Annotated in this window: 54 protein-coding genes, 1 tRNA gene and 1 pseudogene (2 of these 56 running past the window's edge); 24 read left to right on the top strand and 32 right to left on the bottom strand. The window is 71.1% G+C overall.

What is annotated here, in order from left to right:
* From RM812_RS17705 to RM812_RS17675, 7 genes are all read right to left on the bottom strand, one after another.
* Positions 1-395 carry the beginning of an aldose epimerase family protein gene (locus RM812_RS17705; protein WP_311573543.1) on the bottom strand. 754 nt of this gene lie to the left of the window's left edge, so 395 of the gene's 1,149 nt are visible here — the first part of the coding sequence; the start codon lies at positions 393-395; the stop codon falls past the left edge of the window.
* Positions 396-461: 66 nt separating this feature from the next.
* Positions 462-1,706, bottom strand: coding sequence for a multiple monosaccharide ABC transporter permease (gene mmsB, locus RM812_RS17700; protein WP_311573542.1), 1,245 nt, complete (start codon positions 1,704-1,706; stop codon positions 462-464).
* Positions 1,703-3,253 (bottom strand): multiple monosaccharide ABC transporter ATP-binding protein, encoded by a 1,551-nt coding sequence (gene mmsA / locus RM812_RS17695; protein ID WP_311573541.1) that lies wholly within the window; start codon positions 3,251-3,253, stop codon positions 1,703-1,705. Before mmsA ends, mmsB begins: the two co-directional genes overlap by 4 nt.
* 32 nt (positions 3,254-3,285) lie before the next feature.
* Positions 3,286-4,395 carry a multiple monosaccharide ABC transporter substrate-binding protein gene (gene chvE / locus RM812_RS17690; protein ID WP_311573540.1) on the bottom strand — a complete coding sequence of 370 codons (1,110 nt, stop codon included), beginning with the start codon at positions 4,393-4,395 and terminating at the stop codon, positions 3,286-3,288.
* Positions 4,396-4,525: 130 nt separating this feature from the next.
* Positions 4,526-5,497: a glycosyltransferase family protein gene (locus RM812_RS17685; RefSeq protein WP_311573539.1), complete on the bottom strand. Its 972-nt coding sequence runs from the start codon at positions 5,495-5,497 to the stop codon at positions 4,526-4,528.
* 217 nt (positions 5,498-5,714) lie between these two features.
* Positions 5,715-6,719: a zinc-dependent alcohol dehydrogenase gene (locus RM812_RS17680; RefSeq protein WP_311573538.1), complete on the bottom strand. Its 1,005-nt coding sequence runs from the start codon at positions 6,717-6,719 to the stop codon at positions 5,715-5,717.
* A complete protein-coding gene (locus tag RM812_RS17675; RefSeq protein WP_311573537.1) occupies positions 6,716-7,882 on the bottom strand; it encodes a mandelate racemase/muconate lactonizing enzyme family protein in 1,167 nt (388 codons plus the stop codon). The genes RM812_RS17680 and RM812_RS17675 overlap by 4 nt, the downstream gene beginning before the upstream one ends.
* A 216-nt stretch (positions 7,883-8,098) precedes the next feature.
* On the opposite strand from RM812_RS17675, the gene RM812_RS17670 reads away from it, so the two are divergent.
* Positions 8,099-8,950, top strand: coding sequence for an SCO2400 family protein (locus RM812_RS17670; RefSeq protein ID WP_311573536.1), 852 nt, complete (start codon positions 8,099-8,101; stop codon positions 8,948-8,950).
* 203 nt (positions 8,951-9,153) lie between these two features.
* On the opposite strand, the gene RM812_RS17665 is transcribed toward RM812_RS17670, so the two are convergent.
* Positions 9,154-9,621 (bottom strand): MarR family winged helix-turn-helix transcriptional regulator, encoded by a 468-nt coding sequence (locus RM812_RS17665; RefSeq protein WP_311573535.1) that lies wholly within the window; start codon positions 9,619-9,621, stop codon positions 9,154-9,156.
* A 161-nt stretch (positions 9,622-9,782) separates the two neighbouring features.
* Between RM812_RS17665 and RM812_RS17660 the strand changes: the two genes are divergently transcribed.
* The 3 genes from RM812_RS17660 (at position 9,783) to RM812_RS17650 (ending at position 12,251) form a co-directional block, all read left to right on the top strand.
* Complete coding sequence (locus tag RM812_RS17660) at positions 9,783-10,805, top strand: NADP-dependent oxidoreductase (RefSeq protein ID WP_311573534.1); 1,023 nt, start codon at positions 9,783-9,785, stop codon at positions 10,803-10,805.
* A gap of 116 nt (positions 10,806-10,921) precedes the next feature.
* A complete protein-coding gene (locus RM812_RS17655) occupies positions 10,922-11,341 on the top strand; it encodes an organic hydroperoxide resistance protein (RefSeq protein ID WP_311573533.1) in 420 nt (139 codons plus the stop codon).
* Positions 11,342-11,426: 85 nt separating this feature from the next.
* On the top strand, positions 11,427-12,251 hold the full coding sequence (locus RM812_RS17650; protein ID WP_311573532.1) for an EI24 domain-containing protein: 825 nt from the start codon (positions 11,427-11,429) through the stop codon (positions 12,249-12,251).
* A gap of 239 nt (positions 12,252-12,490) precedes the next feature.
* Here RM812_RS17650 and RM812_RS17645 read toward each other — a convergent pair whose 3' ends face one another.
* Both RM812_RS17645 and RM812_RS17640 read right to left on the bottom strand, forming a co-directional pair.
* The gene (locus tag RM812_RS17645; protein WP_311573531.1) at positions 12,491-13,471 is read right to left on the bottom strand and encodes an aldose epimerase family protein; all 981 of its coding nucleotides are present in this window, start codon (positions 13,469-13,471) and stop codon (positions 12,491-12,493) included.
* 26 nt (positions 13,472-13,497) lie between these two features.
* The gene (locus tag RM812_RS17640; RefSeq protein ID WP_311573530.1) at positions 13,498-14,409 is read right to left on the bottom strand and encodes an SGNH/GDSL hydrolase family protein; all 912 of its coding nucleotides are present in this window, start codon (positions 14,407-14,409) and stop codon (positions 13,498-13,500) included.
* Between the two features lie 265 nt (positions 14,410-14,674).
* Here RM812_RS17640 and RM812_RS17635 point away from each other — a divergent pair, with 265 nt between their 5' ends.
* Positions 14,675-15,169, top strand: coding sequence for a DUF3145 domain-containing protein (locus RM812_RS17635; protein WP_311573529.1), 495 nt, complete (start codon positions 14,675-14,677; stop codon positions 15,167-15,169).
* Between the two features lie 69 nt (positions 15,170-15,238).
* On the opposite strand, the gene RM812_RS17630 is transcribed toward RM812_RS17635, so the two are convergent.
* The 5 genes from RM812_RS17630 to fasR all read right to left on the bottom strand — a co-directional run bounded on the left by RM812_RS17630 (position 15,239) and on the right by fasR (position 20,223).
* Entirely contained in the window at positions 15,239-16,510 is a 1,272-nt protein-coding gene (locus tag RM812_RS17630) for a beta-ketoacyl-[acyl-carrier-protein] synthase family protein (protein WP_311573528.1), read from the bottom strand.
* 87 nt (positions 16,511-16,597) lie between these two features.
* Positions 16,598-16,846, bottom strand: coding sequence for an acyl carrier protein (locus RM812_RS17625; RefSeq protein ID WP_102908939.1), 249 nt, complete (start codon positions 16,844-16,846; stop codon positions 16,598-16,600).
* A 104-nt stretch (positions 16,847-16,950) separates the two neighbouring features.
* Positions 16,951-17,982, bottom strand: coding sequence for a ketoacyl-ACP synthase III (locus RM812_RS17620; RefSeq protein WP_311573527.1), 1,032 nt, complete (start codon positions 17,980-17,982; stop codon positions 16,951-16,953).
* Positions 17,983-17,998: 16 nt separating this feature from the next.
* A complete protein-coding gene (locus RM812_RS17615; protein ID WP_311573526.1) occupies positions 17,999-18,928 on the bottom strand; it encodes an ACP S-malonyltransferase in 930 nt (309 codons plus the stop codon).
* 89 nt (positions 18,929-19,017) lie between these two features.
* Positions 19,018-20,223 carry a fatty acid biosynthesis transcriptional regulator FasR gene (gene fasR, locus RM812_RS17610; RefSeq protein WP_311573525.1) on the bottom strand — a complete coding sequence of 402 codons (1,206 nt, stop codon included), beginning with the start codon at positions 20,221-20,223 and terminating at the stop codon, positions 19,018-19,020.
* A 62-nt stretch (positions 20,224-20,285) separates the two neighbouring features.
* Between fasR and RM812_RS17605 the strand changes: the two genes are divergently transcribed.
* Positions 20,286-20,951: a pirin family protein gene (locus RM812_RS17605; protein WP_311573584.1), complete on the top strand. Its 666-nt coding sequence runs from the start codon at positions 20,286-20,288 to the stop codon at positions 20,949-20,951.
* On the opposite strand, the gene RM812_RS17600 is transcribed toward RM812_RS17605, so the two are convergent.
* From RM812_RS17600 to RM812_RS17580, 5 genes are all read right to left on the bottom strand, one after another.
* The gene (locus RM812_RS17600; RefSeq protein ID WP_311573524.1) at positions 20,948-21,496 is read right to left on the bottom strand and encodes a DUF4913 domain-containing protein; all 549 of its coding nucleotides are present in this window, start codon (positions 21,494-21,496) and stop codon (positions 20,948-20,950) included. The two genes, RM812_RS17605 and RM812_RS17600, sit on opposite strands and share 4 nt — an antisense overlap.
* A gap of 27 nt (positions 21,497-21,523) precedes the next feature.
* Positions 21,524-24,820 (bottom strand): trypsin-like peptidase domain-containing protein, encoded by a 3,297-nt coding sequence (locus tag RM812_RS17595; protein ID WP_311573523.1) that lies wholly within the window; start codon positions 24,818-24,820, stop codon positions 21,524-21,526.
* A 35-nt stretch (positions 24,821-24,855) separates the two neighbouring features.
* Positions 24,856-25,170, bottom strand: a complete 315-nt coding sequence (locus tag RM812_RS17590) for a trypco2 family protein (protein WP_311573522.1) — start codon at positions 25,168-25,170, stop codon at positions 24,856-24,858.
* A 179-nt stretch (positions 25,171-25,349) separates the two neighbouring features.
* Positions 25,350-26,171 carry a serine hydrolase domain-containing protein gene (locus RM812_RS17585; RefSeq protein ID WP_311573521.1) on the bottom strand — a complete coding sequence of 274 codons (822 nt, stop codon included), beginning with the start codon at positions 26,169-26,171 and terminating at the stop codon, positions 25,350-25,352.
* An 18-nt stretch (positions 26,172-26,189) separates the two neighbouring features.
* Positions 26,190-26,660, bottom strand: a complete 471-nt coding sequence (locus RM812_RS17580) for a GNAT family N-acetyltransferase (RefSeq protein ID WP_311573520.1) — start codon at positions 26,658-26,660, stop codon at positions 26,190-26,192.
* A gap of 110 nt (positions 26,661-26,770) precedes the next feature.
* On the opposite strand from RM812_RS17580, the gene RM812_RS17575 reads away from it, so the two are divergent.
* Together RM812_RS17575 and RM812_RS17570 are read left to right on the top strand one after the other, a co-directional pair.
* A complete protein-coding gene (locus RM812_RS17575) occupies positions 26,771-27,256 on the top strand; it encodes a MerR family transcriptional regulator (RefSeq protein WP_311573519.1) in 486 nt (161 codons plus the stop codon).
* Positions 27,253-28,269 carry an aldo/keto reductase gene (locus RM812_RS17570; RefSeq protein ID WP_311573518.1) on the top strand — a complete coding sequence of 339 codons (1,017 nt, stop codon included), beginning with the start codon at positions 27,253-27,255 and terminating at the stop codon, positions 28,267-28,269. The genes RM812_RS17575 and RM812_RS17570 overlap by 4 nt, the downstream gene beginning before the upstream one ends.
* Positions 28,270-28,405: 136 nt before the next feature.
* Here the strand turns inward: RM812_RS17570 and RM812_RS17565 are convergent, their stop codons facing one another.
* The 3 genes from RM812_RS17565 to RM812_RS17555 all read right to left on the bottom strand — a co-directional run bounded on the left by RM812_RS17565 (position 28,406) and on the right by RM812_RS17555 (position 31,293).
* On the bottom strand, positions 28,406-29,254 hold the full coding sequence (locus RM812_RS17565; protein ID WP_311573517.1) for a DUF4429 domain-containing protein: 849 nt from the start codon (positions 29,252-29,254) through the stop codon (positions 28,406-28,408).
* Positions 29,255-29,320: 66 nt separating this feature from the next.
* On the bottom strand, positions 29,321-30,538 hold the full coding sequence (locus RM812_RS17560) for an alpha/beta hydrolase family protein (protein WP_311573516.1): 1,218 nt from the start codon (positions 30,536-30,538) through the stop codon (positions 29,321-29,323).
* A gap of 65 nt (positions 30,539-30,603) precedes the next feature.
* Entirely contained in the window at positions 30,604-31,293 is a 690-nt protein-coding gene (locus RM812_RS17555; protein ID WP_311573515.1) for a TetR family transcriptional regulator, read from the bottom strand.
* Between the two features lie 126 nt (positions 31,294-31,419).
* Here RM812_RS17555 and RM812_RS17550 point away from each other — a divergent pair, with 126 nt between their 5' ends.
* Together RM812_RS17550 and RM812_RS17545 are read left to right on the top strand one after the other, a co-directional pair.
* Positions 31,420-33,039 carry an MFS transporter gene (locus RM812_RS17550; RefSeq protein ID WP_311573514.1) on the top strand — a complete coding sequence of 540 codons (1,620 nt, stop codon included), beginning with the start codon at positions 31,420-31,422 and terminating at the stop codon, positions 33,037-33,039.
* 221 nt (positions 33,040-33,260) lie between these two features.
* The gene (locus RM812_RS17545; protein WP_311573513.1) at positions 33,261-33,566 is read left to right on the top strand and encodes a small hydrophobic protein; all 306 of its coding nucleotides are present in this window, start codon (positions 33,261-33,263) and stop codon (positions 33,564-33,566) included.
* A gap of 353 nt (positions 33,567-33,919) precedes the next feature.
* On the opposite strand, the gene aceE is transcribed toward RM812_RS17545, so the two are convergent.
* Positions 33,920-36,667 (bottom strand): pyruvate dehydrogenase (acetyl-transferring), homodimeric type, encoded by a 2,748-nt coding sequence (gene aceE, locus RM812_RS17540; protein WP_311573512.1) that lies wholly within the window; start codon positions 36,665-36,667, stop codon positions 33,920-33,922.
* 375 nt (positions 36,668-37,042) lie between these two features.
* Between aceE and RM812_RS17535 the strand changes: the two genes are divergently transcribed.
* The 6 genes from RM812_RS17535 to RM812_RS17510 all read left to right on the top strand — a co-directional run bounded on the left by RM812_RS17535 (position 37,043) and on the right by RM812_RS17510 (position 41,545).
* The gene (locus RM812_RS17535; RefSeq protein ID WP_311573511.1) at positions 37,043-37,480 is read left to right on the top strand and encodes a DUF3052 domain-containing protein; all 438 of its coding nucleotides are present in this window, start codon (positions 37,043-37,045) and stop codon (positions 37,478-37,480) included.
* Between the two features lie 123 nt (positions 37,481-37,603).
* Positions 37,604-38,062 (top strand): peroxiredoxin, encoded by a 459-nt coding sequence (locus tag RM812_RS17530; protein WP_311573510.1) that lies wholly within the window; start codon positions 37,604-37,606, stop codon positions 38,060-38,062.
* Between the two features lie 138 nt (positions 38,063-38,200).
* A complete protein-coding gene (locus RM812_RS17525) occupies positions 38,201-38,776 on the top strand; it encodes a calcium homeostasis/redox stress adaptation protein (RefSeq protein ID WP_219177445.1) in 576 nt (191 codons plus the stop codon).
* Between the two features lie 112 nt (positions 38,777-38,888).
* Entirely contained in the window at positions 38,889-39,464 is a 576-nt protein-coding gene (locus RM812_RS17520) for a TerD family protein (RefSeq protein ID WP_311573509.1), read from the top strand.
* Positions 39,465-39,513: 49 nt separating this feature from the next.
* Entirely contained in the window at positions 39,514-40,656 is a 1,143-nt protein-coding gene (locus RM812_RS17515; protein WP_311573508.1) for a DUF475 domain-containing protein, read from the top strand.
* 151 nt (positions 40,657-40,807) lie between these two features.
* Positions 40,808-41,545 carry a TerD family protein gene (locus RM812_RS17510; RefSeq protein ID WP_311573507.1) on the top strand — a complete coding sequence of 246 codons (738 nt, stop codon included), beginning with the start codon at positions 40,808-40,810 and terminating at the stop codon, positions 41,543-41,545.
* A gap of 85 nt (positions 41,546-41,630) precedes the next feature.
* Here the strand turns inward: RM812_RS17510 and RM812_RS17505 are convergent, their stop codons facing one another.
* Positions 41,631-42,593, bottom strand: coding sequence for a TerD family protein (locus RM812_RS17505; protein ID WP_311573506.1), 963 nt, complete (start codon positions 42,591-42,593; stop codon positions 41,631-41,633).
* Between the two features lie 206 nt (positions 42,594-42,799).
* On the opposite strand from RM812_RS17505, the gene RM812_RS17500 reads away from it, so the two are divergent.
* The 3 genes from RM812_RS17500 to RM812_RS17490 all read left to right on the top strand — a co-directional run bounded on the left by RM812_RS17500 (position 42,800) and on the right by RM812_RS17490 (position 47,599).
* Positions 42,800-43,966, top strand: coding sequence for an HpcH/HpaI aldolase/citrate lyase family protein (locus tag RM812_RS17500; protein ID WP_311573505.1), 1,167 nt, complete (start codon positions 42,800-42,802; stop codon positions 43,964-43,966).
* A gap of 64 nt (positions 43,967-44,030) precedes the next feature.
* On the top strand, positions 44,031-46,787 hold the full coding sequence (locus RM812_RS17495; RefSeq protein ID WP_311573583.1) for a phosphoribosyltransferase: 2,757 nt from the start codon (positions 44,031-44,033) through the stop codon (positions 46,785-46,787).
* On the top strand, positions 46,787-47,599 hold the full coding sequence (locus RM812_RS17490; protein WP_311573504.1) for an HAD family hydrolase: 813 nt from the start codon (positions 46,787-46,789) through the stop codon (positions 47,597-47,599). Before RM812_RS17495 ends, RM812_RS17490 begins: the two co-directional genes overlap by 1 nt.
* Here the strand turns inward: RM812_RS17490 and RM812_RS17485 are convergent.
* Positions 47,517-48,347, bottom strand: coding sequence for a DedA family protein (locus RM812_RS17485; RefSeq protein ID WP_311573503.1), 831 nt, complete (start codon positions 48,345-48,347; stop codon positions 47,517-47,519). The genes RM812_RS17490 and RM812_RS17485 overlap by 83 nt on opposite strands.
* Before the next feature lie 132 nt (positions 48,348-48,479).
* On the opposite strand from RM812_RS17485, the gene RM812_RS17480 reads away from it, so the two are divergent.
* Together RM812_RS17480 and RM812_RS17475 are read left to right on the top strand one after the other, a co-directional pair.
* Complete coding sequence (locus RM812_RS17480; protein WP_311573502.1) at positions 48,480-49,622, top strand: sensor histidine kinase; 1,143 nt, start codon at positions 48,480-48,482, stop codon at positions 49,620-49,622.
* Positions 49,613-50,257 carry a response regulator transcription factor gene (locus RM812_RS17475; protein WP_311573501.1) on the top strand — a complete coding sequence of 215 codons (645 nt, stop codon included), beginning with the start codon at positions 49,613-49,615 and terminating at the stop codon, positions 50,255-50,257. Before RM812_RS17480 ends, RM812_RS17475 begins: the two co-directional genes overlap by 10 nt.
* A gap of 141 nt (positions 50,258-50,398) precedes the next feature.
* On the opposite strand, the gene RM812_RS17470 is transcribed toward RM812_RS17475, so the two are convergent.
* The 3 genes from RM812_RS17470 to RM812_RS17460 form a co-directional block, all read right to left on the bottom strand.
* A complete protein-coding gene (locus RM812_RS17470; protein WP_164410144.1) occupies positions 50,399-50,617 on the bottom strand; it encodes an FmdB family zinc ribbon protein in 219 nt (72 codons plus the stop codon).
* A 92-nt stretch (positions 50,618-50,709) separates the two neighbouring features.
* Positions 50,710-52,116 (bottom strand): coiled-coil domain-containing protein, encoded by a 1,407-nt coding sequence (locus tag RM812_RS17465; RefSeq protein WP_311573500.1) that lies wholly within the window; start codon positions 52,114-52,116, stop codon positions 50,710-50,712.
* A 71-nt stretch (positions 52,117-52,187) separates the two neighbouring features.
* The gene (locus RM812_RS17460) at positions 52,188-52,958 is read right to left on the bottom strand and encodes a DUF4097 family beta strand repeat-containing protein (protein ID WP_311573499.1); all 771 of its coding nucleotides are present in this window, start codon (positions 52,956-52,958) and stop codon (positions 52,188-52,190) included.
* A gap of 224 nt (positions 52,959-53,182) precedes the next feature.
* Here RM812_RS17460 and RM812_RS17455 point away from each other — a divergent pair.
* A tRNA-Val gene (locus RM812_RS17455) sits at positions 53,183-53,257 on the top strand.
* A gap of 139 nt (positions 53,258-53,396) precedes the next feature.
* On the opposite strand, the gene RM812_RS17450 is transcribed toward RM812_RS17455, so the two are convergent.
* Positions 53,397-53,753 (bottom strand): hypothetical protein, encoded by a 357-nt coding sequence (locus RM812_RS17450; RefSeq protein WP_311573498.1) that lies wholly within the window; start codon positions 53,751-53,753, stop codon positions 53,397-53,399.
* A gap of 232 nt (positions 53,754-53,985) precedes the next feature.
* On the opposite strand from RM812_RS17450, the gene RM812_RS17445 reads away from it, so the two are divergent.
* Complete coding sequence (locus RM812_RS17445) at positions 53,986-54,219, top strand: DUF2277 domain-containing protein (protein WP_311573497.1); 234 nt, start codon at positions 53,986-53,988, stop codon at positions 54,217-54,219.
* A gap of 34 nt (positions 54,220-54,253) precedes the next feature.
* A pseudogene (locus RM812_RS17440) lies at positions 54,254-54,496 on the top strand (MarR family transcriptional regulator); the annotation flags it as partial.
* A gap of 81 nt (positions 54,497-54,577) precedes the next feature.
* Here the strand turns inward: RM812_RS17440 and RM812_RS17435 are convergent.
* Together RM812_RS17435 and RM812_RS17430 are read right to left on the bottom strand one after the other, a co-directional pair.
* The gene (locus RM812_RS17435; RefSeq protein ID WP_311573496.1) at positions 54,578-55,216 is read right to left on the bottom strand and encodes a DedA family protein; all 639 of its coding nucleotides are present in this window, start codon (positions 55,214-55,216) and stop codon (positions 54,578-54,580) included.
* Between the two features lie 216 nt (positions 55,217-55,432).
* Positions 55,433-55,748, bottom strand: the 3' portion of a protein-coding gene (locus RM812_RS17430; RefSeq protein WP_311573495.1) for a DoxX family protein. 140 nt of this gene lie beyond the right edge of the window; the window shows 316 of its 456 coding nt (coding positions 141-456); the start codon falls outside the window, past its right edge; its stop codon occupies positions 55,433-55,435.

Genomic DNA, 55,748 nt, shown 5'->3' with positions numbered 1-55,748 from the left:
TCGCCGTCGTTGACGGAGAGCTGGTACTGCTTGCCGTCCAGGGTGAAGCGGCCCTTGGCGATGCGGTTGCCGTACCGCCCGATCAGGGCACCGAAGTGCGGGCTGCGGGCCACGTAGTCGTCGAGGTTGTCGAAGCCCAGGGAGACGTTCTCGTAGCGGCCCCGGCGGTCGGGGATCTCCAGGGACTGGACGACCCCGCCGTAGGACAGCACCTTCATCCGCGTGCCGCCGTTCTCCAGCGACCAGCGGTACACCTTCGTTCCGTCGGCGAGCTTGCCGAAGAGCTCCTTCACCGGCTTCCTGCCTCCCGTGGCGTGTGCCGTGCCGCCGACCGTGGCGGCGGCGATGCCCGCGGCCGCGGTGCCCGCGATGACCGTTCGTCTGCTCAGTTCCATGTGCGCGGCTCCTGTACTTCCGTGAAAGAAGCGGGGCCCGCCTGGATCAGGCGGGCCCCGGGTGACCTACGAACCGACCTTGCGCTTGTTCCACACGTCGAACCCGACCGCCGCCAGCAGCACCGCGCCCTTGATGACCTGCTGCCAGTCGGTGCCGATGCCGACGAGGTTCATGCCGTTGTTCAGCACGCCCAGGACCAGACCACCGATGATCGCGCCGAGGACCGTGCCGACGCCGCCGCTCATCGAGGCGCCGCCGATGAACGAGGCGGCGATGGCCTCCAGCTCGAAGTTGAGGCCGGCCTTGGGCGAGGCCGCGTTGAAGCGGGCGGCGAAGACCAGACCCGCCAGGGCCGCGAGCATGCCCATGTTCAGGAAGACCAGGAAGGTGACCTTCTTGTCCTTCACGCCCGACAGCTTGGCCGCGGGCAGGTTGCCGCCGATGGCGTAGATGTGGCGGCCGATGATCGCGTTGCGCATCAGGTAGCCGAAGCCGACGACCAGCGCGCCCAGGATGAGCAGCACGATCGGGGCGCCCTTGTAGCTGGCGAGCAGCAGTGTGACGACGAGGACGGCGGAGACCAGGGCGACCAGCTTGAGCAGGAACAGCTTGGCCGGCAGCACCTCGAGCGCGAACTCCTGCTGCCGCTTGCGGTCGCGGACCTCCTGGTAGACCACGAAGGCGATCAGCGCGAAGCCGAGCAGCAGGGTGAGGTTGTGGTAGTTGGTGTTCGGGCCGACCTCGGGCAGGAAGCCGTTGGCGATCTTCTGGAGGTCCTTCGGGAACGGGCCGAGGGTCTGGCCCTCCAGGAAGATCTCCGTCAGACCGCGGAAGAGCAGCATGCCCGCGAGGGTCACGATGAACGACGGTATGCCGAGATAGGCGATGAAGAACCCTTGGACCGCACCCGCGACCGCGCCGATGGCCAGGCACACCACCACCGCGATCGGCCAGGAGAGATCCTGTTCGACCATCAGTACGGCGGCCATCGCGCCGATGAACGCGGTCAGTGAGCCGACCGACAGGTCGATGTGGCCCGCGATGATGACGAGCATCATGCCGATCGCGAGGATCAGGATGTAGCTGTTCTGCAGCACCAGGTTGGAGACGTTGCGCGGCAGCAGCAGGTCGCCGTCGGACCACACGGCGAACAGCGCCACGATCAGGCCGAGGGCGATCAGCATGCCGTACTGCCGCATGTTGCGCCGCAGGCCGTCGAGCATCAGCTGCAGCAGGCCGCCGCCGGCGGCGGATCCGCCCTTGCCGGGCGGCGCGGGGGCCGGGGTCTTGGCGGTCACGTCCGTGCTCATCGGGTTACCTCTTTGTCCTTCGTCATCTGACGCATCAGCGCTTCCTGCGACGCCTCGGCCCGCGAGAACTCACCCGTCAGCCGCCCCGCGGCCATCGTGTAGATGCGGTCGCACATGCCGAGCAGCTCCGGCAGTTCGGAGGAGATGAAGACGACCGCCTTGCCCTGGGCGGCCAGCTGGTCGATGACCGTGTAGATCTCGTACTTGGCGCCCACGTCGATGCCGCGGGTGGGCTCGTCCAGGATCAGCACCTCGGGACCCGCGAAGATCCACTTGCTGAGGACGACCTTCTGCTGGTTGCCGCCGGACAGCTTGCCCACCGGCTCGAAGACGGTCGGCGCCTTGATGTTCATGGACTTGCGGAAGTCCTCGGCGACCTGCCGCTCCCCGTGCTCGTCGACCAGACCCCGCTTGGCGACCTTGCCCAGCGCGGTCAGCGAGATGTTCCGGTTGATGGTGTCGATGAGGTTGAGGCCGTAGTGCTTGCGGTCCTCGGTGACGTACGCGATGCCGTGCTTGACCGCCTCCGGGACGGTCTTCGTACGGATCTCGGTGCCGTCCCTGAGGACCGTGCCGCCCGCGTACCGGCCGTAGGTGCGGCCGAAGACGCTCATCGCCAGCTCGGTGCGGCCGGCGCCCATGAGCCCGGCGATGCCGACGATCTCGCCGCGCCGCACCTGGACGGAGACGTCGTCGACGACCTTGCGCTGCTGGTCGATGGGGTGGTGCACGGTCCAGTTGCGGATCTCCAGGGCGGGCGCGGCCCCTTCCTCCGGCTGGTGCGGGGTCCGCTCCGGGAAGCGGTTCTCCAGGTCGCGGCCGACCATCCCGCTGATGATCCGGTCCTCGGTCGTCTCCGCCGCCTTCACGTCGAGCGTCTCGATGGAGCGCCCGTCGCGGATGATCGTGACCGAGTCGGCGACGCGACGGATCTCGTTCAGCTTGTGCGAGATGATGATCGAGGTCATGCCCTGTTCCTTCAACTGAAGGATCAGGTCGAGCAGTTTGCCGCTGTCCTCGTCGTTGAGCGCCGCCGTCGGCTCGTCGAGGATGAGCAGTTTCACCTTCTTCGACAGCGCCTTGGCGATCTCCACCAGCTGCTGCTTGCCCACGCCGATGTCGGCGACGCGGGTCTCCGGGTGCTCGTCGAGGCCGACCCGGCGCAGCAGTTCGCTGGCGTGCCTGAGGGTGTCGTTCCAGTTGATCAGTCCGCGCTTGGCGTGCTCGTTGCCGAGGAAGATGTTCTCCGCGATGGACAGATACGGCACCAGCGCCAGCTCCTGGTGGATGATCACGATGCCGTGCTGCTCGCTCGCCCGGATGTCCTTGAACCGGCAGGTCTCGCCCTCGAAGAGGATGTCCCCCTCGTAGCTGCCGTGCGGATGGACACCGGAGAGCACCTTCATCAAGGTCGACTTTCCGGCGCCGTTCTCCCCGCAGATGGCGTGGACCTCGCCCTGGCGGACGGTCAGCGTGACGTCCGACAGCGCTTTGACACCGGGAAAGGTCTTGACGATCGAGCGCATTTCCAGGACGGGTCCCGCCATGGTCGTGCCTTCCAATCCTTGTGGGGGCCCGGTTACTTGAGGTCGTCCGCGGAGTAGGTGCCGCCGCCGACGAGGACCTTCTCGTAGTTGCTCTTGTCGACGCTGACCGGCTGCAGCAGGTAGGCGGGGACGACCTTCGTACCGTTGTCGTACGACTTGGTGTCGTTGACCTCGGGCTTCTTGTCGTTGAGGGAGGCTTCGACCATGTTCGAGGCGACCTTGGCGAGCTCGCGGAGGTCCTTGAAGACGGTCTGCGTCTGCTCGCCCGCGATGATCGACTTCACCGAGGCGACCTCGGCGTCCTGGCCCGTGACGACCGGCATCGGCTTGGCCTTGGAGCCGTAGCCGTCCGACTTCAGGGCGGACAGGATGCCGATGGAGATGCCGTCGTAGGGCGAGAGCACCGCGTCCACCTTGGTGCTGCGGTAGCTGGAGGTCAGCAGGTCGTCCATGCGCTTCTGCGCGGTGCCGCCGTCCCAGCGCAGGGTGGTGACCTGGTTGAGGGCGGTCTGCTTGGACCTGACGACCAGTTCGCCCTTGTCCATGTAGGGCTTGAGGACGTTCATCGCGCCCTGGAAGAAGTACTTGGTGTTGTTGTCGTCGTTGGAGCCGGCGAACAGCTCGATGTTGAAGGGGCCCTTCTTGCCCGCCTTCAGACCGAGCTTGTCGACGATGTAGCCGCCCTGCAGCTCGCCGACCTTCTCGTTGTCGAACGAGGCGTAGTAGTCGACGTTCTCCGTGCCGAGGATCAGCCGGTCGTAGGAGATGACCGGGATGTCGGCGTCCTTGGCCTGCTGGAGCACGTTGTTGAGCGACTTGTTGTCGATCGCGGCGACGATGAGGGCGTCCACCCCCTGCGTGATCATGTTCTCGATCTGCGAGACCTGCTGGTCCGGGTCGTCTTCGCCGTAGACCAGCTTGGTCTTGTAGCCCTTGCCCTTCAGTTCCTTCTCGACGTTGGCGCCGTCGGCGATCCAGCGTTCGGAGGACTTGGTCGGCATCGCGATGCCGATGGTGGCGCCGTCGGAACCCCCCTTGTCCTCCTCGCTGCCCCCCTCGCTGCTCTGGCCGCAGGCGGTCAGCGTGAGGGCGAGGGAGGCGGCGGAGGCTATGGCGGCGAGTGCGGCTCTGCGGTTGCGCATGGTCATCATCCTCGATGTCGGTGCAGGGCTCGGTCTGGTGGTGGGGAACGCTGAGGGTGGATCGACCGAGAGCAGGTGTGTGGGATTGTGCGCGGCTGTGTCTTCTTTTGTGAAGGGGGTTTCCGGAACGTTATGACGAGATCTCGAACCGGTTGAGCGGACCCGGCAGCCGTGTGCCGAGTGGAGCCATGTCGCCGTCCGCCCCGTGCCGCGCGAGCAGATCCAGCGCGAGCCGGCCGCGCCGCACCCGCTCCTTGGCGGTGGCCAGCGTCAGTTCCCGCAGGTGGTGGCCGTACGGGTAGATGCCGGGGGTCTTGGAGAGGCCGAACTTCAGGTACAGCGGCGCGCCGCGCCGGATCAGCTCGGCGACCTCGTACATCCGTACATATCCGCCCAGGTCGTCGGGGGCCTCGATGTACATGTCCATGGGCGCGGCCGAGACCCGCCGTATTTCGGTCAGGTGATCGGGCGTCAGGTCGCTGGGCACGTTGATGGAGTCGGCGCCGAGCCGCTCGTACACCGCGTACGAGGCCGGGTTGACCGGTCCCACGAGCGCCGACAGCTTCAGCGTGGTGTCGGCGGGGATGATGCCGGCCGCCCGCGCCCGGTGCAGCGTCCACAGCACACCCTCGTCGGCGACGAGCAGGCACCGCACGCCCAGCTCCGTCGCGCGGACGGCGTCCTCGACGCACCCGGCGACCGCGTCGTGGCCGCGCGCTCTGAGGCCCGCGCCACCCGAGTCGGTACGGGTGGAGCCGCCGATGTCCCAGGTGCCGCGCGGGCCGGTGAACAGGCAGAGCTCGATGTCGCGTTCGGCGGTGGCCTCGACCATCTCGGTGATCTCGGCGTCGGTCAGCATCCACACGCCGCTGCCCTGGCTGATCCGGTGGATCGGCACGTCCAGCCGCGAGGACTCCTTCAGGACCACCCCCAGCGCCTCCGGCCCCTCGCAGGAGGGGATCTCGGTGCGCCAGCGGCCACCGCCCGGGAAGGAGTGCGGCGAGGCGTCGGCGGGGTCGAGGGCGGGCGCGGCCAGGCCGAGGGCGGTGAGCGCCGGCTCACCGGGCCTGCGTGCGGCGGCCGTGGCGGAAGCGTCGGTCACAAGCGTTCCTTAGGGTTCGATACGTCGCGTTCGGTACATCGGGTTCGGTACGTCGCGTTCGGTGCGTCATGTTCGGTACGTCGTGCTCGACACGTCGCGTTCGAGATGTCGGACAGAGTTCGCGGCGTGAGGTACGGGAAACCTCGGGAAGTGGATGTACGCCGGTACGGAGACCGTCAGGTCGCCCCCGTACCGGCGTACGGCTCAGGGGTGGGGGTCAGGGATGCAGCAGCACCTTGCCGACCTTCGGATCGCCGGACCCCACCAGCTCGATGGCCTGCGGGAACTCGGCGAGCGGCAGCTCGTGCGTCACCAGCGGTCGCGGGTCGAGCAGACCGGCCGCGAAGACCCGCACCGTGTGCGCCCAGGCGTCCGGCGGTGCCCCGAAGACGGTGTGCACCTCCAGCTGCCGTACGACCAGGTCGGTGGGGTCGAGCCCGTCGGCGCCCGCTGCCGGGATACCGGTCAGCACCAGCCGCCCGCCCCTGCGCAGCAGCGCGGCCGCGGTGCGGGCGGCGTCGGCGGACCCGGCGGTCTCGATCACGACGTCGAAGTCGTCGGGGAGCAGCTGGTCCTTCGTGCGGAAGTCGGTCGCGCCGTACTGGCGCGCCAGCGCCTCCCGGTCGCCGCGCGTGCCGACGACCAGCAGTTCGGCCGGGGAGGCGGCGCGCAGGAACTGCACGGCGAACATGCCGAGCGTGCCGGTGCCGACGACGGCGACCCGCTCGCCGGGGCGGGCGTTCGCCTTGAGCGCGGCGGCGGCGATGCAGGCGGCCGGCTCCAGGAGGGCGGCGGCGGTGAGGTCGGCGTCGTCCGGCAGGACGTGCAGGAGGCGGGCGGGCAGCGTCAGCGTGGGCGCCATGGCCCCCGGCTGGGTGAACCCCGTCTCCTCGTACCCCGCCGTGCACAGCGTCGTCTCGCCCGCGTGGCAGCGGTCGCACACCTGGCAGTTGCGGAACCCCTCACCGACGACCCCGCGCCCGACGAGCGACGCGGGCACCCCGGCGCCGACCCGCTCCACGGTCCCGGACCACTCGTGCCCAGGGGTGAGCGGGTAACGCACGTACCCCTCGGGCCGGTTGCCCTGGTAGACCTCGCGGTCGCTGCCGCAGATCCCGGCGGCGTGCACCCTCACCAGTGCCTCGCCGGGCCCGGGCTCGCGCGGCTCGTGCGCGACGAGCCGGTGCACCCCCGGCGCCTCGATGACGACCGCCTCGCTCATGCCTGCGTCCCCTTGGGCTTGCGCTGCTCCCAGCCCTCGGCCCACAGGTCGAACCGTGCCTGCTGCTGCGGGAACTCGGCCGCGGCGTCGGTGTCCAGCTCGACGCCGAGACCCGGGGCGTCGGAGAGGTGGAAGCAGCCGTCCTCCGGGTTCACCTGGGGCGCGCCCTTGACGACCTTCTTGATCTCCGCGTCGGCGAAGTCGTTGAAGTGCTCCAGGATCTTGAAGTTCGGGGAGGTGAAGCCGACCTGGAGGCTGGCGGCGGTCAGGACCGGCCCGCCCACGTTGTGCGGCGCCACCAGCGTGTAGTGGGTCTCGGCGGTGGCGGCGAGCTTGCGGGTCTCCCAGATGCCGCCGATGTGGCCGACGTCGGGCTGGATGATGTCCACGGACTGGTCCTCGAACAGCTCGCGGAACTCGATCCGGTCGTGGATGCGCTCACCCGTGGCGACCGGGATGTCCACCTTCTCGGCGACCTTCTTGAGCGCCCTGAGGTTCTCCGGCGGGACCGGCTCCTCCAGCCAGGCCGGCTTGAAGGGCGCCAGCTCCTTGGCGAGCCGGACGGCGGTGGAGGGCGAGAACCGCCCGTGCATCTCCAGCATCAGCTCGGCCTCGGGCCCGATGGCGTCCCGTACGGCCTCGATCAGCGACACGGCGTACAGGGTCTCCGCGTGGTCGAGCTCGAAGTGCCCGGTGCCGAAGGGGTCGATCTTCAGGGCCCGGTACCCGCGCTCCATGACCCCCTGCGCGGCCTTGTGGTACGCCTCCGGGGTCCGCTCGGTGGTGTACCACCCGTTGGCGTACGCCTTCACCTTGTCGGTGACCTTGCCACCCAGCAGCTGCCAGACGGGGACGCCGAGGGCCTTGCCCTTGATGTCCCAGCAGGCCATCTCGACCACGGCGATACCGGACATCACGATCTCACCCGCGCGGCCGTAGTCGCCGTACTTCATGCGGCGGACCAGGTCCTCGACAGCGAACGGGTCCGAACCGAGAATGTGGTTGGCCTCGGCCTCCTTCAGATAGCCGAGGAGAGCGTCGGTGTGCCCCAGCATCCGGGTCTCGCCGACTCCAGTGATGCCCTCGTCGGTGTGCACCTGGACGTAGGTCAGGTTGCGCCACGGCGTCCCGACCACGTGTGTGCTGATTCCGGTGATGCGCACGGCGGTTGCCCTTCACTGTGTTCGATATTTCGTCACTCGTTCGAAATGCTGGCGTGACAGTAAGGAGGGGGCGGCGGGAGTGTCAATGGGTCGGACACATAACGGTTTCGGCAGTTTCGAAAGTACCGGGGTGGGAGGCTCCCGGGCGCTTTCCCACACAACCTTCACAGCCGCCTCTAGGAACACGGCCGTTGCGGAACTTAACCTTCCCGCGTCATGGACTACTGCCACCCGTGCCGACGGCACCTCAACGGCGCCCTCGCCTGCCCGGGCTGTGGCACGCCCGTCGAAGAACTGGGCGCGTCCGGTGCGTCCTTGACGGAACGTGAGGAACGTCCGCCACGGGCCACCGGCGAGCCCGATGCCTCCGACGGCGCCTCCGACGGCGCCTCCGACGGCGCCTCCGACGGCGCCTCCGACGGCGCCTCCGACGGCGCCTCCGACGGCGCCTCCGACGGCGCCTCCGACGGCGCCTCCGACGGTCATCCGGGTGATGGCTCCGACGACGCGGCCCCGGCCGACCGCGGCGGCAGGGCCGGCCGCCGCGACCGCAAGGCCGCCGCACACCGCCGACGCCGCCGCCGGGCCCTGCTCGTCACCGCGGGCTTCGTCCTGGCCGCCGGAGGACTGAGCCTCGCGGAACTCGGCCTCGACGCCCCGGGCTCCCAGGCGAAGCCGGCCGCCGCCGGCGGCGAGACGGCGGACGGCGGAGCGACGCGGGAGGTGGGAGAGGCGGGGGAGACCGGGGAGGCGTCGGCCGCACCAGTCGACGGGGCATCGGGGACGCGGACCACCGCGGGCGCACCGTCCGCCGGCGCGACCGCCTCGACAACGGTGTCGGCGTCGGCGTCGCCGTCCCCGGACGCGTCCGGGACGGGGACGGCGGACGAGCCCGAGAACCCCTCCTCACCCCCGCCGTCGGCGCCGGAGACGGGCCCGACCCCGGACCCGCCGGCCGCGCCGCCCCAGTCGCAGGACCCGGCCCCGACCACGAGCCCCACCCCGACGAACTCGCCGGACCCGACCCCGACCGAAACGTGCGACCGCTTCCTGTGGTGGTGCACCTGAGGCACCCTCCCGCGCCGGCCGGAGGGGGCTCACCGACCGACGAGCACGCGTACCGGCCGCACGGGCACCGGGACGACACCGGTGGTGAGGCCGAAGACCGCAGCGGGAGCGCATGACCGTACGACCGCCGGGACGGGGTGTACGTTGCCCCGACGACCGCCGGGACGGGGTGAGCGTTGCCCCGACGGCCGCCGGGGGCAGGGTCAGTCGAGGGGCACGCCCGGCCCGTCGCCCGCGTCCAGCATCCTGCGCAGCGCGTCCCGCAGAGCGACCCGCTCCGCCTCCGACAGCCCCGCCAGCGGCTCCCGCGCGAACCGCAGCGACTCCCGCAGCCCCCGCGCCACGCGCCGCCCCTCGTCCGTCGCCGCCGCCACCTTGACCCGGCGGTCGCCGGGATCCGGGCGTCGTTCGACCAGGCCGCGGGCCTCCAGCCGATCCACGATCCCGGTCACGTTCGACGGCTCGCACTTCAGCTTCTGCGCCAGCTTCCGCATCGGCAGCGGCTCCAGCGACAGCAGGCTGAGCAGCTTGGCCTGCGCCCCGGTCAGGGCGCGTTCCGTGGCCGCCTCCTCGTAGTCGGCGTGGAAGCGGGCCACGACCTCGCCGATCAGCTCGACGACTTCCAGGGTGAGAGCGTCGGGTCGGCGGGGGGTGTCGCGTGGTGTGGCCATGGAAACAAGGGTACTCATTTGTTTGACAACCTGAAATGTGCAGACGCATGGTTGTTTCAGAGACCGAAACATTTCAGAAGCTGAAGCATCTCGGAGGCCGAAGCGTCACAGGCCGAAGCGCCTCGGAGACCGAGACATCCGCGTTCCAGGAAAGGTGCCCCATGACCGACTCCCCCGCCCTCCCCACCGTCAACCGCGAATGGCACCTCGTCAGCCGCCCGGTCGGCTGGCCCAAGCCCGAGGACTTCGAGCTCGTCGAGGCCGAGCTGCCCACCCCGGGTGAGGGGCAGGTGCTGGTCCGCAACGAGTACGTGTCCGTCGACCCCTACATGCGCGGCCGCATGAGCGCCGCCAAGTCCTACGTCGCCCCCTTCGAGGTCGGCAAGGTCATGCAGGGCGGCGCGGTCGGCGAGGTCGTCGCCTCCAACGCCGAGGGCATCGCCGTCGGCGACCACGTCCTGCACTTCTTCGGCTGGCGCGAGTACGCCGCCGTGGACGCCGAGAACGCCGTCAAGGTGGACCCGCAGGCCGCGCCGCTGTCGACGTACCTCGGCGTGCTCGGCATGACCGGGCTCACCGCCTACGCCGGCCTGCTGCGCACCGCCGCCTTCAAGGAGGGCGACGCGGTCTTCGTCTCCGGCGCGGCCGGTGCCGTCGGCAGCCAGGTGGGGCAGATCGCGAAGCTCAAGGGCGCCTCCCGGGTCATCGGCTCGGCCGGCTCGGACGAGAAGGTCAAGCTGCTCGTCGACGAGTACGGCTTCGACGCCGCCTTCAACTACAAGGACGGCCCGGTGGCCGAGCAGCTCCGCGCCGCCGCCCCGGACGGCATCGACGTGTACTTCGACAACGTGGGCGGCGACCACCTGGAGGCCGCCATCGGATCCCTCAACCGGGGCGGCCGCATCGCCGTCTGCGGCATGATCTCCGTCTACAACAACACCGAGCCCGCCCCGGGCCCGAAGAACCTCGCGCGCCTGATCCAGACCCGCGGCCGCATCGAGGGCTTCCTGGTCGGCGACCACTACGACCTCCAGCCGCAGTTCGTCCAGGAGGTCGGCCCCTGGATCCGCTCCGGTGAGCTGAAGTACCGCGAGACGGTCGTCGAGGGCATCGAGAACAACCTGGAGGCGTTCCTCGGCGTCCTGCGCGGCGACAACACCGGCAAGATGATCGTCAAGCTGTGACACCCCCGCGTGGGAGAGTGGGCCTTCCTGGAGTTTCCGGCATGCGGTAGCGTCTTTCCGAAATCCGTCGTGATCGTGGGCGCGAGTCACGGCGGACCGAGGAGGAAGACACCGCAATGCCGATTCAGCAGTCCGAGGTCCTCTACACCGCCGTGGCCACCGCCGAGAACGGCCGCGACGGGCGCGTGGCCACCGATGACGGCAAGCTCGACGTGGTCGTGAACCCGCCCAAGGAGATGGGCGGCACCGGCGCCGGCACCAACCCGGAGCAGCTGTTCGCCGCCGGGTACAGCGCCTGCTTCCAGGGCGCGCTCGGTGTCGTGGCCCGCCAGGAGGGCGCCGACATCACCGGTTCGACCGTCACCGCGAAGGTCGGGATCGGCAAGAACGACGACGGGTTCGGCATCATGGTCGAGATCTCCGCCGAGATCCCGGCCGTGGACGCCGCCACCGCGCGGTCGCTGGTGGAGAAGGCCCACCAGGTCTGCCCGTACTCGAAGGCGACCCGCGGCGACATCACCGTGACGCTCGCCTGACCGGTGCCGGGGCTCCCGCGGGGCGGCGTTCACACCGTGAGCGCCGCCCCGTGCCCCGTCGGCGCCGACCGGTAGAGTTCCGTCCATGCGTGATCTTGGGGCGGGATTCGGCCATCTCCTGAAGGGCCAGCGCTGGGTGGCCCGGCACGGCAAGAGCTACGGCTTCGGGCTCCTCCCGGGCCTGATCACACTGGTGCTCTACGCGGCGGCGCTGGTCGCGCTGGCGCTGTGGGGCACGGACTTCGTCGCCTGGGCGACCCCCTTCGCCGACGACTGGTCGAGCCCCTGGCTCGGACTCTTCCGCGGCTTCCTCACCGCCGTCCTGTTCGCCCTCGCCCTGCTCCTGGCCGTCCTCACCTTCACCGCGGTCACCCTGCTGGTCGGCCAGCCCTTCTACGAGAGCCTCTCCGAACGGGTCGACCGCGACGTCTCCCCGGACGGCACCGCCCCCGAGTCGCACCTGCCGCTCTGGCGCGAGCTGTGGATCTCCGGCCGGGACAGCCTCCGGGTCCTCGTCCGCGCCGCCGTCTGGGGCGTGCTGCTCTTCGCCCTCGGCTTCATCCCGGTCGTCGGCCAGACGGTCGTCCCGGTGGTCGGCTTCTTCGTCACCGGCTTCTTCCTCACCGAGGAACTCGCCGCCGTCGCCCTCCAGCGCCGCGGGGTCGAGCTGCGCGACCGGCTCGCCCTGCTGCGCTCCCGCAAGACGCTGGTCTGGGGCTTCGGCACGCCGCTGGGCCTCGCCTTCCTGGTGCCGTTCGTCGCGGTGTTCCTGATGCCGGGCGCGGTCGCGGGCGCCACCCTCCTCGCCCGCGAGCTGCTGGGAGAGGAGACCCGCGAGGGCGACGACGACACGGCCGACGGCGGCTCCGCCGGCCAGGCGGTCAACTCGGGGCCGGCCTCGACGCACTGACGGTGTGGCGACCCGATCGTGGGTGTTTGTGAAGGGTTCGTACGAAGTGGCGAGCGGGCGCTCGAACGCGGGCCGTCGGATCAGCGCGGCGATTACCGTCTGATCCGGGACCGTCCACGGCGCGCCCCCTCGAACAGCCCCGGCCCGGGACCTGACATCCGGGCCGGGGCTCAGTACACGGGCTCGGTACCGGCGCTCGGTACCAGGGTTCGGCACCGGTGGGCCCGGCACCGCACGGGCTACCGCACCGAGAAGCCGTACACCGTCTCCGAGCGGAACACCTCGCCCGGCCGCAGCACCGTGCTCGGGAACTCCGGCCGGTTCGGGGAGTCGGGGAAGTGCTGCGTCTCCAGCGCGATGCCGTCGCCGGGGGCGAAGGGCGCGTCCAGATGGTCGGCGGTGTAGAGCTGGAGACCGGGCTCGGTCGTCGCCACCGACAGCACGCGCCCCGACGCCGGGTCGTACAGCTCGGCGACCTCCACGGCGGCGTCCGTCACGCCCTTGTCCAGGACGAAGTTGTGGTCGTAGCCCGAACCGACCTTGCGGGCCTGCCGGAAGTCGAAACGCGTGCCCGCCACGTCCGCGAGGGCACCCGTCGGGATCAGGTCCGCGTCGACCGGGGTGATCCGGGAGGCGGCGAGCCGCAGCTCGTGGCCGCCCGCGTGACCGGAGCCGCCCAGGTTGAAGTAGCTGTGGTTGGTCGGGTTCAGCACGGTCGGCGCGTCGGTGACCGCCTCGTACGCGATCCGCAGCGCGCCCGACTCCTCCAGCGTGTACGTCGCCGAGACCTCCACGCGGCCCGGGAAGCCCTCCTCGCCGTGCGGGCTGACCCGGCTCAGCCGGACGCCGTGCGCACCGTCCCCGACGGGCTCCGCGTCCCACACGCGCTTGTCGAAACCGCGCTCACCGCCGTGCAGCGAGTTCGGCCCGTTGTTGAGCGCCAGCGCGTACGTGCGCCCGTCCAGTGGGAAACGGCCGCCCGCGATCCGGTTGGCGTACCGCCCGACCAGCGCACCGAAGTACGGCTCCGGGTGGGCCGTGTAGCCGTCCAGGTCCGCGAACCCCAGCACCACGTCGGCGGTGTTCCCGTCCCGGTCCGGAACCTCGGCCGACTGCACGATCCCGCCGTACGACAGGACCCGTACCCGTACGCCGGCCCGCTCCAGGGTCCAGCGGTGGACCGGGGTGCCGTCGGAAAGTGTGCCGAAGAGTTCGTTCATGTGCGGAACTCTAGGACACGTGCAGGTCAGGAGTGTTTCGTGGTGACGGCGCGATAGGCGATCTCCGCCAGCCGGGCCTGGCCGTCCACACTCGGGTGGAACCAGTCCCAGCGGCTCAGCTGGTCGGTGCCGAACCGGTACTCGTGCACCGCGCCACCGTCCGTGCGGCACTTGCGGTCCTTCGCGCAGACCTCCCGCAGGACCCTGTTGTAGTCCTCCACCCGGTCCTGCACCGTGTTGCGCCGCAGCGTCGCCGCCGAGTCCAGGGCGTCCGCGTCGCCCAGCATCGACGGGCAGATGCCCAGCTTCCACACCTGCTTGCCCAGCGGATTGGTGCGCCCCTGCGACCACAGCCGCTTCAGGTCCGGGATGCTCGCCACGTACACCTGCGCCTTGGGCAGTTCCCGGCGCAGGGTGGCCATGGCCTCCTCGAACCGGGCCCGGAAGTCGGCCACCGGGGTCATCGCCGCGGTCGTGGCCCGGCAGGCGTCGTTCGCCCCGATCATCACCGCGACCAGCTCCGGCCTGCGCGCCGCCGCCCGCGTCACCTGCCCGGGCAGATCCGCCATCCGGGCCCCGGTGACCGCGTAGTTCCAGCTCCGCTCGGCCGCGCCCGCCTCCCCCAGCAGCCGCACGGCGAGACTGTCGACCTCGGCACTGCTGCCGGTCGCCCACGAGACCTCGGGGCAGTCGGACAGCACCGTGCAGGCGTCGAAGCCGCGCGTGATGGAGTCACCCACCGCCGCGACGGACGCGGGGCTCGTGTCCCAGGCCGGGGCGGGCTTCGGCTGCTTCGACCCGGTACCGGAGGGGCCGGGGGAATCGCCGCCGGCCGCGTCACAGCCGGCCACGCCCAGGACGGCGGCGGTCAGGACGGCGAGTACGGCACGCGCACGGCGACGGCCGCCGCGCGTCCCCTGGTCCGTCCGCTGACCCATACCGGTCCCACCCCTCGCCTCGTGCCTCCAACGTCCTCAACCCATGACACCGCGCGGAGGTTCCCACGGGCCGCGATGCAACGCCTCACACCCGTACAAGCGTCCTGCCGGGTGAATGGCGGAGGTTTGTCGGCACCGGGACCGACGGTACGTCACACTCCTTGCCCCGTCGCACGGTAGCCTCGCCATGAACGTGGCCGCCCGGCCACGCCCGTTCCACCCGTTCCACCCGTTCCGAGATGTCCCGCTCAGCCCGGAGGTTCCGGTGACGACACGTGGAGTCCTGTACGTGCACTCCGCGCCGCGCGCGCTCTGCCCGCACGTCGAGTGGGCCGTCGCCGGGGTGCTCGGCACGCGCGTCAGCCTCGACTGGATCCGGCAGCCCGCCGCGCCCGGCACCTGGCGCTCGGAGTTCTCCTGGAAGGGCCGGCCCGGCACCGCCTCCAAGCTCGCCTCCGCCCTGCGGGGCTGGCAGCTGCTGCGCTTCGAGGTCACCGAGGAACCGTCCGCGAACGCCGAGGGCGAACGCTACAGCTGCACGCCCGAGCTCGGCATCTTCCACGCCGTCACCGGCATCCACGGCGACATCCTCATCCCCGAGGACCGGCTGCGTGCCGCCCTGGCCCGCTCCCGGCGCGAGGAGAGCGACCTGGAGTCCGACATCGCCAAGCTCCTCGGCAAGCCCTGGGACGACGAACTGGAGCCGTTCCGCTACGCGGGCGAGGGCGCGCCGGTCCGCTGGCTGCACCAGGTGGTGTGAGACGCCCCTGCCACGCGTGAAGGGCCCCCACCGACCGGTGGGGGCCCTTCACACACGTAGGGACGTCGCTCAGACCGTCCGGAACGCCAGCACCACGTTGTGCCCGCCGAACCCGAACGAGTCGTTCAGCGCGGCGATACGGCCCTCGACGGGCAGCTTCCGGGCCTCGCCGCGCACGATGTCCGCGGCGGCCTCGGCCTCGGGGTCGAGGTTCTCGACGTTGATGGTCGGCGGCGCCACCCGGTGGTACAGCGCGAGCACCGTCGCGACGGACTCCACGCCGCCCGCGCCACCGAGGAGGTGACCGGTCATCGACTTGGTGCCGGAGACCGCCATGTGGTCGGCGTCGTCACCGAAGACCTTGCGCAGCGCCTTCAGCTCGGCGATGTCACCGGCCGGCGTCGAGGTGGCGTGCGCGTTGACGTGCACGATCTCGGCGGGGTCCAGGTCGGTGCGCTCCAGCAGGTGCTGCAGCGCGGCCGAGATGCCACGGCCCTCCGGCTCCGGCTGCACGATGTCGTGGCTGTCGGCGGAGATGCCCTGACCGACCGCCTCCGCGTAGACGCGGACACCGCGCGCCGCGGCGTGCTCGGCGGACTCCAGGACGATGACGCCGGCGCCCTCACCGAGGACGAAGCCGTCGCGACCCGTGTCGAAGGGGCGCGAGGCACCCTGCGGGTCGTCGTTGTTCTTGGACATCGCCATCATGTTGCCGAACGCGGCGATGGGCAGCGGGTGGATCGCCGCCTCCGTGCCACCCGCGACGACGACGTCGGCGCGGCCGGTGCGGATCATCTCGATGGCGTAGCCGATGGCCTCGGCACCCGACGCGCAGGCGGAGACGGGCGTGTGCACGCCCGCCCGGGCGCCCACGGCCAGCCCGACGTTGGCCGACGGGCCGTTCGGCATCAGCATGGGGACGGTGTGCGGGGAGACGCGGCGGACGCCCTTCTCCTTGAGCACGTCGTACTGGTCCAGCAGGGTCGTCACGCCGCCGATGCCGGAGGCGATGACGGCACCGAGCCGGTCGGGGTCGATGCTTCCGTCTTCGCCTGCCTTGCCGGTGAAGCCGGCGTCCTGCCAGGCCTCCTGGGCCGCGATCAGCGCGAACTGCGCCGAGCGGTCCAGTCGGCGGGCCTGGGGCCGCGGGATGACCCCGGAGGGGTCCACGGCGACCGGAGCGGCGATGCGGACCGCCTGGTCGGCGGCCCACTCCTGCTCCAGGGGCTTGACGCCGGACTTGCCGGCCACCAGGCCCTCCCAGGTCGAGGCTGCGTCGCCACCCAGCGGTGTGGTTGCGCCGATACCGGTGACGACCACGGTGCGATTGGTCGAGCTCACGGGAATTCTTTCTCCAACGGGATACGGATTCGTACGGCGCCACCGCCGGGTGGCGGGGCAGTCAGCCCAGAGGCAGTGATCGGTCGATCAGCCCTGGTGCTTGAGGATGTAGCCGGTCGCGTCACCGACGGTCTTGAGGTTCTTGACGTCCTCGTCCGGGATCTTGACGTCGAAACGCTCTTCGGCGGCGACGACGACCTCGACCATGGACAGCGAGTCGACGTCCAGGTCGTCGGTGAAGGACTTGTCCAGCTGGACGTCCTCAACCGGGATGCCGGCGATCTCGTTCACGATCTCGGCGAGACCGGCGACGATCTCTTCCTGAGTGGCGGCCATGACGGCGCTCCTTCGTAGATGTTCCAGAGGGTGTGGCAGCCCGCCGCGTCGGCGGCGGGTGGTGCTGGTCTCCGCCCCGGACCGCATGATCCGGCACGGAGTGCCTAGGGGAGGGTAACGACCGTCGCGGCGTAGACGAGACCCGCCCCGAAGCCGATGACGAGCGCGGTGTCGCCGCTCTTCGCCTCGCCGGTCGCCAGAAGCCGCTCCATCGCGAGCGGAATCGAGGCGGCCGAGGTGTTGCCGGTGGTGCGGATGTCACGGGCGACCATGACGTGCTCCGGCAGCTTCAGCGTCTTCACCATCGAGTCGATGATCCGCACGTTGGCCTGGTGCGGGATGAAGACGTCCAGCTCGTCCGGGGTGATCCCGGCCGCGTCCAGCGCCTGCTGGGCGACCTTCGCCATCTCGAACACGGCCCAGCGGAACACCGCCTGGCCCTCCTGCGTGATCGCAGGAAACTTGACGTTGCCCTCGCTGTCGAGGGGCAGCTCGGAGAGGTCGCCGATCCGGAAGCGGTCCCACGGGACCGTCTGCTTGATCGTCTCGGACTTGTCGCCCTCCGAACCCCAGACGGTCGGGCCGATCGCCGGCTCCTGGGACGGGCCGACCACGACCGCGCCGGCGCCGTCGCCGAACAGGAAGGCCGTGGCCCGGTCCTCCAGGTCGGTCAGGTCGGAGAGCCGCTCCACGCCGATGACGAGGACGTACTCGGCGGACCCTTCCACCACCATGCCCTTGGCCAGCGTCAGCCCGTAACCGAAGCCCGCGCAGCCCGCCGAGATGTCGAAGGCCGCCGCCTTGTTCGTGCCCAGCTTGTCCGCGATCTCGGTGGCGACGGCCGGGGTCTGGCTGAAGTGCGACACGGTCGACACGACCACGGCGCCGATCTGCTCCGCGTCGATCCCGGCGTCGGCGATGGCCTTGCCGGAGGCCTCGATCGACATCGCCGCGACGGTCTCCTCGGGCGACGCCCAGTGCCGCGTCTCGATGCCGGAGCGCGAGCGGATCCACTCGTCGGACGAGTCGATCTTCTCGAGGATCACCTCGTTCGGCACGACCCGGGTCGGGCGGTAACCGCCGACACCGAGGATGCGCGCGTACGGGGCGCCCTTGCTGGGCTTGATCTTCGACATGCTCTCGCGCTCCTTGTCAGGCCTGCTCGGCGTGCTCGGCGATGATCTCGCGGGCCGCGTCGAGGTCGGCGGGGGTCTTCAGGGCCAGCGTCTTCACCCCGGGCAGCGCGCGCTTGGCCAGACCGGTCAGCGTCCCGCCGGGGCACACCTCGATCAGGGCGGTCACGCCGAGCTCCTTGAAGGTCTCCATGCACAGGTCCCAGCGGACCGGGTTGGCGACCTGGCCGACCAGCCGCTGCAGCACCTCGGTGCCGGTGGCGACGGCCTGCCCGTCCTTGTTGGAGACGTACGTCACCTTCGGGTCGGCCGGCGTGAGCGCCTTCGCGGCCTCGGCGAGCGCGTCCACCGCGGGCGCCATGTGGTGCGTGTGGAACGCGCCGGCCACCTTCAGCGGGACGACCTTGCGCACACCCTCGGGCTTGGCCTCGCTCAGCGCGGCCAGCTGTTCCATGGTGCCTGCCGCCACGATCTGACCGGCGCCGTTCACGTTCGCCGGGGTCAGGCCGAGCTTCTCCAGGTGTGCCACGCTCACCTCGGGGTCGCCGCCGAGCAGCGCCGACATGCCGGTCTCGGTCACCGCGGCGGCCTCGGCCATGGCCAGGCCCCGACGGCGTACGAGGGTCAGCGCGGCGGTGTCGCCGAGGACCCCCGCGAACGCGGCGGCCGTGATCTCACCGACACTGTGGCCGGCGACCGCGCCCGGCGCGATGTCGGCGATGTCACCGAGTGCCGCGGCCGAGAGGATCCCGGCGGCGACGAGCAGCGGCTGGGCGACGGACGTGTCACGGATCTCGTCCGCGTCGGCCTTGGTGCCGTAGTGGGCGAGATCGAGTCCAATGGCGTCGGACCACGCGGCGACGCGGTCAGCGGCGCCGGGAAGGGCGAGCCAGTCAGTCAGGAAGCCGGGCGTCTGGGCGCCCTGGCCGGGAGCGACGAGTACGAGCACTCTCACACTCTCTCTTGAGGACGGCCACGACCGCCCGTGGGGACAGGGACGAAGAACACGAGGGGGTTTTGTGGACCCCCGACAAAAGCTTAGAGATGCGGATCTCCGTCGGCCAGACGCCCCAGGATGAGCGCGATCCGCAGTGTGAACGCAGACCGTACATCAGAGGGTGACCATCCGGTGACGTCAGTCACACGTCGGAGCCGGTAGCGCACGGTGTTCGGGTGAACGAAGAGCATCCGGGCGGCGCCCTCCAGACTGCTCGCCTGTTCGAGATAGACGCTGAGCGTCTCCAGCAGAGCCGCCCCGGCCTCCTCCAACGGTCTGTAGATCTCCTCCACCAACTGCTCGCGGGCCGAGGGGTCGGAGGCGATCGCGCGCTCCGGCAGCAGATCGTCCGCCAGCACCGGGCGCGGGGCGTCCGGCCAGGCGGTGCACGCCTTGAGACCGGCGGCGGCGGCCTGCGCGGACCGGGTCGCGGCCAGCAGGTCCGGCACCACCGGACCGGCCACCACCGGGCCCTGGGCGAACGGCCCGATCAGCGACTTCGCGACCGCGAGCGGGTTGTCGCTGCCTCCCGCGATCACCACCAGCCGGTCGCCGAGCACCCCGGTCAGCACCTGGAGCTTGGCGTGCCGGGCGGCCCGCCGGATGGCCTCCACGGTCAGCTCGGAGTCCCCGTCGGGGGCGGTGCCCAGCACCACGCAGACGTGGTCGGGCGAGTTCCAGCCCAGCGCGGCGGCCCGGGACACGGCCCCCTCGTCGGCCTCGCCGCTGAGCACGGCGTTCACGACCAGGGACTCCAGCCGCGCGTCCCAGGCACCGCGTGCCTCGGCGGCCTGCGCGTACACCTGGGCGGTCGCGAAGGCGATCTCCCGGGCGTACACGAGCAGCGCCTCGCGCAGGACGGACTCGTCGCCGGGAGCCGCCACCTCGTCGATGGCGGACTCCATCACCTCGATGGTCGTCCGCACCATCTCGACGGTCTGCCGCAGCGTGATCGCCCGGGTCAGCTCGCGCGGCGCGGTGCCGAAGACATCGGTGGAGATGGCCTGCGGGGTCTCCGGGTGCCGGAACCACTCGGTGAAGGCGGCGATGCCCGCCTGTGCGACCAGCCCGATCCAGGAACGGTTCTCCGGTGGCATGGCCCGGTACCACGGCAGCGTCTCGTCCATCCGCGCGATGGCCTGCGCGGCGAGGGATCCGGAGGACTGCTCCAGCCGCTTCAGGGTCGCGACGTGCGGGTGGACGGCGCGCGCCGCGGGCTGGGGCTTGCTGGTTTCGGGTTCGGGCACGGGGACAAGACTGCCTTATCAGGACGGGAGCACGTGCCGCCGGGTCTACGGTGGACGCTGTGATGGACGTACGGCGCGCCGACGCGCGCTACCCCGGAGGCGACGCGGCGGCGGGCATCGCGTCGCGGCACGCCTTCTCCTTCGGACCCCACTACGACCCCGACAACCTCCGCTTCGGGGCGCTGATCGCCTGCAACGAGGAGCGCCTGGCGCCCGGCGCCGGCTTCGACGAGCACCCGCACAGCCACACCGAGATCGTCACGTGGGTGGTGGAGGGCGAGCTGACCCACCGGGACACGGCGGGCCACGAGACGGTCGTCCGCGCCGGGGACGTGCAGCGCCTCGGCTCGGCGGCCGGCGTCCGCCACGTCGAGCGCAACGACGGCTCCACCCCGCTGACCTTCGTCCAGATGTGGCTGGCCCCGCTCCAGCCCGGCGGCGACCCGTTCTACGAGGTCGTCCGGGGCATCGCCGACTCCACCCCGTACGCCGTCCCCGAGGCCGGGGCGATGCTCCACGTGCGGCGCCTGGCGCCGGGCGAGCGGACGGCGGTGCCGGACGGGGCGTACGTGTACGTGCACGTCGTGCGGGGCGAGGTGACCCTCGGCGGTGAGACCCTCGCCTCCGGCGACGCGGCCCGCCTCACGGCGGCACGGGAGCTGACGGCGGTCGGCGCGACGGACGCCGAGCTCCTGATGTGGGAGATGGGGGCCGCCCAGCGGGGCTAGACGGTGTCGTTGTCCGGGGGCATGGTGAGGGCGATCCAGCCGAGCCACGGGCGTGGGGAGTTGCGGATCTCCTCGGCGGTCGGCGCTTCTTCGGCCAGCGCCGCCTCCAGCGAGAACGCCGGGTGGTCGAGCATCCCGCTCGGTGGGGCCTCCGTCGGCAGTGGGGGCTGGTCGATGTGGCCGCCCGCCTGCCGGCACGCCGCGAACGGGCCGGCCAGCGGATCGCGGAGCATGCGCATGTGCGGGTCGAAGTGGTCGCGCCACCAGACGGACATCCCCAGGGCCACGTCGTCCCTGAGGTACTCCATCGCGCGCCACATCGTCGTGAGGCGGGCCACCGCCTCCGGGTGCGCCCACCAGCTCGGACACCACGCGAGCGGGACCTCGCCGTACGGAAGGCGTATGACCTGCGTCACGTAGTCCTCGACGAACTCCTCCAGGCTGGAGAAGAGAAGCGCGTCGGCCACGGATTCCGTCTCCGCCTCCGATTCGAGGTAGGCGTCCAGTCTGGAGCTGATGGTCTCGCCGTTGAGTTCCTCCGCCATCGCGGTGTTTCCTTCCCGATCCGGGCCTCAGCGCCAGTCGTCCCGCGCACGTGAGGGGACTCTGCCGAGGCGCCTTTCCAGTTCGTGCAGCGTTCCGGCCGCTCCGAACGGCGATCCGTCCGGATATCGGTGCCGACCGCCGTGCAGCCGGCGCAGGATGGCCAGTGATTCCCGGGCGGGCCGGATCCCGGCGACGAGGTGAGCGGCGTGGCGGGCGTCCGCCGTGTCCAGACAGATGTAGGCCCAGGTCCACAGATGGTGGGCGAGCTGGTGGCGATGGTCCGCCGAGGCGTCCGGGAGCCGGCGGTACAGGTCGACGGCCCGGCGTATCGCCGCCAGGGCTCGTCCCCGGTCGCCGAGGCTGCGGTACACCTCCGCCAGCGTCTGCCAGGCCTCGGCCAGGTTCCCGGCCCGGGCGGGATCGGCCTCGGCGAGGCTCTGCCAGACGAGGATCGCCTCCCGGGCGTGCGGCAGTGCCCTCGCGGGCTGCTGGACCGTGAGACAGCCGGTGATCAGGTCGTCCAGCGCCCAGGCGTAGTCGGTCCCGAACGTCTCGGGATAGTGCCGGGCCCGCAGGCGCTGGATGGCCGCGGCCTCCTCCGCCTGGACGATCGCGTCGGACCGGTCGCGCGCGTCGGGCACTTGGGCCCGGTACCTCGCCGCCACGCCCAGGGCCCAGGCGAGAAGGGGACGGCCCCAGACCGGGTCCTGCGCCGCGGCCTGCCGGTAGTGCAGCACGGCCCCTTGTGCGGCGGCGACCGCCAGCCTGCGCCGTCCCTGACGTCCGTGGGCGTCGGCCAGTACGGCCAGCGTCCTGGCGAAGTCGTGGCGGTGACGGTCCGGGGCCGGCTCCATCAGCCTGGCCCGGATCTTGACGGCCTCCTCCAGGGCGAAGTCGGCCGTACGGGAGTACCCCTTGTCCCGGCAGGTGATCGACAGGTTGTGCAGGGCGGAGGCGAGCCATGCCTCGTGTGCCCGGGGGGCCGCACGTGCGAGGCCCTCCACGATGTTCACGCATTCCCGCTCGGCGGTCAGGGCCGCGTCGTCGTCGCCCTGCTTGGAGTAGTGATAGCCCAGTCCGTACAACGACGAGGCCAGCGCGGGCAGGTGGGCCGCGGGGTCGGCCTCGGCGAGGGTACGGCGCAGCATGACGGCCGTGAGGATCCACGCGCGTTCCCCACCGGGGTTCTCCGGACCGCGGGACCAGCTCCAGTGCTGGTGCCAGGCCCAGGCGAGGTCGGCCGTGTGCTGGCGCCGCTCCGCCGGATCCCGCGGCACCGCACGGTCCTCGAAGGCCGTCACCAGACGCCCGGTCAGCCATCGCGCGAAGCGCAGCAACGGAGGCGAGTCCCAGTCCGGCAGGGCCGAGTAGCAACCGCGCAGCGCGTCGGCGTGCAGCTCGCCGACCTCATTGGCGACCGTCTCGATCCGCAGCAGCAGCCGCGTGCCCTCCTGGATCCGTCCCGCCCTCTCGTGCCCGAGCGCGGCCCGCACCAGGTCGATGAGGAGCTGTTCCTGCTGGGCCGCCGTGGCCCCGGACAGCATCGCGCCCAGGAACTCCTCGTGTTCCTCCACGGCCTGCCACGCCAGGAACTCCGCGACACGGTCCGGCTGCAGGCGTCCCCAGAAACGCTCGGGCGGTGGTGGGTAGAGCTTGTGCAGGAGCAGGGCGATCTCGGAGCGCTGGGCGGTGGGCAGCTCGGGAACCCGGGTCACCGTGCGCAGGGCCTCGCCGCGGTCGGCGGCGCCGCACAGGGTGGCGGCGGCCACGGCGCGTTTCAGTTTCTCGCCGCTCAGGTCGACGCGGTAGGTGGGGGCAGTCCAGTCCCAGTACGTCGCCTCGTGGTCGAGGAGCCTTTCCTCCAGGGGCGCGCCCGAGGCGCCGGTCGCGTGCCCCGTGCCCCGGTCGAGCAGTGCGGTCAGCGCGGCCATCTGGAGGTCGAGCGGGTTGCCGTACCTGTCCTCGCCGAGGGTGCCGGGCACGGGCAGGCGCCGGGCGACCTCGGCCCATCGGGTGGGGGCACCGTGCGCGTCCGCGGGCGGCTGCATCGCCGTCATGAGGTCCAGCCGACGGGCGAAGTGCTCCACCGCTGTACGGAAGGTCTCCCGCCGGCCCCGGGCCGGGGCGGCGACGTGGCCCAGTTCGATGACGGGAGCCTCGCTCAGCGTCGAGCGCACCTGGGCGTCGGCCCGCATCGGGTCCTTGTTCCAGGCGCCCGGCGCACGGGCGACCAGCAGCAGCCGGACCTTCGGCGTGCTCAGCGAGCGCCGGTAGACGATGCGCAGGAACTCCCGCAGCTCCTGCGGACGCCCTTCCGCGTAGTCGACGACCAGCAGCAGCTCGCGCCGGACCGACGGGAGCACCGACAGGTCCGCGACGGAGGGCTCGCCCATGCCTCCGGGCCGGTCGAGCTGTCCCGCCACCCAGCCCCGCTCGGTCATCCGTGTCACCAGCCAGCGGGCGAGCCGGCTCTTGCCCTGCCCTCCGGCCCCGGCGAGGATCAGCGCGGACACCGGCGGTCCGTCCTCCTCGCACCACCTGACCAACTCGGCCTGTTCCCGCTCCCGTCCGTGGAACGGCACGACCTCGGCGTCCGCTCGCAGCAGCATCGCCGGGGACCGGTCGTCGTCCCTGGGGGCCGGAGGGGTGAGGAGCCGGGCGACTTCGGCGGGCTCCGGCAGGGGCCGGACGCCGGTCGCGGCGTGGACGGCCGTGCGGAAGCCCGGGTCGTCGAGCAGGTCGACCGCACGGGTGGCGGTCAGCCTGCTGCCCCCGTCGGGACGACGGTCGCGGCGTACGACCCCGATCAGCAGCTCCTTGTGGAAGACCGCGGCTCCCGACATGCCGGACCAGGGTGTGGTTCCGGGCGGTTCCTCTCCGGTCCACACGGGTGCGGTGTCGACGAGGATCTCGTAGCGGCGGCCGGGCAGGCCGGTGCCGGGGTGGACACGGCCCCTGGCCTGCTCCAGGTACCGGGCCCCGGGCGTGCGCTGCATCCGGGGGAAGCCGGCGGTGTCGGCCTCGCGGTCCGGCAGCTCCGTGACGAGCTCGCCCCAGCGCACCGGCGGCTGCACCGCGGTGCCACGCGGAACGGTGAGCAGAGCCGCGTCCACGTCGTCGTCGTACCGCCTCCAGACGACCTCGGCCGGCAGCGGTTCCGCGCCCCGGTGCGGCTGCTCGACGGCAACCCGTCCCCCGGTGGGCCGGGCCGGGACGAGGTGGGCGGCCGTGAGCACCAGTCCCGGCGCGACGAGGTAGCCCGAGCCGCAGGTCGACTCCCCATTCTCGACGGTCCGTATGAGCGTGACCCGCTCCAACGACATCTTTTCCCACCCCCGTAGGCGACGTCAGCGGACCGTCATACGTCGTCGATGTCCCGGATCTCGACCGGGCCGCCCCCGGTGCGGGGGAGCAGGGCCAGGGAGACGCGGTGGGTCTTCCTCTCGGACGACTCCCCCTTGCCGTTGACACCCACCACGCCGAAGCGGAGCTCCCCGCCCGCGGCCCGGCTGCGCGCGAGCTCCAGCTCGAACTCCACCGTCACGTTGTCGATCTCGAACCGGACCTCCGACGTCCCGGCGCGTCGCCGGGCCTCCAGGATCTGGTCGCGCAGCAGCCCCACCGCGTCCGCGAGGTCGAGCCAGTCGCCGCCGTCGTTCTGTGCACAGGTCATCGCCACCCCCCAGTACCGGCACCCCACGGGGGTGCTCCTGATACATCTTCCCCTCCGGACACGAGGTTGTACCCGACACGGGGAAACGGGGCACCTGCCACGGCGTACGAATCCGGCCAACCCTGCGGGCGGGGGTATGGCTGCCGCAGGCGGTCGGCGAACGTGATCGGGCTGCGGCCTCAGCCGCGCAGCTCCGCCAGCACCGCGTCCGTGAGGGCGGGCCAGACGTCGACCGCCCAGGGGCCGAAGGCCCGGTCGGTGAGGGCCACGCAGGCGAGCCCGGCGTCCGGGTCGATCCACAGGAACGTGCCCGACTGCCCGAAGTGCCCGAAGGTGCGCGGCGAGGACGAGGCGCCCGTCCAGTGCGGGGACTTCCCGTCGCGGATCTCGAAGCCGAGGCCCCAGTCGTTGGGGTTCTGGTGGCCGTAGCCCGGCAGTACGCCCTTCGTGCCCGGGTACTGGACCGTCATCGCCTCGGCGACCGTGCGCGGGTCCAGCAGGCGCGGAGCCTGCACCTCTGCGGCGAAGCGGAGCAGGTCGTCGACCGTCGAGACGCCGTCCTTCGCCGGGGAACCGTCGAGGCTGGTGGCCGTCATGCCCAGCGGCTCCAGCACCGCCTGTCGCGCGTACTCGGCGAACGGCATGTCCGCCGCCTTCGCGATGTGGTCGCCGAGCTGCTCGAAACCGGCGTTGGAGTACAGCCGGCGTTCCCCGGGCGGGGCGGTCACCCGGTGCTCGTCGAAGGCCAGCCCAGAGGTGTGCGCGAGCAGGTGCCGGACCGTCGACCCGGCCGGCCCGGCGGGTTCGTCCAGCTCGATCGCGCCCTCCTCGTACGCGACGAGCGCCGCGTACGCCGCGAGCGGCTTGGTGACCGAGGCGAGGGGGAAGCGGTGCGAGACCGGGCCGTGGGTTCCCGGGATCGTGCCGTCGGCTCGTACGACACCCGCCGCGGCGGTGGTAACCGGCCAGTTCTCGGTCAGCGCGAGGCTCTTCAAGGACATGCCACCGAGCCTAAGCGGCTAGAGGTACAGCCTCATCGAGGGGGTCGTGTCACGGGTGAACCCGAGGGACGAGTAGAGCGGCTCCGCGTCGGGGGACGCGGTGAGCATCACGTGGCTCGCGTCCCGCTCGCGGAACCACTCCAGCAGCTCGTCCATGCACGCGCGCGCATACCCGCGGCGCCGGGCGTCCGGGTCGGTCGCGACGCTGAAGACGTACCCGATCAGCCCGCCCGGCGGCTTGTTCGGCCCGCCGATCCGGTACTCCAGTGTCCCCACCACCAGCGCCGCCAGCGCACCGGGCCGGTCCGGGTGCTCGACGACGAACGCCGCGAACTCGCCGTCCGGGTCGGCCAGCCTCGCCCGCAGGGCGGGCAGGGAATCGGCCTGCCACTCGGTGGGAGAGGCGGGCGTCATCGAATCGATCATCACCTGACGCAGCCGGAGCACTTCCTCCGCGTCCTCGGCCACGGCACGACGTACGAGACTCATGCCCCGCACGCTAGTGACCGGCCCGCCGTCTGTCCCGCGGATTTCCTACCTTCGTTTTCTTGCCGCGGTCGCTTGCTTGGAGTGCACTCCAAGGTCATAGCGTGGAGGGCATGACGGTGATGCAGAGCACGGCCGAGACGACCCGGCCGAACGCCAGCAGAACGGACATCTGCTCCGCCCCGCCCCGGCGCCACCCGCGCCCCGACGGGCAGGACCACTACACCATCAGCGAGGTCGTCGCCTTCACCGGTCTGACGGCCCACACGCTGCGCTGGTACGAGCGCATCGGCCTGATGTCCCACATCGACCGCTCGCACACCGGGCAGCGGCGCTACAGCAACCGCGACCTGGACTGGCTCGACTTCGTCGGCAAGCTGCGGATGACCGGCATGCCGGTCGCCGACATGGTCCGGTACGCGGAGCTGGTGCGCGAGGGCGAGAACACCTACCTCGACCGGCGGGAACTCCTCGAGTCGACGCGCCGCGACGTACTGACGCGGATCGCCGAGCTCCAGGACACCCTCGCCGTGCTCGACCGGAAGATCAGTTTCTACGGGGACGCCGGACGTGCCCGTGAAGGGGAGAGGACCCGATGACGGACAGCAGGATCCCGACGGCGCGGCTCGGCGACGGCGGCCCGGAGGTGGGCGTCCAGGGCCTCGGCTGCATGGGCATGAGCTTCGGATACGGCCCTTCGGACGCCGACGCGTCACGGGCGACCCTGGAACGGGCGCTCGAGCTGGGCGTCACGCTCTACGACACGGCCGACGCGTACGGCGCCGGTGAGAACGAGCGGTTCCTCGCGCCCTTCTTCAAGGCCCACCGCGACGAGGTCGTCATCGCGACCAAGTTCGCCCTGTCGATCCCGCCGGACGACCCGACGAAGCGGATCATCCGCAACGACCCGCCGTACATCCGGCAGGCGGTCGAGGCGAGCCTGCGCCGGCTGGACGTCGACGTGATCGACCTCTACTACATGCACCGGCGCGACGTGAACGTGCCGATCGAGGAGACCGTCGCCGTCATGGCCGAGCTCGTCCGCGAGGGCAAGGTCAAGCACCTCGGGCTGAGCGAGGTGACGGGCCAGGAGCTGCGGGCCGCGCAGGCGGTGCATCCGATCGCCGCCGTGCAGTCGGAGTGGTCGTTGTTCAGCCGGGACATCGAGGCCGGCGTGGTGCCGGCCGCCCGGGAGCTGGGCGCGGCCCTCGTCGCGTACTCGCCGCTCGGCCGGGGCTTCCTCACCGGCTCCTTCGGCAACGCCGACCAGGACCTCACGGCCGGCGACTTCCGCCGCCAGCAGCCCCGCTTCACCGGCGACAACGCGGCGGCCAACGCGGCTCTCCTCGACCCGGTCCGCACGGTCGCCGAGGCCCACGGCGCCACGCCCGGCCAGATCGCCCTGGCCTGGGCCCAGCAGCGGGCGCGGGTGCACGGCCTGCCGGTGATCCCGATCCCGGGCACCCGCAGGCCGACGCGGGTGGAGGAGAACACGGCGGCGGCGCGGATCGTCCTGACACAGGACGAGCTGTCCCTGCTGGAGCCGATCGCGGGGAAGGTGGCGGGCGACCGCTACGCGGACATGACGTTCACGTCGGCGGGCCGGGAGTAGCGGCGCTCAGGGCCGGACACCGGGGAGCGGCGGAGCCCCGAGGGGCGCGGGGCCGTGCTCGTGTGCGGCCCCGCCGCGTGGGCGCGACCAGGCACATCCGGCCGGCACCCGTCGGCGAAGCCGCACCCGGCGGACGCTAGAGCTCCGCCAGCAACTCCGCCTTCTTCGAGGAGAACTCCTCGTCCGTCACCAGCCCCTGCTGATGCAGCTCCCCGAGGTGCCGGATCCGCTCGGCGATGTCCGCGGGGTCCCGCCGGGGTGCCGGCACCGGCACCGCGGAGCCGGCGCCGCGATCCCGTACCGCCGCCAGCACCGCCGCCGCGAACGGCAGTGACTCGTGCACGGGCCCGTACCCGAGCCCGAACACGACCGCCGCCGGGTCCTGGTCGACCTGCGCGGCGACCGGCTCCCCGACCCGGGGAAGCAGCCGCAGGTATCCCTCGAACGCCTCGGGGGACCGCCACTCCACGCCGCCCAGGTCGGCGACCGGGAAACTCTGGTCGCCGGCCTTCCACTTCGCCGACGACGCACCCGTCCAGGACCACCGGAAGGTCACCGACGTACCGTCGAAGGACGCCTTCCCGTCGTACGCCTTGAACTGCAGCGGCGCCTCGGGCGCGGCCACCAGGTACCGCTCGGTCTTGCCGGACTCGCCGAGCAGCCCCCGCAGCTCGTCGGCGTAGTACTCCGCGAGCGTCTCCCGCTCGGCGGGCAGCACCAGTCGGTACGGGTCGCCGCTCTCCTTCAGCTGCCCGGCGGCCGCCTCCATCAGTGGATCGGCGCCCGGGCGCGGTTCGACGCGCAGTACGACGGTGCCCCGCTTCCCGGGTGTGAGCGTCACCCCGGCGATCGCCTCCAGGGGAACACGGCGTTCTCCCAGGGCCTGGAAAAGCTTGGGTGTTCGAATCCCCCGTTCGTAGCGGATGAGCACGGAGTCGGACTCGAACTCCCAGGCGGCATGAAATCCGGCCAGTACGTCACCCATGCGGCTCATCGTATGCGGCACGAGCTCTTCCGTCCCCTCCCCGTGCAAACCGGAGTTTCTGCGCCTCTACGCGCGTCCGGCCGTCGCCGCGGCGGACAAACCCGCCCGGCATGTGTCGTTGTCGTCGGCGCAGGCGACCGTCCGGTACGCGCCAACGCCGATCTCCGCGAAGTTCCGCAGGCTCTCCGTACCCGGTACGAAGTAGCCGGCGTGCCCTTCGGCGCCCCGCGCCGACAGCACCCGCGCCCCGAAGGCCGCGGACACCGGGTCGGAGCCGTGCCCGAGCCCGCCGACCTCCAGGTACGGCACGTCCTGGATCCAGTCGTCGGCGTCCCGCATCGCCCACACGTGGGCGGAGGTGTCCAGGCGGGAGGCGTTCTCCGCGCGCATGCCCGGGCTGCCGGCCACCGCTATGTCGGTCACCCGGCCGGGCAGCGTGTCGGCGGCGACGCCGCACACCACCGAGCCGTAGCTGTGGCAGAACAGCGAGACGGGGGCCCGGCCCGGCAGCGCCCGCAGCAGCGCGTTCAGCCGGACGGCGCCGCGTTCGGCGCGGGTCGCCGTGGCCGCCTCCATGCCGAGGCCGCTGGGCGAGGTGTAGTCGGCCCAGGCGATCACGGCCGTGCGGGTGCCCGGGCTCGCCTCGCGCTCGGCCGCGTACAGCGACTCGGCCATGCCGACGGGCGCCGAGTACTTGCGGTCGGTGCGCTGGAAGGTGAGGAGCTCGGTGTCCACGCCGGGCACGACGACGGACACGCGCTCGGCGCGGTTCAGGTTCCCGAACACCTCCGCGATCCTGCCCGGGCCCGCCGGGTCGAAGGCGAGGATGCGGCGGTCGGGGTCCAGCAGCGACTCGTAGCGGTGCATGCGGCGGCCCGCCTCGCGCTGCCCGGACAGGGACAGCCGCTTGTCGTGCATGCGACGTCTCTCGACCGTGCGCGCCGTGCGGAGCGCGGCGCGGTTGGCGGTGTAGCGCAGCTCGACGGGGGCGCCGTTCATGTTGCCGACGGCGAGGGGGTAGCGGCGGGCGAGGGCCGTGCGCTGCCGCTCGGTGAGCGAGGCGAAGAAGCGGGCCAGCCGGGCGGGAGCCGCCTGCGCGTCCGGCAGCCGGCGTCCGTCGATCCGGCCGTGCTCCCAGGCCGCGACCGACGCTTCGAGGGCCGTGGGACCCCGCTGGTTGCGCAGGGCGGTCCAGCCGGTGGTCGCCAGCATCACGAACACCACGGCCAGGGCGAGCACGGCGCGCCAGACGTTCAGCTGCGGGGAGGTGTCGAAGGAAGTCACTGGGAGGACACACTAGGAGAACGGGACGGTGGCGCGTGGACCAAGTGACACGGATCACGTTTCACTCATGTGGTACGGGCTTCGATCCGCCCGTCCGGTCCCGGGGTGTCGCTCCGCCAGTTCCCGGTGAGCGCGGGTTCCACCTGATCGAGGTACGCGGTGGTCAGGTCGCGCAGTGCCGTGAGCGTGGCGTCGTCCCGCGCCGACCAGATGCGTTCCGTCACCCGCATCACCGCGCCGAAGACGGCCACGACCACGCGGGGCCGCGGGTCCGCGTCCATGTCGAGGCCCTCACGGTCGGCGACGACACGGGCGATCTCCTCCTCCAGCTCCGTCGCGCGCCGCAGATGGGCGGCGAGCAGCGCGGGCGTCGACTCGATCACCCGGTAGAAGCGCATGTGCAGCTCGAGCGGGATCAGCTGCTCGACGGCCTCGCCTATCGTCTCCCAGCTCTCCACCAGGGCCTGGCGCAGCGCGTCCAGCGGTGCCTCGCCGCGCGGACGGTGGCGTACCGCCTCGACGAAGTGCGACTCCGCGAGCCGCGACACGAAGAACGCCGCCTCCTCCTTGCTGGCGAAGTAGCGGAAGAAGGTCCGCTGCGACACCTCGGCCGTCTCGGCGATGTCGTCGACGGTCGTCTGCTCGTAGCCCTGCTCGGTGAACAGTTCGAGGGCCGATCGCAGCAGTGCGTCCCGGGTGCGCTGCTTCTTGCGTTCGCGCAGCCCCGGCGGGGGAGCCGTGTCCGCCGACTTCAAAAGGTCGCTCCTCGCGTGTCGCCCCGTTGTCGTTTCCGCAGTTCAGGCTATAGGGAGATGTCGTGTCAGTGACTGACTGGTGAATTGGTTTGTCAACTGTCAGTGACTGTCATTAGCCTCGAACGCATGACTAGTCAGACCACCATCGACAAAGCGGGATCCGGGGGCGGGGGCGGGGGCGCACCGTCCGGCGCCGCGCCGGCCACCGGGCTGCGCGGCCATCCGTGGCTCACCCTCATCACCGTGGCTGTAGGGGTCATGATGGTGGCCCTCGACGGCACCATCGTGGCCATCGCCAACCCGGCGATCGCCGAGGACCTCAAGGCCAGCTTCGCCGACGTCCAGTGGATCACCAACGCCTACTTCCTCGCCCTCGCGGTCTCCCTGATCACCGCGGGCAAGCTCGGTGACCGCTTCGGGCACCGGCAGACCTTCCTCATCGGCGTGGTCGGCTTCGCCGCCGCCTCCGGGGCCATCGGTCTGTCCGACAGCATCCCACTGGTCGTCACCTTCCGTGTGCTGCAGGGCCTGTTCGGCGCGCTGCTGATGCCGGCCGCGCTCGGCCTGCTGCGGGCCACCTTCCCGGCCGAGAAGCTCAACATGGCCATCGGTATCTGGGGCATGGTCATCGGCGCCTCCACCGCGGGCGGCCCGATCCTCGGCGGTGTGCTCGTCGAGCACGTCAACTGGCAGTCCGTGTTCTTCATCAACGTGCCGGTGGGTGTCCTCGCCGTCGTCCTCGGCGTCATGATCCTGCTGGACCACCGCGCCGAGAACGCCCCGCGCTCCTTCGACGTCCTGGGCATCGCGCTGCTGTCCGCCGCGATGTTCTGCCTGGTCTGGGCGCTCATCAAGGCCCCCGAGTGGGGCTGGGGCGCCGGCGAGACGTGGCTGTTCCTCGTCGCGTCCGTCGTGGGCTTCGCCCTGTTCGCCTTCTGGGAGACGAAGGTGGCGGAGCCGCTGATCCCGCTGGGGCTGTTCCGTTCCGTCGCGCTGTCCGCGGGTGTCGTCCTCATGGTCCTGATGGCGATCGCCTTCATGGGCGGTCTGTTCTTCGTGACGTTCTACCTCCAGAACGTGCACGGCATGAGCCCGATCGACGCCGGCCTGCACCTGCTGCCGCTCACCGGCATGATGATCGTCGGCTCGCCGCTCGCAGGCGCGATGATCACCAAGGTCGGCCCGCGCATCCCGCTGGCGGGCGGCATGGCCTTCACCGCGCTTGCCATGTACGGCATGTCCACGCTGGAGACGGACACCGGCAGCGGCATCATGTCGCTCTGGTTCGCCCTGCTGGGTCTCGGCCTCGCGCCCGTCATGGTGGGCGCCACCGAGGTCATCGTCGGCAACGCGCCGATGGAGCTGTCGGGTGTCGCCGGTGGCCTCCAGCAGGCGGCGATGCAGATCGGCGGCAGCCTGGGCACGGCCGTGCTGGGAGCCGTGATGGCCTCCAAGGTCGACAGCGACCTGCCCGGCAACTGGGCCGACGCGGGCCTTCCGAAGCTGACGCCGGAACAGCTCGGCCAGGCCTCCGAGGCGGTCCAGGTGGGCGTGGCACCGGTGACCGAGGGCACGCCGGAGTCGCTGGCCGCGAAGATCACGGATGTCGCGCACGACACCTTCATCTCCGGCATGAGCCTGGCGTCGCTGGTCGCCGCCGGCGTCGCGGCCGTGGCGGTGCTGGTCGCGTTCCTCACCAAGCGCGGTGAGAACGCGGAGGCCGGCGCCGGCGTGGGTCACATCTGACCGAGTCCCCGGCCCTGTTCGCCCATCAGGGTGACAGAGCCGGGGAACCTTCCCCTCAGGCCGACATCGCAGGTCACAGTGGGTCAAGTCCTCCGCAGGGCACGGAGGGTGGGATGCTGCGGCGCGCTGCTGGAGGGGGGCAGCGCGCAGGCAGCGTGTGCACGGCAGGCATGAGAGCCTGTGCGGGGGTACCCGAACTCCACGATGAGTTACGGGAGTTGATGATGGCGAGCGTCGGCCGGAAATCGCGCGGGCACCCCCGCTCACGTGGCCGGACGTGGTCACGGACCGGGCCGGATCGCGCGACGCTCGCGGTCGTCGGAGTCGTCTGCGCGGTCGCCGGGTTCTTGGTGCTGGGGATCGTCCTCGGCCCCGTGGCGATCGTCTGCGGCCGGCTCGCCATGGGCCGTACCCGGGCGGGCCACCGCCCGGTACCGGCCGTGGTCGCCCTGGTCCTGGGCGCCATCGACACCCTTCTGGCCCTCATCCGGCTCGCCGGAGCGCCTTCGGGCCTCGGCCTGCTCTGACCGCCCACGGGCCACCCGCCCGGACCGCGGCTCTCCGTGCCGCCCGGGCGGCACGGACGGGCGCGGCGCGGCGCCCGTCGGTGCCGTGCCTCGCCGTGCCGCCCGTCCCCGGCCGGCCCCGACGTCCCTGGCGCCCCTCGGTCGCGGGCCCCGTCGGCCTCGTCGTGAACGGCAGCCGCGCCGCGTCACCCGACGTCCGGATGTTCTCCCTGCTGGCTCGAGCCAACTTGCTCGAGCCAACTTGCTCGAGCCACGTGAGCAGACCGGGACAGGCAGGGGCGGCAGGGCGACAGGCCCCACCGCCCCTCGGCGACCACGAGCGACCGCACCCGCGACCGCGACCCGCGTACGCGCTACGCGTCCCCGCCCGCGACCCCGGGATCCGCCGCCGTCACGTCGAGCAGCCGGTACCGGTCGATCGCCTGCTTCAGCGCCGACCGGTCGACCTTGCCCTCCCGAGCCAGCTCCGTCAGCACCCCCACCACGATCGACTCCGCGTCGATGTGGAAGAACCGCCGCGCCGCGCCCCGGGTGTCCGCGAACCCCCACCCGTCGGCCCCCAGCGACTGGTACGTCCCGGGCACCCACCGCGCGATCTGGTCCGGAACCGACCGCATCCAGTCGGACACCGCCACGAACGGTCCCTCGGCGCCGGCCAGCTTCCGGGTCACGTACGGCACCTGCTGCTCCTCCTCGGGATGCAGCAGGTTGTGCTCCTCGCACGCCACCGCCTCGCGCCGCAGCTCGTTCCACGAGGTCGCCGACCAGACGTCGGCGCGTACGTTCCACTCCTCGGCGAGGATCCGCTGGGCCCGGACCGCCCATGGCACCGCGACCCCGGACGCCATGATCTGCGCCGGGATGGAACCGGCCGTGCCCTCGCTGAAGCGGTACACGCCCTTGAGGATGCCCTCGACGTCCACGTCCTCGGGCTCGGCCGGATGCCGGATCGGCTCGTTGTAGACGGTGAGGTAGTAGAAGACGTCCTCGCCGTGCGGATGCTGCTCGTCCCCGCCGTACATCCGGCGCAGGCCGTCCTTGACGATGTGCGCGATCTCGAAGCCGAAGGCGGGGTCGTACGCCACGCACGCCGGGTTCGTCGAGGCCAGCAACTGCGAGTGGCCGTCCGCGTGCTGAAGGCCCTCCCCGGTCAGAGTCGTACGGCCGGCGGTCGCGCCCAGCACGAATCCGCGCGCCAACTGATCGCCCATCTGCCAGAACTGGTCGCCGGTGCGCTGGAAACCGAACATCGAGTAGAAGACATACACCGGGATGAGCGGCTCACCGTGCGTGGCGTACGCCGATCCGGCCGCGATCAGCGAGGCCGTGCAGCCGGCCTCGGAGATGCCGTCGTGCAGCATCTGCCCGGTCGGCGCCTCCTTGTAGGCGAGCAGCAGATCCCGGTCCACGGACTCGTACTGCTGCCCGAGCGGGTTGTAGATCTTCGCGCTCGGGAAGAACGAGTCCATGCCGAACGTGCGGTACTCGTCCGGCGCGATCAGCACGAAGCGCTTGCCGAGTTCCTTGTCCCGCATGAGGTCCTTGAGCAGCCGCACGAACGCCATCGTCGTCGCGATGGACTGCTGGCCCGACCCCTTCTTCACGGTCGCGTACGCCTTGTCGTCCGGCAGTGCGAGGGGCTTCGACCGCACGACGCGGGTCGGGACGTAACCGCCGCACCCCTTGCGGCGGTCGTGCATGTACTGCATCTCCTCGGTGTCCCGGCCGGGGTGGTAGTACGGCGGCGGGCCGGACTCCAGCTCCTTGTCGGAGATCGGCAGGTGCAGCCGGTCGCGGAAGCGCTTGAGGTCGTCGACCGTCAGCTTCTTCATCTGGTGCGTGGCGTTGCGGCCCTCGAAGTTCGGGCCCAGCGTCCAGCCCTTGATCGTCTTGGCGAGGATGACCGTCGGCTGGCCCTTGTGCTCGAGGGCCGCCGTGTAGGCCGCGTAGATCTTCCGGTGGTCGTGACCACCGCGGCCCAGGTGCAGGATCTGGTCGTCGGTCATGTTCTCGACCATCGCGCGCAGCCGGTGGTCGTCGCCGAAGAAGTGCTCGCGGATGTACGCGCCGGATTCGGTGGCGTACGTCTGGAACTGGCCGTCCGGGGTGGTGTTCATCCGGTTGACCAGCACGCCGTCCCGGTCCTGGGCGAGCAGCGGGTCCCAGGTGCGGTCCCACACCAGCTTGATCACGTTCCAGCCGGCGCCCCGGAAGACCGACTCCAGCTCCTGGATGATCTTGCCGTTGCCGCGCACCGGGCCGTCGAGGCGCTGGAGGTTGCAGTTGACGACGAAGGTCAGGTTGTCCAGGCCCTCACGGGCGGCGATGGACAACTGCCCCAGCGACTCCGGCTCGTCCATCTCGCCGTCGCCGAGGAAGGCCCACACGTGCGACTTCGAGGTGTCGGCGATGCCGCGCGCGTGCATGTAGCGGTTCATCCGCGCCTGGTAGATCGCGCCGATCGGGCCGAGGCCCATCGAGACGGTCGGGAACTCCCAGAAGTCCGGCATCGACCGCGGGTGCGGGTACGACGACAGCATGTACGGCGCCTTGGACTTCTCCTGGCGGAAGCCGTCCAGGTGCTGCTCGGTCAGCCGGTCCAGCAGGTACGCGCGGGCGTAGATGCCGGGGGAGGCGTGCCCCTGGAAGAAGACCTGGTCGCCGCCGTCGCCCTCGTCCTTGCCGCGGAAGAAGTGGTTGAAGCCCACGTCGTACAGGGAGGCGGAGGAGGCGAACGTCGCGATGTGGCCGCCGACGCCGATACCGGGCCGCTGCGCGCGCGAGACCATCACGGCGGCGTTCCACCGCGTGGCGTTGAGGATCTTGCGCTCGATCTCCTCGTTGCCGGGGAAGAACGGCTCGCTCTTGGTCGGGATGGTGTTGACGTAGTCCGTGCTGCGCATCTCGGGCACGGCCACGCGCTTCTCGCGGGCCCGCTCGATCAGCCGCAGCATCAGATAGCGGGCCCGCTCCCGGCCGCGCTCGTCGACGGCGGCGTCGAGGGAGTCGAGCCACTCCTGGGTTTCCTCGGGATCGAAGTCAGGGACCTGACTCGGAAGGCCGCCAATGATGATCGGGGTGCGATCGGATGCGGAAGCCACGCTGTTCCTTCGCTGTCAGAGGGCCGATTTTTCCGGGTGTCTGCGCCGATTCCCCATCGTGTACCTCGCGGGGGCAAACGTCATCTGTACCGTGGGGTAACCGATTCCTCCATGGGGATCGGGGGCACGTTCATTCGAGTCTCGTACCCACGCATGGTTCCCAAATACGCAAACGGGGCAGAAAGGTGTGGTGTACGTCACCTTCGGTCTGGACGGCATGGCTGGAGTTGCGGCGACACGGCCCGGATCGTCACCGTTTCGACGGTCCCAGTCGCCGGGTACTTGCGCGATCCGTCCCGCCCGTGTGGACTACGGCCAAGCTTCGCGCACGCGCGTGGCTGAGACATTCACCAAGACATGATCAGGAGGCAACCCGTGAGCGCGACCGCGGACCACGCGGAGGAGCGGACGAACCCTGCCGCCAGGCTGGGTTTCCAGCCCGGGCAGGTGGTCCAGGAGATCGGCTACGACGACGATGTCGACCAGGAGCTCCGCGAGGCCATTGAGGGCGCCGTCGAGGGCGAGCTGGTGGACGAGGACTACGAGGACGTGGCCGACGCCGTCGTGCTCTGGTTCCGTGACGACGACGGCGACCTGACGGATGCGCTGGTGGATGCCACCACGTACATCGAAGAGGGCGGGGCGATCCTGCTCCTCACGCCGAAGACCGGCCGTTCGGGGTACGTCGAGGCCAGCGACATTTCGGAAGCCGCGACGACGGCGGGGCTGACGGCGGCCAAGAGCGTCAGCGTCGGGAAGGACTGGAGCGGCAGCCGACTGGCGACGCCCAAGGCCGCCAAGTCCAAGCGGTAGCCGGCAGGCTCCGTACCACCCCCGACCCCGGACGGGCCGACCGCCGTCGGCCCGTCCGCGGGTCCGCGATGATCCCTGCGTAGGGTGTTTCCAGCGAACCACCTTCGAAGGGACGAACAGGACATGGCGATCCAGGTCGGCGACAAGGCACCCGACTTTGAACTCAAGGACAACCACGGCGCGACCGTGCGGCTGTCCGACTTCCACGGGCAGAAGAACGTCGTACTGCTCTTCTACCCCTTCGCCTTCACCGGCGTGTGCACCGGCGAGCTGTGCGAGGTGCGCGACAACCTGCCGCAGTTCTCCGACCGCGACACCCAGGTGCTCGCCGTCTCCAACGACTCCATCCACACCCTGCGCGTCTTCGCCGAGCAGGAGGGCCTGGAGTACCCGCTGCTCTCCGACTTCTGGCCGCACGGCAACGTCTCGCGCGCCTACGGCGTCTTCGACGAGGACAAGGGCTGCGCCGTCCGCGGCACCTTCATCATCGACCGGGAGGGCGTCGTGCGATGGACCGTCGTCAACGGCCTGCCGGACGCCCGCGACCTGACCGAGTACGTGAAGGCGCTCGACACCCTGTGACCGACCCCGTGACCGACACGGCGTGATGTGTCGGTCCCAGGGCCTGCGGGGGGCGGGAACCCGTCACTAGGATCGAATCGTTGATCCGATATCCACGCACTACGGGGCTCCCCGCCCCTGGACACCAATGGAGGACTCGTGGGAGTCAGCCTCAGCAAGGGCGGCAACGTTTCGCTGACCAAGGAGGCCCCCGGCCTGACCGCGGTCATCGTCGGTCTGGGGTGGGACATCCGCACCACGACCGGCACCGACTTCGACCTCGATGCCAGCGCGCTGCTGCTGAACAGCGGCGGCAAGGTCGCCAGTGACGCGCACTTCATCTTCTTCAACAACCTGAAGAGCCCGGACGGATCGGTCGAGCACACCGGCGACAACCTCACCGGTGAGGGCGAGGGCGACGACGAGCAGATCAAGATCGACCTCGCCGCCGTCCCGGCCGACGTCGAGAAGATCACCTTCCCGGTCTCGATCTACGACGCCGAGAACCGCCAGCAGTCCTTCGGCCAGGTGCGCAACGCGTTCATCCGCGTCGTCAACCAGGCCGGCGGCGCCGAGATCGCCCGCTACGACCTCAGCGAGGACGCCTCCACGGAGACCGCCATGGTCTTCGGCGAGCTGTACCGGCACGGCGCCGAGTGGAAGTTCCGCGCCATCGGCCAGGGCTACGCCTCCGGCCTGCGCGGCATCGCCCAGGACTTCGGCGTGAACGTCTGAGCCACCTGAACGCCCGGGGCCAAGGCCTCGATCGTCCGGCGCCGCACGGTTTACGTGCGGCGCCGGACGCGCAGGAAACCCAAGACTCATCACCCGGGGAGGGACCAACACCATGGGCGTCACGCTTGCCAAGGGAGGCAACGTCTCCCTGTCCAAGGCCGCACCGAACCTCACGCAGGTACTGGTCGGGCTCGGCTGGGACGCGCGTTCCACCACCGGCGCACCCTTCGACCTCGATGCCAGCGCACTGGTGTGCGGCAGCGGCCGGGTGCTCGGCGACGAGTGGTTCGTCTTCTACAACCAGCTCAAGAGCCCGGACGGCTCCATCGAGCACACCGGCGACAATCTCACCGGCGAGGGTGACGGTGACGACGAGTCCCTGCTGGTCGACCTGTCCAGGGTGCCCGCTCAGTGCGACAAGATCATCTTCCCGGTCTCCATTCACATGGCCGACGAGCGGGGCCAGACCTTCGGGCAGGTCAGCAACGCGTTCATCCGGGTCGTGAACCAGGCCGACGGCCAGGAACTCGCCCGCTACGACCTCAGTGAGGACGCCTCCACGGAGACCGCGATGATCTTCGGCGAGCTCTACCGCTACCAGGGCGAGTGGAAGTTCCGGGCCGTGGGACAGGGGTACGCGTCGGGGCTTCGGGGCATCGCTCTAGACTTCGGAGTCAACGTTTCGTAAAGCCGCGTACGGCGCGGGGGAGCCCCGTACACACACGATTGGGTAGCCAGTGGTTTTGAAAACCTTCGGGTGGTCGTTCGCGGTCACCGCGCTCGGCCTGGTGGCGGCGGTCTTCTACGGGGGGTGGACCGCCTTCGGCCTCGTGGCGATCCTCTCCATCATGGAGATCTCGCTGTCCTTCGACAACGCGGTGGTCAACGCCGGGATCCTGAAGAAGATGAATGCCTTCTGGCAGAAGATCTTCCTCACCATCGGCATTCTCATCGCCGTCTTCGGCATGCGCCTGGTGTTCCCGGTCGTGATCGTGGCGCTCAGCGCCCAGCTCGGACCGATCGAGGCCGTCGACCTCGCGCTCACCGACAAGGACCGCTATCAGGAACTGGTGACGGACGCCCATCCGTCGATCGCCGCCTTCGGTGGCATGTTCCTCCTGATGATCTTCCTCGACTTCATCTTCGAGGACCGGGACATCAAGTGGCTCGGCTGGCTGGAGCGCCCGCTGGCCAAGCTCGGCAAGGTCGACATGCTGTCGGTCTGCATCGCCCTGATCGTGCTGCTCGTCTCCTCGATCACCTTCGGCGCCCACGCCCACCAGCACGGCGGCACCCACGCCGACAAGGCGGAGACCGTCCTGCTCGCCGGTATCGCCGGTCTGATCACCTACATGGTCGTCGGCGGTCTCTCCGGCTTCTTCGAGGACAAACTCGAAGAGGAGGAGGAGCGCGAGCACGAGGAGGAAGAGGAGGCCGCGCGCACCGGCAAGCCCAAGTCGGCGATCGCGCTGGCGGGCAAGGCCGCGTTCTTCATGTTCCTCTACCTGGAGGTCCTGGACGCGTCCTTCTCCTTCGACGGTGTCATCGGCGCCTTCGCCATCACCAACGACATCGTCCTGATGGCCCTCGGCCTCGGCATCGGCGCCATGTACGTGAGGTCGCTGACCGTCTACCTGGTCCGCCAGGGCACCCTCGACGAGTACGTCTACCTGGAGCACGGCGCGCACTACGCCATCGGCGCCCTCGCCGTCATCCTGCTGGTCACCATCCAGTACGAGATCAACGAGTTCATCACCGGCCTCGTCGGCGTCTTCCTCATCGGCTGGTCGTTCCTGTCCTCGGTGCGCCGCAACCGCGCCCTCGCCGCGGCCGGCGGAGACGGCGACAAGGCGAAGGCGGAGGTCTCCTCCGGGGTGTGAACCCCTGCTGTTCCCGGGCCGGGTTCACCCCCGGTGCGCCCGCACCTCTGGTGTGAACACGGCCCGGTTGAGGAACGCTCTGTGCGGGGCGGCCGACGAGGACGACTCCTCGGGGCCGCCCCGTCGGCGGTGACGCGAAGGTGGGGCGGGAATGGGCTTCTTGGACGGGCTGTGGCGTGGTCGCGAGTCCGAGTTCGACTCGGGCAGCGCGGCGACCAACTCCATCCAGCTGACCAAACGGCACAGCCAGGTCTCCCTGACCAAGCAGGGAGCGGCGACCGGCAATCTGCGCGTCAACCTCTCCTGGCGGATGAGGACCTCCGACATCATGGGCACCCAGCGGGAGAGCCTGCTGCGCCACCCCTTCAAGGCACTCAAGCCCCCCGAGGTCGTCGGCCACAGCCAGAGCATGGTCAACGTCGACCTCGACCTCGGCTGCCTCTACGAACTCCAGGACGGCACCCGCGGCGTCGTCCAGCCGCTCGGCGGCCTCCTGGGCGACGTCAACGGCCCGCCGTACGTCAAGCTCAGCGGCGACGACCGGTTCGGCTCGGCGTCCGGCGAGACGATCTACGTCAACCTCGACCACCGGGACGCCATCAAGCGCATGCTGGTCTTCGCCTACATCTACGACCAGACCCCCGCCTTCGACCGGACGCACGCCATCGTCACGCTCTACCCGAGCAACGGCCCCCGCATCGAGATAGGCCTCGACGAGCGCCATCCACAGGCCAGGTCCTGCGCGGTGGTGATGATCGAGAACGTCAAGGGCGAGATCTTCGTCCGCCGCGAGGTGAAGTTCGTGTACGGCTTCCAGGGCGAGCTGGACCGGCTGTACGGGTGGGGCCTGCAGTGGGGCCGGGGACACAAGAGCAAGGCGGAGCGGTGAGGCTCCGCCCGTACCACCGGGGCCCGGCCCGTACCGCATAGACGAAGCCCGTACCGCATAGCCGGTGTCCGTACCGCGTAGGCGCCTACCGCCCGAGGAACTGCGGCCCCTGCGGCGGCAGCCGGAAGTCGGGGTCGAGGGCTGCGGCGACCGGTGGCGGATAGCCGTAGGCCGACTGGGCGCCGGTGACCCCCGCGGCGGCGGGCGCCTGCGGATACCCGTACGCGGACCGGCCGGCCGGCTGCGGATAGCCGTAGGCGGGCTGCGCCGTCGGCGGCTGCTGCGGATAGCCGTACGCGGGCTGCGTCGGCACCCCTGTGGGCTGCCCTGGCACCCCCGTGGGCTGCTCCGGCGGCAGCGGACGCGAGACATCCGGGAGGGGCTGGACGGTCGTCGGCTGATCGGGGTCGACCGTCGGCGGGGAGGCCACGGACGGGGCGGCCGTGTGCGGGCCCTGCAGGGCCGGTTCGGGCCGGGGCGCCGCCATGGGGTCGTCCGCCCCCTCCGACTCGTCCACCGAGATGCCGAAGTCGGTCGCCAGGCCCCTCAGCCCGTTCGAGTAGCCCTCGCCCAGCGCCCGGAACTTCCAGCCCTCCCCGCGCCGGTACAGCTCGCCGCAGATCAGCGCCGTCTCCTGGCCCGTCTCCGGCTTGACGTCGAAGTACGCCAGCGGTTCCGCGTCGGCGGCCGCGGCGTCGTGCAGCAGGATGCGCAGCGACCGGACCTGGTCGAAGGCGACGCCGTCCGCCGACGCGACCAGCAGGATGCGGCCCACCGAGGCCTCGACCCCCGAGAGGTCTGTCTGGATCGTGTCGGTCAGGTCCTCGGAGACCCGCTTCTTGCCGAGCCGCCAGACCTGCCCGGAGGGATGCCGGGGCTGGTTGTAGAAGACGAAGTCCTCGTCGGAACGCACGCGGTCGTCGGGCCCCAGCAGCAGCGCGGAGGCGTCGACGTCGGGGACCCCCTGCCCGGGTGTCCAGCGCAGCACGGCGCGTACCGTGGTGGCTTGCAGCGGGACGTTCGACCCCTTCAGCATCGCGTGCGTCATGCCGTCATCCTGCCCTCTCGGTCCTGGTCACGACAACGCGGGGGCGGGTACTCGGGGTCTCCGCTCACCCCGGGTCGCCGCCGCCGACACGGCTGGGTTACCTGGAATTCATGCCCGGGGGGAACCTCCGACATGGATGCGTACGTACTATTACCGGCCACCTTTGGACAGCTCACAGGTCGCCCAGACACCACGGGGGAGTTTGAATGCGTCATTTCGGGCACATCGCCGCTGATGTGCGGAAGCGCCTCTTCCATCAGGAACCCTGCGCTTTCACGGCGGACTCCCCCGCCAGACTGCTCTCCGTGGCCCTGGGCGCCACGCTCTACAGCCCGGCCACCCGACCGAGGCTCGCCGACGACATCCTCAAGCAGGCCGCGCGCGGCGTGGTGTCGATGGTGCTCTGCCTGGAGGACTCGATCGACGACGCCGACGTGCCGGTCGGCGAGGAGAACCTCGTCCGCCAGCTCACGGACCTGGCGAAACGTTCCGACCTCGTTCTTCCCCTGCTGTTCGTCCGGGTCCGCACCCCCGAGCAGATACCCGACCTCGTACGGCGCCTCGGCCCCGCCGTGCGGCTGCTGTCCGGATTCGTGCTGCCGAAGTTCACCGAGGAACGCGGCATGCCCTTCCTGGAGGCGCTCTCCGCCGCCGAGGCCGCCTGCGGCCGCAGGCTCTTCGCCATGCCCGTGCTGGAGTCACCGGAGCTGCTGTACCGGGAGTCCCGCGTGCAGACGCTGGAGGGCATCTTCCGCGCGGTCGACAAGTACCGTGACCGCGTGCTCGCCCTGCGCCTCGGCGTGACCGACTTCTGCTCCTCCTACGGGCTGCGCAGGGGTCCCGACATGACGGCGTACGACGTCCAGATCGTCGCCTCCGTGATCGCCGACGTGGTGAACATGCTCGCCCGGGCCGACGGCACCGGCTTCACGGTGACCGGACCGGTGTGGGAGTACTTCCGGGTCCAGGAGAGGATGTTCAAACCGCAGCTGCGGCAGAGCCCCTTCCTGGAAGGACAGGCGGTCGAGCTGCGTCAGAAACTGATCGAGCACTCGATGGACGGTCTGCTGCGGGAGATCTCCCTGGACCGTGCCAACGGCCTGCTGGGCAAGACCTGCATCCACCCCTCCCACGTGCTCCCCGTGCACGCGCTGTCCGTGGTCAGCCACGAGGAGTTCAGCGACGCCCAGGACATCCTGCGGCCCGAGCGCGGTGGCGGGGGTGTGCTGAGGTCGGCGTACACGAACAAGATGAACGAGGTGAAGCCCCACCGCGCCTGGGCCGAGCGGACGCTCCTGCGCGCCGAGGTCTTCGGGGTGGCGAACGAGGACATCGGCTTCGTGGAACTGCTCGCCGCCGGTCTGTCCGACTGAACGCAAGGAATCCATGACCGACGCAAGGGCCCACGCCGCGATGGACAACGGGAGGCACGAGTACATGACCGAGAGGGAGCGCGCCGAGGGGCGCGCCGGAATCTGGTCCGGCAGCTGGGTCGCCGAGCGGCTCGGTGTCGAACTCGTCGGTGACGACACGCTGACCGGCCTGCTGGGACTCGCCCTGCGCCGCAACCCCAAGCGGGCGCACCTGCTCGTCTCGAACGTGCTCGGCAAGCACGTCCCGCAGTCGCCCTCCGTCGTGTACGGCCACGGCGTCGCCCTCGGCCGGCGCGTCCGCGACCTGCTGGGCGCCGAGGCGGCCGGGGACGCGGTCGTCCTCGGCTACGCGGAGACCGCCACCGGCCTCGGCCACTCGGTCGCCGACGGCCTGGGCCCCGCCCCCTACCTGCACTCCACCCGCCGCCCCGTCACCGGGGTCGCCCGGGCGGGCGGCTTCGAGGAGTCCCACTCGCACGCGACGTCCCACCTCCTGCTGCCCGAGGACCCGGCACTGCTGGCCGGCGAGGGGCCGCTGGTCCTCGTCGACGACGAGTTCTCCACGGGCAACACGGTGCTCAACACCGTCCGCGCCCTGCACGAGCGCTTTCCCCGCAAGCGGTACGTCGTGGTGGCCCTGGTCGACATGCGCTCGCCCGCCGACGCCGGCCGGCTGGACGACTTCGCCCGGGAGATCGGCGCCCGCGTGGACCTGGTGACGGCCGCCTCGGGCACGGTCCGGCTGCCGGAGGGCGTGCTGGAGAAGGGGCAGGCACTGGTCGCCCAGTACGAGGCGCACGCCGCTGAGCCGACCCGGGAGGGCACGATCGCGGGTGCGGGTGCGGGTGCGGGTGCGGGCCTCGGCGCCGGTAACGGCGTCGGCGTCGGCGTCGGTGCCCACGGCTCCGGGGACGCGGCGGCCGGGCCCGCAGGAGGCACGGAGAGTGCCACCGCCGGGCCGGGAACCGGCCACGCGCCCGCCCCCGAAGATGCCGCCGCCGGTGTCACCGAGCCCGCGCCGGACCGCCCGGGAGCGCTCGCGCAGGGCGCCGTCGGCCCCGGTGCTCCCGTCCCGTCTCCCTCCGGCTCCGTCGCGCGCGTCGCCTTGGGCTGGCCCGCCGGGGTGCCCGACGGCGGACGGCACGGGTTCACGGCCGCCCAGCGGGAGCGGTTGGAGGGTGCCCTGCCCGGCATGGCCGGGCGGATCGCCGCGGCGCTGCCCACGGGCGCCCGCCGGGTGCTCGTCCTCGGCTTCGAGGAGCTGATGTACGCCCCGCTGCGCCTGGCCGACGCACTCGAGCGGATCGTCGACGCCGACGTGCGCTACTCCACCACCACCCGTTCTCCCGTCCTCGCGGTCGACGACCCCGGCTACGCGATACGCACCCGCCTGGTCTTCCCCGCGCACGACGACCCGGCCGACGGCCCCGGCGAGCGCTACGCCTACAACGTCGCCGGCGCCGGCTTCGACGCCGTCGTCGCCGTCGTCGACTCGGCCGCCGACACCCCCGCGCTGCACGCGCCCGACGGACTGCTGGCCCGGCTCGCCGCCCATACCCCGCACGTCCTGCTCGCGGTCGTCCCGTCGTACATTCCGCACGCACCGCACGCACCGCACGCACCGCACGCACCGCACGCACCGCACGCCCCCGAAAGGCCCTCCATGCTGCCCGAGCCCCTGCGCGGCCCCGACTTCTCCTCGTACGCGCCCGACGAGGTCGGCTGGCTGCTCCAGGATCTCTCGGACGTGACGCTGGAGGCACCGACCGAGGAACGCGAGGAAGCGATCCAGAGCGGCGGGGCGCACTACGCCGAGTCGCTGCCGGTCGAGTACCAGCCCAGCGAGCAGTACCAGGAGCTTTTCCACGCCGCGCTGAAGACGTCCGCGACCCGGCTGGCGCGCGCCGTCGGCGCCGTCACCGAGATCGTGCTCACCGAACGGTCGCCCCGGCCGGTCCTGGTCTCCCTCGCCCGCGCGGGCACACCCGTCGGCATCCTGATGCGCCGCTGGGCGCGGTTCCGTCATGGCCTCGACCTCCCTCACTACGCCGTGTCGATCGTCCGGGGCCGCGGCATAGACGCCAACGCCCTGCGCTGGCTCGCCGCCCACCACGACCCCGCCGACGTCGTCTTCGTCGACGGCTGGACCGGCAAGGGCGCCATCACCCGCGAACTCGCCGCCGCCCTGCACGAGTTCGAGAACTCCGACGGCGTCACCGGCTTCGACCCGGAGATCGCCGTACTGGCCGACCCCGGCTCCTGCGTACGCACCTACGGCACCCGCGACGACTTCCTCATCCCCTCCGCCTGCCTCAACTCCACCGTCTCCGGCCTGATATCACGCACCGTGCTCCGCGCCGACCTGGTCGGCCCGCACGACTTCCACGGCGCGAAGTTCTACCGCGAACTCGCCGGCGCCGACCTCTCCCCGGCCTTCCTCGACGCCGTCTCCGCCCGCTTCCCGGACGTCACCGACACGGTCGACGCCCAGACCAAGGAACTCCTGGCCGCCGACCGCACCCCCACCTGGGAGGGCTGGGCCGCCGTCGAGCGCATCAGCGAGGAGTACGGCATCCACGACGTGAACCTCGTCAAGCCCGGTGTCGGCGAGACCACCCGCGTGATGCTGCGCCGCGTCCCGTGGAAGGTGCTGGCCCGGGCCGGCGCGGGCGCCGACCTGGACCACGTACGCCTGCTGGCCGAACAGCGGGGCGTACCCGTGGAGGAGGTCGCGGACCTTCCCTACACCTGCGTCGGGCTGATCCACCCCAAGTTCACCCGGGGCGCGACCGGCGCCGACGGCAAGGCGGTGGCGCTCTGATGCCGGTGCTCGTCGCGAGCGACCTCGACCGCACGCTCATCTACTCCGCCGCCGCGCTGGGGCTGACCATGCCCGACCTGCGGGCGCCCCGGCTGCTGTGCGTGGAGGTCTACGAGAGCAAACCCCTCTCCTACATGACCGAGACGGCAGCCGGGCTGCTGACCGACCTCGGCGACTCGGCGGTCTTCGTACCGACCACGACCCGAACCCGTAAGCAGTACCAGCGCATCAACCTCCCCGGACCGTCCTCGAAGTACGCGATCTGCGCCAACGGCGGCCACCTGCTGGTGGACGGCGTCTCCGACCCCGACTGGCACGCGCGGGTGACCGCGCGACTGGCTGACGAGTGCGCCTCGCTGGCCGAGGTCCGCGACCACCTGATGAAGACCGCCGACCCGCTGTGGGTGCGCAAGCACCGGGTCGCCGAGGACCTCTTCGCCTACCTCGTCGTCGAGCGCGAACTGCTGCCCGAGGACTGGGTGAAGGAACTCGCCGTATGGGCCGAGAACCGCGGCTGGACCGTGTCCCTGCAGGGCCGCAAGATCTACGCCGTTCCCAAGCCGCTCACCAAGAGCGCCGCCGTGTACGAGGTCGCCCGCCGCACCGGCGCCGATCTCACCCTCGCCGCCGGTGACTCCCTCCTCGACGCCGACCTCCTGCTCGCCGCCGACCGGGGCTGGCGCCCCGGCCACGGCGAGCTGGCCGACTCGGGCTGGACGGCTCCGGCGATCAGTGCCTTGCCCGAGCGCGGCGTGCTGGCCGGTGAGCGGATCCTGCGGGAGTTTCTGCGCGTGGCGAGTCCGGCCGGCTGACTCCGCCGTCAGGGCCCCCGGCGCCGCCCGCGGTGCCGGGGTGATCGTCGTCATCGGCCGGGGTCCGTATCTCCTGCGCGCGGCTGCGTCCGCGGTCGCGCCTGCGCCGGCCGGCCCCCCGCCGCAGCAGACGCATGCCGACGAAGACCAGCAGCGCCAGGGCGGCCATCGCGAGGATCACCTTCGAGTAGGTGGAGGCGATGCCCGAGACCTCCGACCAGTTGTCGCCCAGCGCGTATCCCGCGAGCACGAACACGGTGTTCCAGATCGCGCTGCCCAGCGTGGTCAGGGCGAGGAACACGGGCAGCCGCATCCGCTCCACGCCCGCCGGCACGGAGATCAGGCTGCGGAAGATGGGGATCATCCGGCCGAAGAACACCGCCTTGGTCCCGTGCTTCAGGAACCACGCCTCCGTCTTCTCTATGTCGGACACCTTCACCAGCGGCAGCTTCCCCGCTATCGCCACCGTCCGGTCCCGGCCGAGCAGTGCTCCCACCCCGTACAGCGCGAGCGCGCCGACCACCGAACCCGCCGTTGTCCAGAGAAGGACGGCGATCAGGTTCATCCGGCCGGAACTCGCCGCGAATCCGGCGAGCGGCAGGATCACTTCGCTCGGCAGGGGAGGGAAGAGGTTCTCCAGAGCTATGGCCAGGCCGGCGCCCGGTGCGCCGAGCGTGTCCATCAGGTCGTTGATCCACTGCGGTGCCGCACCGCTGTCCGCGGCCGTCTGCGCTGCGATGGCTGTCATGTCGACCACGCTAGAAAATCGGAGCTGAAGGGACCCTGAGGAAGACCGCAAGATCGAATGCGGTGTACCGCAGGCGGGAATTGCGGTTTTCCGCAGTGTGTGCCGCCGTCGCGCCCGGCTAGCCTCACGATCATGCGAGACATGGCGCGACGCGTAGTGCGGTGCGGGGTGGGCCTCATCATGGGGACCGCCGCAGCCGCCGTCGAGCTGCTCTTCGCCCTGCTGGCCGGCGCGGCACTGCTGCCCGTGGCGGCCTGGCCGACCGGCCGCCGTGCCGTACTGCGCCCGGTCCTCGCGGGCGCGCGAAGACTGGCGGAGCTGGAGCGTGCCCGGTTGGCGATGTGGCTCGATCTCCGTGTCACGCCCGCGTACGAGGACGTGCGGGCGCTGCGGTACGTGGCCTGCCACGGGGCCCTGGGCGTCTTGGGCGGGGTGGTGATGCTGACCGCCGCGATCGGCCTCGGGTACGGCACCTTCGGGATATACGGCTGGCTCCTGCTGGACGGCATACGTGACCCCGGTTCGTTCGTCCTCGGCAGTCTGGGCGGATTCTTCCTCGTGTTCCTCGCCGTGCAGGGAATATTCGGCGTGGTCGGACTGGAGGGGCAGTTGGCCCGTCACTTTCTCGGCCCTCGCCACCAGGAGGAGCTGGAGCGGCGGATCGCCGAGCTGTCCGCAAGCCGCGCCGCCGTGGTCGACGCGGTGAACGACGAACGGCGCCGCATCGAGCGGGACCTGCACGACGGCGTGCAGCAGCGGCTTGTCGCCCTCGGCATGCTGCTCGGCCGCGCCCGGCGCAGCCAGGACGCCGACCGCCGGGACCGGCTGCTGGGCCAGGCCCACGACGAGAGCCGTCGCGCCCTGGACGAACTGCGCGAGGTGGCCTGGCGGATCTATCCGACCACGTTGGACGAGGCGGGGCTGCGTGCGGCCCTGGAGACGGTTGCCGAGCGGGCGTCCGTGCCGGTGGGAGTGGAGTACAACCTCGCCGAGGAGCCCGAGCAGGCCGTCGCGACCGTCGCGTACTTCGTCGTCTGCGAGGCGGTCACGAACGCGGTCAAGCACGCGGCGCCGACCCGGATAAGCGTCGCCGTCAGAGCGGAGGAGAAAAGGATGTACGTGAGCGTCCAGGACGACGGCTGCGGCGGGGCGAACGCCGCCGGCAGCGGACTGTTCGGGCTCGCCAGGCGCGTCGCCGCGCTCGACGGCAGCCTCAGTGTGGTCAGCCCGCCGGGCGGACCCACCCTCGTGGCCGCGGAGCTGCCATGCGGCTGATCCTCGCCGAGGACTCGACCCTGCTGCGGGAAGGGCTTGTACGGCTGCTGGCGGAGGAGGGGCACGAGGTGCTCGCGGCGGTCGGCAATGCCGAGCTGCTGCTGAAGGCGGTCGCCGAGGAGCCGCCGGACGTGGTCGTCGCCGACGTCCGGATGCCGCCCACACACACGGACGAGGGCCTGCGCGCCGCTCTGGAGATACGGGAACGCTGGCCGGCGGTCGGGGTGCTGGTGCTCTCGCAGTACGTGGAGAAGCGGTACACGACGGAGCTGCTGACCGGGGAGACGGAAGGAGTGGGGTATCTGCTCAAGGACCGGGTGGTCCAGATCGACGAGTTCCTGGACGCGCTGGAGCGGGTGGCCGCCGGACGTGCCGCCTTCGACCCGGAGGTCGTCCGCCAGCTGCTCGGCCGTACGACACACACCGACCTGATCGCCCGGCTCACCGTGCGGGAACGGGACGTGCTGGCCGAGATGGCGCAGGGGCACACCAACGCGGCGATCGCGCGGCGGCTGCACATCTCGCAGAGCGCGGTGGAGAAACACACCAACGCGATCTTCGACAAGCTGGAGCTGACGGGAGGCGAAGGCTATTCACGCAGAGTGCTGGCGGTGCTCCGCTATCTGGGCAGCTGAACGGGCTCATGGGAGCCGAGAGGGAGCTGATGGGAGCTGAGAGGGGCTGAACGAAGGCGCCTGGCCGACGGCAGGGGAGGAGAGCCGCTGCAAGGCCGAGGCCCCGGCGCCGCCGCACCGGGAAGCACGGCCTCGGCCCGATCAGCCGCAGCAGCCTCCGCCGCAGCAGCCGCCTCCGCCACCCGACGAGGGCGCCGGTGCAGACGCGGAGGCCGAGCCGCCGACCGCGACCGTCGACAGCAGCTTCACCGTGTCGTCGTGGCCCGCCGGGCAGGCGGCGGGAGCGGAGGACTCGGCCATGGGACGGCTCAGTTCGAAGGTGTCGCCGCAGCTCCGGCAGCGGTACTCGTAGCGAGGCATGCGCACAGGTTAACCGGCCCCGGCCGGGCTGTTCGTGCCGACGGCGGAAACCCGGTCGGCGAAATACCCGGTCACCGGCAACCGCTCGGTGATCAGTGACCGGCCCCGCGCTCCTCCCGGATCCGGGTGACCACGTCGGCGACCGTCTGCCGGACCGCTTCCGTCTCCGTCAGGAAGTGCCAGTAGTCGGGGTGCCGGCCCTCCAGCGTGGTGATCGCCCGGTCCAGCCGGGCCACGGCGTCGTCCAGTGGGCGCGCGTGCCGCGGGTCGGGTGTGTTGCGGCCCGCCATGGCCAGGCGCTGGGCGTCGCGGATCGCGAAGCGGGTGCGCTCGATCTCCTGCTGAGGGTCCTTCTGCACGGCGTTCAGCCGGTGCAGCCGGTCGCCGGCGGCCGAGACGGCCTCGTCGGTGGTGTTCAGCAGTGCCCGGACCGTCGACAGCAGGGCGGTGGCGTCGGGCCAGCGCTGTTCGTCGCGGGCGGTCTGCGCCTCGGTCAGCTTCCGCTCGGCCTGCCGGACCGACTCGGCGGCCTGCTCCGGCACCTGCTGGAGATCCTGCCAGCAGGCGGCCGTGAACCGCCGCCGCAGCTCGCTCAGCACCGGATCGACCTGCGCGGTACGGGTGGTCAGGGCCTGCGCGCGGGTGCGCAGGGAGACCAGCCGGTGGCCGATCTCGGCGGCGCGTTCCGGCAGCCGTTCGGCCTCGGCACGGACCGATTCGGCCTCGCGGGTGACCCGTTCGGCCCGCTCCAGGGTCTGGGGCACGCCGTGCTGTCCGGCGCCCTGGTTCAGCCGGGTCAGTTCCGGGCCGAGAGTGGCGAGCCGGGCGGCGAGGTCGTCCGCCTTCAGCCCGGTCCCCCGTGCGACGTCCAGGGCGTTGGAGGCGGCGAGCAGGGTCTGCCGGGCGCGTTCCACGGCGGGCGCCAGCCGGGCCAGCTGGGTCTCGGCCTTGCCGAGCAGGGGGCCGAGACCTTCGGCGAAGCGGTCCAGTTCCTGCTTGACCCGGCCCAGCTCGTTCTTGGCGGCGGTCAGTTCGGTGCGGGCCCGGGAGGCGACCGTCGCCTCCAGGTCGTCCCGGTCCAGGTCATGGGCGTCGACGGCGCCGATGTACTGGTGGCTGACCTCGTCGATGCGCCGGCCGAGCGCCTCGAAGTCGGTGACCGCGCGCCGGGCGGCGGGGGAGGAGTCGACGGCCGCGATCGTCTCGATCGAGATCCGCAGATCCCGCTGAGCGGTGTCCAGCTCGTAGAAGGCGGCCGCCGCGTCGTCCTTCGCGGCCTGTGCTTCCGCCCGCTGGCTCTCGGCCCGCCCGCCGAACCAGCGCCGGGTACCGCCCCCGGCGAACGCGGCGGGCAGCACGAGCACGGCCAGCAGCGGCAGCCCCACGAGGGTGAGCGTGTCACGGACTGCACCGGGCGGGCGGCGGCGGTGGGACCGGTGCGCAAGGCGCTGCGCGCGCGGCACCATCGGCGAGTACGGCTTCGATGGTGTCGCCGTCACATCCCTCTCCCGTGTCGTCCGTCCTGCCCGGGTTCATTCTCCCACCCGTAAGGGACGAACACACGGGCTGGTCAGTTCGCGGTTCGGACCGTGACTTTGCCGTCACCGGTCCGGGCGTTGACCACATGCGCGCTGGTGTCGTTACGCGGTACCGACACGTCGACCCCGCCGTCACCGGTCTCGGTCGACACCTTGTACGTGGCCCGAGGCAGTGTGATCGTCACGGAGCCGTCACCGCTGCGGGATTCGACCAGGTCGGGGACGGTGCGGAGTTCGAGCTGGACCGAGCCGTCGTTGGTGTGCGCGCTCACCCGGCGCGAGGAGACCTCCGCGCGGACGGACCCGTCGCCGGTGCGCAGCTCCAGCGGCCCGGTGGAGTCGGTGACGCGCACGGACCCGTCGCCGGTGCGGATGTTCAGGGCGTCCCGGAATCCCCGCGCCTGTACGCTGCCGTCGCTGTCCTTCACCTTGACGGCGATGCCCCGGGGCACCTCGATACGGTGTTTGGCCGCGCAGTCGGCGACGACGCCGGAGCAGTGCATGCGCAGCACCAGCCGGTCGTCCTCCATCTTCCAGGTCACCTCGGGCTCCGAGCCGACGACGACCGACCCCTTGAACCAGCGGGTGACCTCGACCTTGCCCGACGTGTGCTCGTCCGCGGCGACGATTTCCAGCGCCGAGTCGTCGGAGTCGATGGTGAGGGTGCGGCCCTGCAGGGCGAAGGACCGGTGCTCGGGGTCCTTGTCCTCCTCGGCGGAGGAGCAGGCGCTGAGTCCCGTGACGAGGACGGCGACGGCGCCGATGGCGGCGAACGCGCGGGCGGGAACGGTACGGGCGGCCATGGAGATCTCCCCCTGGAACGGACGACGAGGTGCCCGCGTGGGAGGCCCTTCCGGTGCGTAAGGGCCCTTGTCGACGAGGCTCTTCGACCGTACGGAGCCGCGGCCCGCGCGGGGATCCGGGCCACTACCGGATCGAAGGTGGGGTTAACCCCCGGCCCGGGGCACTGCCAGGTAACGCGTTTGCCGGGCAGTGCCCCGGGCCATGTAGGCTGTCCACTCGTGCTGGGTGCGTAGCTCAGGGGTAGAGCGCCTGCCTTACAAGCAGGATGTCGGCGGTTCGAAACCGTCCGCGCCCACCAGGACCGACGCCGTCGGCGTCGATGCGAGAGGCCCCCGGAGACCTTCCGGGGGCCTCTTGTGTGCGGTCGTTCGTGATCTCCCGAGGGTTTGGTGATCTCCTGAGGGTGAGGTCCCTGAGAGGTCCCGAGCCGGCGTCCCTCAGGCGTCCTCGGGCGAGGTCTCCCGGGCCGGGGCCTCATGGGCGCGTTTCAGCTCCGAGCGGGCGTTCACCTGGTCGGGGCCGGTTATCTGCGACCAGTAGCGATGGGTGCTGACGAACACGGCGAGCTCGCGCTCGCGCTGCCGGAGCTTCTCCACCTCGGCCTGTTCGTCCGCCGACCAGCCGGGCGAGGCGGGGCGCTCGACCATGCGCCAGCCGTTGTCGTCGCTGAATCCGTCGAGCGGTTCGACAGACCACGGAAGCCTCTTCAGCAGGGCCGACAGCTCGGCCCGGACCTGATGCAGTTCCTCCTGACCGGCGAGCAGATCGCTGGGAAAATCATAGGTCGTAGCCACGTTTCAATGATACGCCTGTTCGATTTTGAGGCGCGCGTTCCCTCAGTGGTTCATGCGAAAGAGTGACTCCGCCACCAGGGCCGACTGTCAGACCCCTGCCCTACCGTGAAGAACATGGAGGACGTGGACGTGCGGGCCGGTGAGGACGGGGAGCGGCTGTGCCCGGCACCTGGGGAGCAGCCGTGGATCCGAAGCGGATCTGAAGTGGACCTGAAGAGGGGAGACTGACGTCATGTGCCGCAGCATCAAGACACTGCGTCCACCGGTGCTGGCCGAGGAGGCCACCGAGGACGAGATCAGGGCCGCCGCCCTGCAGTACGTGCGCAAGGTGTCCGGGTTCCGCGCGCCCGCCGCGCACAACCGGGAGGTCTTCGAACAGGCCGTGGAGACCGTCGCCGGAGCCACGGCCGAACTGCTGGCCGGCCTGGAGGTACGGGGAGGCGTCGGCGCGCGCCGGGCCTCGTGACACGCTGACGCCCGTGCCGTCGTGACCGACCACGCAGGCGGGCACGCCCAAGATGATGGCCCGGGTGCCGGTCTGTCTCTGCACCACCGACGCGGGCAGCCTCACCGCGTCCGAACTCGTCCAGCGCCTCCAGGTCGGCCCGGCGTCGATCTCCGAGGCGATCGCGTTCCTCGAGAGCCAGGGCCTCGTCCGCCGGGAACGCGACGAACGCCGCCGCGATCGCTACGTCGTCGACGACGACGTCTGGTACCAGTCGATGGTCGCCGGAGCCCGGTCCCAGGACCTCGCGGCCCTGCTCCGCGGCGTGTGCATGCCCTCAGAGGCCCGGGGCTCTGCCCGCGCGCCGCGAAGCCCGCCCCTATGAGGCCTCGGTCGTCCGAGGCTGGCGGCGCATCAGGAACGCCGCCACCGTCCCCGCGCCGAACAGCGCCACCAGTGACACCGCCGCCGCCAGCCAGGACGCGCCCAGCCACTGGCCGCCGAAGTAGCCGAGGGCGACGCTGTAGGCGGCCCAGGCCAGTCCGGCCAGGGCGGACCAGGGAAGGAACTCGCGGATCCGGCGGTGGGCGGCGCCGGCGACGAGCGAGACGACCGAGCGGCCGGCCGGGGCGAAACGGGCCAGTACGACGAGGGCGCCGCCGCCACGCGCCAGGGCTCCGCCGAGACGTTCCTGCGCCGTGGTCAGCCGGCGGGACCGGGCGATCGCGCGGTCCAGGCGCGGCCCACCGCGCCAGGCGAGGCGGTAGACCAGCAGGTCACCGAGGACGGAGGCGGTCGCCGCGCACAGCGTCAGCACCAGGATGTCGGGGACGTCCTGCGGGACCCGCCCGGCAGCCGCCGCGCCCGAACCCGCGGCCGCCGCCGTGGCGGCCGTGATCACCAGGACACCGCTCGGGAGCACCGGCAGGAAGATGTCGAGGAGCACCGAGACGGCCACCAGCACATAGATCCATGGGCTGCTGACCAGCGAACCGATACTCCCGAGACTCTCGACCACCACAACTCCCCGTTACTCCCCCGTGGGCCGGGCCATGCCGCGAGACGCGGGGACGGCAGGAGCGGCCGATGACAGCCATAGAGCCTACGCCGGGGGTGTGACAGAGGGTTCACAGGGGGCTCGAGCGGTCATCACGCGGTGTTCACCCGGACAGCCGTGCACCTCCGCCAAGGGGCCGCAGGGACCGACGGGGGGAGGGGCACGGCTGTGTTCGGATCAGGCCGCGACCGGCGTCTGCCGCTCCGCGGCGGTCTTCTCCTGCTCGGACGAGCGCCGGGCGAAGAACCGGTCCAGACCGAAGGCGCCGGAGCCGGTGAAGGCCAGCAGCAGGAAGGCCCAGCAGAACATCGCGGAGGCCTCGCCGCCGTTCTCCATCGGCCACAGGGCGTCCGGCTGGTGGACCTTGAAGTACGCGTAGGCCATGGAGCCGGAGGAGATGACGGCGGCGGCGCGGGTGCCGAGGCCCAGCAGGACGAGGCTGCCGCCGACCAGTTGGATCACGGCCGCGTACCAGCCCGGCCAGGTGCCCGCC

Origin of the sequence: Streptomyces lancefieldiae (assembly GCF_031845825.1) — a bacterium.
GTDB lineage: Bacteria > Actinomycetota > Actinomycetes > Streptomycetales > Streptomycetaceae > Streptomyces > Streptomyces lancefieldiae.
This window is presented reverse-complemented; position numbering and strand designations above follow the sequence as displayed.

Coding starts and splice junctions, on each gene's coding strand:
- mmsB (WP_311573542.1), bottom strand. CDS start 1,706: ATGAGCACGGACGTGACCGCCAAGACCCCGGCCCCCGCGCCGCCCGGC.
- mmsA (WP_311573541.1), bottom strand. CDS start 3,253: ATGGCGGGACCCGTCCTGGAAATGCGCTCGATCGTCAAGACCTTTCCC.
- chvE (WP_311573540.1), bottom strand. CDS start 4,395: ATGCGCAACCGCAGAGCCGCACTCGCCGCCATAGCCTCCGCCGCCTCC.
- RM812_RS17680 (WP_311573538.1), bottom strand. CDS start 6,719: ATGAGCGAGGCGGTCGTCATCGAGGCGCCGGGGGTGCACCGGCTCGTC.
- RM812_RS17670 (WP_311573536.1), top strand. CDS start 8,099: ATGGACTACTGCCACCCGTGCCGACGGCACCTCAACGGCGCCCTCGCC.
- RM812_RS17665 (WP_311573535.1), bottom strand. CDS start 9,621: ATGGCCACACCACGCGACACCCCCCGCCGACCCGACGCTCTCACCCTG.
- RM812_RS17660 (WP_311573534.1), top strand. CDS start 9,783: ATGACCGACTCCCCCGCCCTCCCCACCGTCAACCGCGAATGGCACCTC.
- RM812_RS17655 (WP_311573533.1), top strand. CDS start 10,922: ATGCCGATTCAGCAGTCCGAGGTCCTCTACACCGCCGTGGCCACCGCC.
- RM812_RS17650 (WP_311573532.1), top strand. CDS start 11,427: ATGCGTGATCTTGGGGCGGGATTCGGCCATCTCCTGAAGGGCCAGCGC.
- RM812_RS17645 (WP_311573531.1), bottom strand. CDS start 13,471: ATGAACGAACTCTTCGGCACACTTTCCGACGGCACCCCGGTCCACCGC.
- RM812_RS17640 (WP_311573530.1), bottom strand. CDS start 14,409: ATGGGTCAGCGGACGGACCAGGGGACGCGCGGCGGCCGTCGCCGTGCG.
- RM812_RS17625 (WP_102908939.1), bottom strand. CDS start 16,846: ATGGCCGCCACTCAGGAAGAGATCGTCGCCGGTCTCGCCGAGATCGTG.
- RM812_RS17620 (WP_311573527.1), bottom strand. CDS start 17,982: ATGTCGAAGATCAAGCCCAGCAAGGGCGCCCCGTACGCGCGCATCCTC.
- RM812_RS17605 (WP_311573584.1), top strand. CDS start 20,286: ATGGACGTACGGCGCGCCGACGCGCGCTACCCCGGAGGCGACGCGGCG.
- RM812_RS17600 (WP_311573524.1), bottom strand. CDS start 21,496: ATGGCGGAGGAACTCAACGGCGAGACCATCAGCTCCAGACTGGACGCC.
- RM812_RS17595 (WP_311573523.1), bottom strand. CDS start 24,820: ATGTCGTTGGAGCGGGTCACGCTCATACGGACCGTCGAGAATGGGGAG.
- RM812_RS17590 (WP_311573522.1), bottom strand. CDS start 25,170: ATGACCTGTGCACAGAACGACGGCGGCGACTGGCTCGACCTCGCGGAC.
- RM812_RS17585 (WP_311573521.1), bottom strand. CDS start 26,171: ATGTCCTTGAAGAGCCTCGCGCTGACCGAGAACTGGCCGGTTACCACC.
- RM812_RS17580 (WP_311573520.1), bottom strand. CDS start 26,660: ATGAGTCTCGTACGTCGTGCCGTGGCCGAGGACGCGGAGGAAGTGCTC.
- RM812_RS17575 (WP_311573519.1), top strand. CDS start 26,771: ATGACGGTGATGCAGAGCACGGCCGAGACGACCCGGCCGAACGCCAGC.
- RM812_RS17570 (WP_311573518.1), top strand. CDS start 27,253: ATGACGGACAGCAGGATCCCGACGGCGCGGCTCGGCGACGGCGGCCCG.
- RM812_RS17565 (WP_311573517.1), bottom strand. CDS start 29,254: ATGGGTGACGTACTGGCCGGATTTCATGCCGCCTGGGAGTTCGAGTCC.
- RM812_RS17550 (WP_311573514.1), top strand. CDS start 31,420: ATGACTAGTCAGACCACCATCGACAAAGCGGGATCCGGGGGCGGGGGC.
- RM812_RS17545 (WP_311573513.1), top strand. CDS start 33,261: ATGATGGCGAGCGTCGGCCGGAAATCGCGCGGGCACCCCCGCTCACGT.
- RM812_RS17530 (WP_311573510.1), top strand. CDS start 37,604: ATGGCGATCCAGGTCGGCGACAAGGCACCCGACTTTGAACTCAAGGAC.
- RM812_RS17520 (WP_311573509.1), top strand. CDS start 38,889: ATGGGCGTCACGCTTGCCAAGGGAGGCAACGTCTCCCTGTCCAAGGCC.
- RM812_RS17510 (WP_311573507.1), top strand. CDS start 40,808: ATGGGCTTCTTGGACGGGCTGTGGCGTGGTCGCGAGTCCGAGTTCGAC.
- RM812_RS17505 (WP_311573506.1), bottom strand. CDS start 42,593: ATGACGCACGCGATGCTGAAGGGGTCGAACGTCCCGCTGCAAGCCACC.
- RM812_RS17500 (WP_311573505.1), top strand. CDS start 42,800: ATGCGTCATTTCGGGCACATCGCCGCTGATGTGCGGAAGCGCCTCTTC.
- RM812_RS17495 (WP_311573583.1), top strand. CDS start 44,031: ATGACCGAGAGGGAGCGCGCCGAGGGGCGCGCCGGAATCTGGTCCGGC.
- RM812_RS17490 (WP_311573504.1), top strand. CDS start 46,787: ATGCCGGTGCTCGTCGCGAGCGACCTCGACCGCACGCTCATCTACTCC.
- RM812_RS17485 (WP_311573503.1), bottom strand. CDS start 48,347: ATGACAGCCATCGCAGCGCAGACGGCCGCGGACAGCGGTGCGGCACCG.
- RM812_RS17480 (WP_311573502.1), top strand. CDS start 48,480: ATGCGAGACATGGCGCGACGCGTAGTGCGGTGCGGGGTGGGCCTCATC.
- RM812_RS17475 (WP_311573501.1), top strand. CDS start 49,613: ATGCGGCTGATCCTCGCCGAGGACTCGACCCTGCTGCGGGAAGGGCTT.
- RM812_RS17470 (WP_164410144.1), bottom strand. CDS start 50,617: ATGCCTCGCTACGAGTACCGCTGCCGGAGCTGCGGCGACACCTTCGAA.
- RM812_RS17460 (WP_311573499.1), bottom strand. CDS start 52,958: ATGGCCGCCCGTACCGTTCCCGCCCGCGCGTTCGCCGCCATCGGCGCC.
- RM812_RS17445 (WP_311573497.1), top strand. CDS start 53,986: ATGTGCCGCAGCATCAAGACACTGCGTCCACCGGTGCTGGCCGAGGAG.